We start from the raw sequence: 55994 nt of genomic DNA, 5'->3' as shown, positions 1-55994 counted from the left end.
CCTGACAGTCCGGGCAGGCGTAATAACTCACCCCCATATCCCGCGTTCTACAATACGTAATAGATGTAATCGCCCGCCGGTTTTTCCGTGGCTGAGGCGATTCATCCAACGCCGCTTTATACGACTGAAATAGCCGTTGCATCGCTCTATTCGGCATGTCCCTATGCCTCTTTAAAATCTCGCACTCCACCGCGAAGCGGTTATGTTCAACATTATAATACTGCGCATGCGCATATTTAATCTCAGCCGAAGACTAGGAAAGTTGTCGTAAGCACCTGAAGAGAAAGAAGAAATCGAGATACCACAGTCATTCTCTTCCGGTGAAAACGAGCATGCGCGTTTTGCAGCTTTGCCGTGCGTGTGATCCTGCAACGGCCAGGCCATAGTTACCTGATACTGAACGATTTTCCCGCCTGTTACCAGTGACAAATGAGCACCGCTAAGTGACAAAGCAGGCAACACCGGCACGTGGCCTTCAATACACTGTATAAAATCACAGAAACTCAGATCAGCTTGTCCACAGGCCAAGTGGTAAACGGATCGATCAGCTGATTCCTGCGAATGCCTGCAATGTGCGCAAACCAGCATATACCGGCCACTGCCTTTCACCTTTTGCCCGACACGGAGGTAACATAGGCAGCCTGTAATCTTGCCAACACGGCCAAGCAGGAGTGCCTATGAAAGTCATGATCGATCTCTGTGTTATTCCGATCGGCGTCGGTGTTTCGGTATCCGAGTATGTTACGGCCTGTCAGCGGGTGCTGGAAGATGCCGGTCTTGAACACCAGTTGCATGCCTACGGTACCAATATAGAAGGGGACTGGGATGACGTCATGGCAGCGGTGAAGCGCTGTCACGAAGTTGTTCATGAGATGGGAGCACCGCGCATCAGCTCGTCCATGCGTCTGGGGACCCGAATCGACCGGGAACAAAGCATTCAGGATAAAATTCAGAGTGTGGCCGACAGGCTGGCAAACGATTCAGCACTGGGGTGAGTGACATGCCCATGAGCAAGCCCAAAGCGTTCAATTACCTCAGTGGCTACAGTCCGCAGGTTCAGCAGCAGGCACAGGCGTTGCTGGATAACGAAAAGTCCGGCGTCTGGCTGTTGAAGAAGTACCCTCAGGCGCATGATCTGGCGTCCGAAAGGGCCCTGTATGATTATGCGCAGGGGATCAAAAACCAGTATATGCGCAGCTCGTCGCCGATCAGCAAGGTGATCTATGACGACAAGATCCATATCATCAACAATGCGCTGGGCCTGCATACCTATGCGTCGCGGGTGCAGGGCAAGAAGCTGAAATCGAAAAACGAGATTCGGATCTCTTCGCTGTTTCGCAAGGTGCCGGAGCCGTTCCTGCGCATGATTCTGGTGCACGAGCTGGCACACCTGCGCGAGAAGGAGCACGACAAGGCGTTCTACAAGCTCTGCTGTTACATGGAGCCGGATTACCACCAGCTGGAATTCGAGCTGCGCCTGTACCTGTGTCATCGCGATCGCTTTGGCGATCTTTGGTGAAATTTAACGGGATGGCGGCACGTACAGGATCAGTCAGATAAACGTCCACGCCAGTATGCGGGTGATTTTATTCCCCTGTTTCATCTCGATTTCCCGCACGTCAACGGCGCCAAGTTTGCGGATCAGTTTGGTGGCAGGCTTCAGGTTTTCCGCTTTCGATACCAGGCTGGTAAACCAGCGGCATTGTGTTGAAAAGGCATTGCTTTCTTTAATCATCTTTTTAAGGAACGCCTGCTCGCCGCCCTTGCACCAGAGTTCCGCTGCCTGGCCGCCGAAGTTCAGCCTGGACGAAGTGGCCGTTTTATCACCGCGGTTACGTGCCAGGTTGTTGAGTTTACGGCGGGTGCCTTTGATTGCCTCTTCTTGCGAGGCATGGAAGGGCGGGTTACACACGCTCACATCAAAAAACTCGCCGGCCTGAATAATCCCCTCAAAGATGTGATTCTTGTCGTATTGCGTACGCAGGGTAAAGCGCTCTTGCAGATTGGGATTTTGGGCGATAATCGCGGCGACGTTGTCCAGTGATTGTGGATTGATATCAGAGCCCACGCATTGCCAGCCATAAAGCTGGCAGGCGATTAGCGGGTAGATGCCATTGGCGCCCGTGCCGATGTCCAGCAAGGTGACGCTGGGCGAGGTATCAGCTTGATTGGCAGCAGGCGCGCCAAGGCCAAGCAGGTCTGCAATGTAATGGATGTAGTCGGCTCGTCCGGGAATGGGCGGGCACAGCGCGCCTGCAGGAATATCCCAGTCGACAATGCTGTAATGCTGCTTTAACAGCGCGGCATTCAGGGCTTTCACCGCCAGCGGGTCGGCGAAGTCGATAGACAGGTTGCCGTACGCATTCTTGATGACATATTGGGCCAGCGGAGGGTAGCTGTTGAGCAACGCTGGAAAATCATAGCCGTACCTGTGCAGATTTCGTGGGTGCAGGCCTTTGCGATCAGGTTGGGCAGGGCTTTTTTCTGTATGACGGCGTGGGCGCACAGCAGTATATCCGAAGTTCAGGCTTCAGCCGGTGGGTGATATCGAGTGAGGCCGTGATTATAGCGCTGGTCCATAAGCCGGGTATACAGGGCCCCTGCCTGCGCTGTTGCGACCCTCTGCAAGTCCTGTCACCCGTCCACTACGTCATTTGACGTACCCCTCTGCGTCATTGAGCGCATACCCCCTCTTGTCCCCCTTGGGAATAATCGGTCAGGCACTGAGTTGTTTTCCCGGCCTCGTCGAGGCCTGACCGATAACGAAGGTTTCGCCCGCACTGCACGGATGCGGAACCAAAGGGGGTACTGCAATGAAGATCAAATCACTGGCTGCCGGCGTTGCTCTGACGATTGGCGTTTCTTCTCTGTCCTTCAATGTTCTGGCGGCGGATACCATCAAGGTGGGTGTGCTGCACTCACTGTCCGGCACCATGGCGATCAGCGAAACCACGCTGAAAGACACCGTATTGATGATGATCGAGGAACAGAACAAGAAGGGCGGGCTGCTGGGCAAACAGCTTGAGCCGGTTGTGGTAGACCCGGCCTCGAACTGGCCGCTGTTCGCCGAGAAAGCGCGTGAGCTGCTGACCCAGGAAGAGGTCGATGTCATCTTCGGCTGCTGGACCTCGGTATCCCGCAAGTCGGTCCTGCCGGTACTGGAAGAACTGAACGGCCTGATGTTCTATCCGGTGCAGTATGAGGGCGAAGAGTCCTCCAAAAACGTCTTTTACACCGGTGCGGCTCCCAACCAGCAGGCGATCCCGGCGGTGGATTACCTGATGAACGAGCTGGGTGCTGAGCGCTGGGTGCTGGCCGGTACCGACTACGTGTATCCGCGCACCACCAACAAGATCCTCGAAGCCTACCTCAAGTCCAAGGGTGTGGCGGAAGAGGACATCATGATCAACTACACCCCCTTCGGTCACTCCGACTGGCAGTCGATTGTCTCCGATATCAAGAAGTTTGGCGGTGCGGGCAAGAAGACCGCGGTGGTGTCCACCATCAATGGCGATGCCAACGTGCCGTTCTACAAGGAGCTGGGCAACCAGGGCGTCTCCTCAGAGGATATCCCGGTGGTGGCCTTCTCCGTGGGTGAAGAGGAGCTGTCCGGTATCGACACCGGCCCGCTGGTGGGTCACATGGCAGCCTGGAACTACTTCCAGAGCGTGGATACTGACCTCAACAGCGAATTTATCCAGAAATGGCACGCTTTTACCGGTGATGATTCGCGTGTGACCAACGACCCGATGGAGGCCACCTATATCGGCTTCAACATGTGGGCTCAGGCAGTAACGGCTGCCGGGACCACCGATGTTGACGCCGTTGAACAGGCGATGATCGGCCAGGGAGTACCCAACCTGACTGGCGGCGTTGCCGTAATGAACAAGAATCACCATCTGAGCAAGCCGGTGCTGATCGGTGAAATTCAGGACGACGGTCAGTTCGAGGTGGTCTGGGAGACCGAAGGTGTCGTGGCGGGTGATGCCTGGTCCGACTTCCTGCCGGGCTCCAAAAATCTGATTGCTGATTGGACCGCGCCGATCACATGCGGCAACTACAACGTGGAAACCCAGTCCTGTGGTGGTCAGGCCAACTGATCCATCGACTCTCAGCGGCCCCGTCTGACGGGGCCGCCTGCACAATTTCTGGAGTGACCCCGTGAAACGATTACTGGCGATCTGCTGTTACTGCTTCGGCCTGCTGCTGTCGTTGTCGGCAACGGCCGCCGAAAAACCCTTGCCACCCGCGCTGGCTCCGCATCTGGAGGCGCTGACCGAAGCGTCCCTGAGCCAGACGATACCGGTGCTCGAAACCCTGGAAGCTGAAGGGGGGGAGGCGGTGCAACCGCTGTTTCTCCATCTGCTGGAGGGGGATCTGTATTTCATCAAGTCCAGCCGCCAGGTGATTGCCGTCACCGAATCGGCCGGCAAGGATACCTTCATCGACATGCTCAGCGGTGTGGAAATCGAACCGCTGTCCAGTCGTGAGATCAAGAAAATTCGCGTCAACAACCGTCTGCGAGGCCATCTGCGTGATGCCATCGCACGCCTTCAGTTGGGCTCCGCCAGTGCATCGGTTCGCGAAAGCGCCGTGCGTGCGCTGCTGTCCGACCTGGATGCGAATACCCTCAGTGTCATTCGTGAGGCGCGCCTGAATGAAAGCGCCGCAAACGTGCGTGAGGTGATGGACATGGCGCTGGCCCTGAACCGCCTCAATACCGCTGCAGAAGCGTCGGACCGCATCGAAGCGATCGGCCAGCTGGAAGGTAGCCTTGAAGGTGATGTGCGCAATGCGCTGAACCGCATTGCCGACAACGACCCTTCCCCCCAGGTACAGCAGGCTGCGCAAAAGGCATTGGTCGGCATCGAGCAGAAGGTCGAGTTCTACGCCTTTATCGACCAGCTGTTTTTCGGCCTGAGCCTCGGCTCGGTGCTGTTGCTGGCGGCGATAGGTCTGGCCATTACCTTTGGCGTGATGGGCGTAATCAACATGGCTCACGGCGAGATGATCATGCTGGGGGCCTACACCACTTACGTGGTACAGCTGTTGATGCCGAACCATATCGAATATTCGCTCTGGGTCGCGATTCCGGCCGCTTTCGTTGTGTCCGGCATGGCCGGTGTACTGCTTGAGCGTCTGGTAATCCGTCATCTGCACGGTCGCCCGCTGGAAACCCTGCTGGCAACCTTTGGGGTCAGTCTGATCCTGCAGCAGCTGGTCCGGACGGTGTTTTCGCCACTGAACCGTCAGGTGGCGTCGCCCGAATGGATGAGCGGCTCCTGGGAGATCAACCCGGTCCTGTCGCTGACGCTGAACCGTCTTTATATCCTCGCCTTCGCGCTGCTGGTGTTCTTTGCGCTGATGATGTTGCTGAAGAAAAGCTCGCTGGGGCTTAACGTGCGGGCCGTTTCACAGAACCGCAGCATGGCTAAATCCATGGGCATTCCCACCGGTCGCGTTGATGCGCTGACCTTCGGTCTGGGCTCCGGTATCGCCGGCATCGCCGGGGTGGCGCTGAGCCAGCTGACCAACGTGGGGCCGAATCTGGGCCAGTCCTACATCATCGATTCTTTCATGGTGGTGGTGTTTGGTGGCGTGGGCAACCTGTGGGGCACGCTCGTTGCGGCGTTCTCGCTCGGTATCGCCAACAAGTTCCTGGAGCCGGTCACCGGTGCCGTCCTCGCGAGCATTCTGGTGCTGGTCTTCATCATCCTGTTTATCCAGAAGCGTCCCAAGGGACTCTTCCCGCAGAAAGGGAGGGCGGCTGAATGAACTGGCTGACTCAGCTATTTGCCGCCGGTCGTACCCCCGGTAACCGGGTACTGCCATTCGTGATCGTGTTGCTTGGCGTCACCACGCTGGCGTCAATGGCCAACCTGATGCTGCCGGAAAGCTCGCCGCTGCACGTCAGCACCTACACCATCACCCTGCTGGGCAAGTATCTCTCCTATGCGATGCTGGCGCTGGCGGTGGATGTGATCTGGGGGTACTGCGGCATCCTCAGTCTGGGCCACGGGGCGTTCTTCGCGCTTGGCGGCTATGCCATGGGCATGTACCTGATGCGCCAGATCGGTGATCGCGGCGTCTACGGCAACCCGGATCTGCCGGACTTCATGGTGTTCCTCAACTGGGACAGCCTGCCCTGGTACTGGATGGGCATGGACCAGTTCTGGTTTGCCATGCTGATGGTGCTGGCCGTGTCCGGGCTGCTGGCGTTCGTGTTCGGCTGGCTGGCATTCCGCTCACGTGTGACCGGTGTCTACCTGTCGATCATGACTCAGGCGTTGACCTATGCGCTGATGCTCGCCTTCTTTCGCAATGAGATGGGATTTGGCGGCAACAACGGCCTGACCGACTTCAAGGAGATTCTGGGGTTCGATCTGCAGTCCGATACCACCCGCGTGGCCCTGTTTGTCACCACGGCGCTGGTGCTCTGTGCGGTGTATGTCATCAGTCATCTGATTCTCAAGTCCCGCATGGGCAAGGTGATCGTGGCGATCCGTGACGGCGAGGCCCGGGCCCGTTTCCTGGGCTACCGCACCGACCGCTACAAGATATGGCTGTTCGTCTTTTCCGCCCTGATCGCGGCCATGGCGGGTGCGCTCTACGTACCTCAGGTCGGCATCATCAACCCGGGCGAGTTCTCGCCGCTCAACTCCATCGAAGTGGTGGTCTGGGTCGCGGTGGGTGGGCGCGGCACGCTGTATGGCGCGGTTATCGGTGCACTGCTGGTCAACTACGCCAAGACCCGCTTTACCGCCATCATGCCGGAAGGCTGGCTGTTTGCCTTGGGGGCGCTCTTCGTTCTGGTAACGCTCTATCTGCCCAAGGGGCTGGTCGGGCTGCGAGGACAGCTGGCAGCGCGTCGTAACAACAAGGCCGGCAAGGCAGTAAAACAGGAGGTGCACTCATGATCGCACTGGACAACGCGCGCGAACTGATGCGCCCCGATCGCGTCTGGCCCTTTCTGATCCCGCCGGCGGCCCCGGTCGATGTATCGCATCAGGTGCTGCTGTACGTGGAAGGGTTGAGTGTCAGCTTTGATGGCTTCAAGGCTTTGAATGATCTCAACCTGTATATCAATGATGGCGAGCTGCGTTGCCTGATCGGTGCCAACGGGGCCGGCAAGACCACCCTGATGGACGTCATCACCGGCAAAACGCGCTGCGACCAGGGCAGTGTCTACTTCGGCCAGACCATCAACCTGCTGGAAAAATCCGAGCCGGAGATTGCCCAGCTGGGCATCGGCCGCAAGTTCCAGAAGCCGACGGTATTCGAGGCGCACACGGTGTTCGACAACCTGGAGATGTCGCTGAAAACGGCCAAGGGGATCTGGCAAACGCTGATGGCGCGGCTGGCCCCACGCGAGCTGGAGCTGATCGACAGGGTGCTGGAGACCATCGGCCTCAAGGATCAGCGCTTCATGCGAGCCGGTGCACTGTCGCACGGTCAGAAGCAGTGGCTGGAGATCGGCATGCTGCTGGTGGCCGAGCCGCGACTGCTGCTGATTGACGAGCCGGTGGCGGGCATGACGGCGGAAGAGACCGAAAAAACCGCTGAGCTGCTGACCTCGCTGGCGGGCGAGCACACCGTTGTGGTGGTGGAGCACGATATGGAGTTCGTGCGCAGCATCGCCCGTACCGTCACCGTACTGCATCAGGGCACGGTATTGGCCGAGGGCACCATGGAGCAGGTGCAGAACAACCGTGACGTCATCGAAGTGTATTTGGGAGAGGACGCATGATCTCCATTCGCAATGTAAACCAGCTCTATGGCGGTACCCAGATCCTATGGGATCTGGATCTGGAAATAGAGCAGGGGTCCTGTACCTGCATCATGGGCCGCAACGGGGTCGGCAAGACCACCCTGCTCAAGTGCCTGATGGGACTGCTGCCGATTCAGAGCGGTGAGATCCTGATGGAGGGGCAGGCGCTGCACACGCGTCCAGCCGAATATCGTGCCCGTGCCGGTATTGGCTATGTGCCTCAGGGGCGCGACATTTTTCCGCTGCTGACGGTGGAGGAAAATCTGCGTATTGGTCTTCCGATCCGTAAGGACAAGGCGAAGGATATTCCTGACAAGATCTTTGAGCTGTTCCCGGTACTGGGCGAGATGATGCATCGCCGCGGCGGAGACCTGTCCGGCGGTCAGCAACAGCAGCTGGCCATCGGTCGTGCGCTGGTGCTCGATCCCAAGGTGCTGATTCTGGATGAGCCCAACGAGGGCATCCAGCCCAACATCGTCAAGCAGATTGGCGACGTCATCCTCAAGCTCAACGAAGAGGAGGGGCTGACCGTGATCCTGGTGGAGCAGAAACTCGGCTTTGCGCGACGCGTCGGCAAGGAGTTCCGCCTGATGGAAAAGGGGCGGATTGTGGCGGCGGATCGCATGGACAACCTCAATGATGAGCTGATTCGTCAGTATCTGGCGGTCTGAGGAGCACAGGATGAACATGCCGCTGATGCCACGACCAAGTTTGGACAACGGCACCACAGCGCCCTCGCGCTGGCATGCCCGTCTGTCGCTGGGCATCAGGCGTACGCCGCGTGGCAGCCGTGTCGCCAGTGCAGAACATGTTGGTCCGTTGCATCTGCAGAAGCCCTTTTACCCGGAAGGTCCTGATCTTGCACATCTATACCTGCTGCACCCTCCGGGCGGGATGGTCTCTGGCGACCTACTGGAGATTGAGGCGCGTCTGGAGCCGAACACGGCGGCACTGATCACCACCCCCGGAGCCGGCCGCGTTTACCGCGCCCGTCCCGACCGTACCCTGCAGCACCAGCGCGTGCAGCTGGAGGTGGGCGAAGGCTGCAGCCTTGAGTGGCTGCCGCTGGAGACCATTCTCTACCCGGATGCTCGCACGCGGCTGGAAGTGGATGTGGAACTGGCCACAAATGCCCGCTTTATCGGCTGGGAGGTGACCAGTCTGGGGCTGCCGGCACAGGGCGAGGGCTTTGGCCGCGGTGAACTGCAGCAACGGCTGCAGATTCGCCGGGAAGGCCGCATTCTGCTGCGCGAACAGCTGATGATCGATGGGCAATGCCCGGCGTTGCTGATGGGTAAGGCGGGCTTGCAGGGACAGCCGGTGAACGGGCTGCTGGTAGCGGGTCCGTTTACGCCGGAACAGGCTGAGCCACTGCTGGAGCCGCTGCGAGCGTGTTGCGAGCGAGATGAGCTGCTGGCGGGCGTGAGCCTGAGTGGCGAGTTTCTGCTGATCCGAACATTGGGACGTTGCTCGGAGCGCACTCGGCTGTGTCTGGAGCAGTGCTGGGGCCTGATTCGGCCAGAACTGATCGGTCGCGAGGCCTGCGCCCCACGCATCTGGGCAACCTGAATTGAACAGGCCCACAGCAGGTGGGCTGGAGGAGAAATCGATGGAACTGCTGCCAAGAGAGAAAGACAAGCTGCTGATATTTACGGCAGCGTTACTGGCGGAGCGTCGCCTGAACCGTGGCCTGAAGCTGAACTACCCGGAAGCGGTGGCCTACATCTCCATGGAAATCATGGAAGGGGCCCGTGATGGCCGTACCGTGGCGGAGCTGATGGGCTACGGCAAGACGCTGCTCAGCGCCGATCAGGTGATGGAGGGCGTGCCGGAGATGATTGACGAGGTACAGGTGGAAGCGACCTTTCCCGACGGCACCAAGCTGGTCACCGTGCATCAACCGATTGTGTGAACAGGAGAATCCCATGATTCCCGGAGAAATTCAGACAGCCGCCGGCGAGATTGAGCTGAACGTTGGCCGCAAGACCATCCGCGTGCGGGTGGAAAATCACGGAGATCGACCGGTACAGGTCGGCTCCCATTACCATTTTTATGAAGTGAACCCGGCGCTGGTGTTTGAGCGTGACGCTGCCCTTGGCTATCGCCTCAATATCGCCTCCGGTACTGCCGTGCGCTTCGAGCCCGGACAGGGACGAGAGGTGGAACTGGTCGAGTATGCCGGCAGCCGTACCATCTACGGTTTCCGTGGCGAGGTGATGGGACCACTGGACACTGCAGCAGGCGAAAGCTCAGCAGGAGGGCACAACTGATGGCCAAAATGGATCGACACAGCTATGCCCAGATGTTCGGCCCCACAGTTGGGGACAGAGTACGACTGGGCGACACCGAACTCTGGATTGAGGTCGAAAAGGACTACACCACCTACGGCGACGAAGTGAAATTCGGCGGTGGCAAGGTGATCCGTGACGGTATGGGCCAGAGTCAGGTGACCAACGACACGGCCATGGATCTGGTGATTACCAATGCCCTCATTCTGGACCACTGGGGCATCGTCAAGGCCGATGTGGGCGTGAAGGAGGGGCGGATTCATACCCTCGGAAAGGCGGGCAACCCTGATATTCAGGATGGTATCGACATCGTCATAGGCCCCGGCACTGAAGTGATCGCGGGCGAAGGCTGCATCCTGACGGCCGGTGGCATTGATGCCCATATCCACTTCATCTGCCCGCAACAGGTGGAAGAGGCGCTGATGTCTGGCGTGACCACCATGATCGGCGGTGGAACGGGCCCGGCTACCGGTACCAAGGCAACCACCTGTACACCGGGGCCCTGGTATCTGGGCAAGATGCTGCAGGCCACCGACCAGATGCCGATGAATCTGGGCTTTCTCGGCAAGGGCAACGCCAGTCGCCCCGGAGCGCTGCGTGAACAGCTGGATGCCGGTGCCTGTGGCCTCAAGCTGCATGAGGACTGGGGCACCACACCGGCCAGCATCGACTGCTGTCTGAGTGTGGCCGAAGAGTACGATGTGCAGGTGGCGATCCATACCGATACCCTGAATGAGTCCGGCTTTGTGGATGACACCCTGGGGGCGTTCAAGAACCGCGTCATCCATACCTATCACACCGAAGGGGCCGGTGGCGGCCATGCGCCGGATATCATCCGTGCAGCAGGCTATCCCAATGTACTGCCCTCATCGACCAACCCCACGCGCCCGTACACGGTCAACACCGTGGATGAGCATCTCGACATGCTGATGGTCTGTCACCATCTGGACAGCAACATTCCCGAGGATGTGGCCTTTGCCGACTCCCGCATCCGCAAGGAGACCATCGCGGCTGAGGACATTTTTCATGATCGCGGCGCCTTCAGCATGATTTCGTCCGACTCTCAGGCGATGGGACGTGTGGGCGAAGTCGTGACGCGGACCTGGCAGACGGCGCACAAGATGAAATGCCAGTTCGGGCTGTTGCCGGAAGACAGGGTACTGGGAGCCGATAATTTTCGCGCGCGCCGCTATGTCGCCAAATACACCATCAATCCGGCGATCACCCATGGGGTGGCCCATGAAGTGGGGTCCATCGAGTCCGGCAAGCTGGCGGATCTGGTGCTGTGGAAGCCGGCATTTTTCGGCATCAAGCCGGCGATGATTATCAAGGGGGGTATGATTGCGGCGGCGCCCATGGGCGATCCCAATGCCTCCATCCCGACGCCGCAGCCGGTGCACTACCGACCCATGTTCGGTGCCGAGGGCAAGGCGGCGGCACAAACCTCCGTCACCTTTGTCAGCAAGGCAGCCCTGGAGTCCGGTTTGCGTGAACAGCTGGGGCTGAGTCGACGTCTGGTTGCCTGTGGCAATACCCGCAACATCAGCAAAGCCGACATGATTTTGAATGACTGGCAGCCGGACATTCAGGTGGACCCACAAACCTATGAGGTGCGGGCCGACGGCGAGCTGCTGACCTGTGAGCCTGCTGATGTGCTGCCCTTGGCGCAGCGATACAGCCTCTTTTAAGGAGAGACGCATGTTTGAAATCCATGAACGGCTGGGCACCCATTGTCATGCCCCCATCGCGGCGAGAGTAACCCTGACCCATGACCAGCGTGATCGGGGTCGGCTGAAGTTGGTCAGCGATACCGGTGAAGAAGTACGCGTGTTTTTGGAGCGGGGCAAGCCACTGCGCGTTGGTGAATACCTGAAATCGGCCTGTGGCCGCCACCTCCTGGTAGAGGGCGCAAAAGAGCCTGTGCTGGAGGCGCGCTGTGACGACTGGAACACCTTCGCGCGGGCCTGTTACCACCTCGGCAACCGCCATGTGCGCATTGAAGTGGGTGATCGCTGGCTGAGAATCAAGCCGGATCATGTACTGGAGGAGATGCTGCAGCTGCTGGGGCTGGAAACCCGGCAGGGCGAAGCGGTCTTCATGCCGGAATCTGGAGCCTATGCCCATGGCCATGCGCACCATCACGACCACTGACCATGCCTTGATGCGCCTGTTGCAGCTGAGCAGCGTCAGCCTGCCGGTGGGAGGCTACGCCTTCTCACAGGGGATGGAGTATGCCATCGACAGTGGCTGGATACACAAGGCAGATCAGGTGGCGGATTGGCTGGAGCTGCAATTGCTGCATGCTCAGGCGAAGACCGATCTGCCATTGTTGAGGCTGGCTATGCAGGCTGATAGCGATGGGCGTTGGCAAGCGTTGAACGACCTGTCGCTGGCCTGTCGCGAGACCCGCGAGCTGCGCCTGACCGACAGCGCCATGGGCGAAGCCTTGCGACGGGTGCTGAAGAACCTGGGCATTGACGTGCCACAGGTGCTGCAGCAGGAGGTCAGTTTCATCGTGCTGTTCGCCTTTGCCGCGAAGCACTGGGGGCTCGAGTTTGATGCCGCCGCATTGGGACTGGGCTGGTCCTGGCTGGAAAATCAGGTGGCCGCCGCCACCAAGCTGGTGCCACTGGGACAGACGCAGGCACAGCAGCTGCTGAATGACCTGCAACCGTTACTGCCGCAGGCGATCGAGATCGCAAAAAGCGTTGAAGAAGACTATATCGGTGCTGGCCTGCCCGCATTGGCAATCGCCAGCAGCCGTCACGAAACACAGTATTCACGGCTGTTTCGCTCTTGAAGAGCCGCCGTTGAGAAGAGGAAACCAACATGAGCAAACCGAAACAGACATTGCGAGTGGGAGTAGGGGGGCCGGTGGGCTCCGGCAAGACGGCGTTGCTGCGCTCGCTCTGTGCCGCCATGCGCGAGTATTACGATATCGCCGTGGTGACCAACGATATCTACACTCAGGAGGATGCCAAATTCCTCACCGAGCATGAGGCATTGAGTGCCGACCGCATTATCGGGGTCGAAACCGGCGGCTGTCCGCATACGGCCATCCGTGAGGACGCCTCGATGAATCTGGCGGCGATAGACCAGCTGGTGGCGCGCCACGGAGCACTGGATGTGGTATTTGTCGAAAGCGGTGGTGACAACCTTAGCGCCACGTTCAGCCCCGAGCTGTCTGATCTGACCATCTATGTGATTGATGTCTCGGCCGGTGACAAGATTCCGCGCAAGGGCGGCCCAGGGATCACCAAGTCCGATCTGTTGATTATCAACAAAACCGACCTGGCACCGCTGGTGGGAGCCTCGCTGGAGGTGATGGATCGGGATGCGCGCAAGATGCGCGGTGATCGCCCCTTCATCTTCGCAAACCTGAAAAAGGCTGAAGGGCTGGACGACATTATCGGTTTCATCATCAGCGAAGGCATGCTGGAAGCTAAAACTCTGCCACCGGCCCGTGCGGTGGTGTGATTGAATTCAATTATGAAGGGGATAACGATGAAAAAAGCACTGATTGCGACTGTCGCACTGTTGCCGGGCGTGGCGCTTGCGCACACGGGACATGAAGTATCGGGTTTTATCAGTGGCCTGGCGCACCCGGTAGGTGGTGCTGATCACTTGCTGGCGATGCTGGCTGTGGGGCTTTGGGCTGCCCGTTTGGGTGGCCGTGCACTCTGGCTGGTGCCATTGGCCTTTGTGGCCACCATGCTGTTGGGCAATCTGCTGGCGCTTTCTGGTGTTTCTTTGGTGTTCACCGAACAGGGAATTGGCCTGTCCGTAGTGGTTCTGGGGCTGTTGCTGGCTTTTGCTGCACGCTTTGTAACACATGTCTGCATGGCAATTGCCGGCAGCTTTGCGCTGTTCCATGGCTTGGCTCATGGCGCTGAAATGCCGCTTAATACCAGTGGTTTCAGCTATGCCGCCGGCTTCACGCTGGCCACACTGGCGTTGCATCTGGCTGGTATGCTGGTGGGCAAGATCGGAGTTGAAGCGCGTGCAGCGCTCTTCAGCCGTGTAGCCGGTGGGGCAATCGCTTTGACCGGTATGGCGATGGTCGTCGCCTGAAGAGATATGCAGGACGGGTGTTTCTGTTGATGGGTGGCCACAGGCCACCCATCTGCATCATCATGCGTGCGTCAGTATGTCCGAAAAACGTTTGCGCAGGTCAACAAACTGCCATGCAAACGGCAGTGTCAGCCATTCCAGCTCAAGGGATTGCAGGGCCGCTTCAGATGGCTCGTCATCCTGTTCGGCCAGTGCCTGGCCGAGCCGCTCCATCTGGTATTCCATGCGCAGCACTTCATCTTCTTCAGGTGTGGGTTGTCCGAGCATGATCTCAAGTCGGATACACAACTCACGCGCCTGAGCTTCAGACAGGGCCAACTGCTGATCGATGGAGCGGTTGCCCGCACTGATCAGGCGGATCGCTTCCAGTCGCTGGCCGATGCGCTCGCGCCACAACTGACCGGGAGAAGGGCCGGTAACCGCTTCCGTCAACAAGGTAGAAAGCGTTTCCGAGCGTGCGGTTTCAGCCAGTTCCTCTTCTGCCTGCTCGGCCAGTTGAGCCAGCCTTTGCAAGGCTTGCAGAGGTGTCCCGGACAGCAGTGTTTCACGCGCAGGCGATGGTTTCTTGGCAGTCTGCGCCTTGCGGGCCTGTTTGAGTCGGCTGAAAATCAGGTCGCACTGTTCACGAAATGCCTGCCACAACCCGCGTTCGCGGCTACGGAAGGTCGCTCCGGCTGCTTTCCACTGCTGTTGTAGCTGCTTGGCCTCGCTGGCGGCGGCCTCGATATCCTCTGCGCTTGCCAGTTCGGCGGCGCGAGCAATAATGCTTTCTTTCAGTTCGGCACACGCTTGACGGTGGGCCCGAATACGGCCATCGAGATCACGCAGCAGGCTATTGAACTGCTGCTGTACCGGTTTGCCGGGTGCCCGGTCAACCGGCGAGAACGTTCGCCACTCCTCGCGTGCGGTACGGCCGATCGCTTCGACGGCATGCCAGTCGGCCTGACTCCAGTCCATACCGTGGATGAAGCTGTCGAGCTGGTTACAGATTTCGCGTCGCTGCTTCAGGTTGTGCTCACGCTTCTGCCGCTGAGCGCTGAACCACGCCTGGCAGGGTGCATAAGCTTTTTCGCCAGCATCGTGAAAGCGTTTCCACAGCTTTTGTGAATGCACAGGATCAGTGTGGTCAATCTCCTTCCACTCCTGTTGCAATGCACGTATCTGGTCGGCCAATGTCTGTGGGGGCTGTTCTGCTCCGACCAGCGATTCCATCTGCTGGCACAGTTTTTCCTTCTTGCCGTTGGCTGCGAAACCTTGCCAATCCTTAAGTTCGGCGAGCCTTGCAGTAAGTTGGCGGTAGCGTGAATCCAGGCTTTCAGGCAAACCGGAAGGCTGTTCAGCATGCCGCGCAAGACTTTTGTGGGTGGACTCGGCGGTACTGATTTCGCCCTGATCAAGTTGCTGCTCCAGCAAGCGCAATTGCTGGAGCAATTCATCTTCCTGCCGGCTGGATTGCGCATTTATCTGTTTAACTGTCTGCTGCAGCTGTGTGATCAGTTCCTTCAGCGACTGAAGCAGCGTTGGCAGTGGGCGTGAATCGGGCCACTCGACTGAGCGCAGCAGGCGCTGAGCTCGGCGCAGTGTTTGTTCCGGGCTGCCTTCCTGCTGTTGCAGCAGCGATTCAATATGTGGGCTTTGTTGCTGCAGCCGTTCAGTTGCCGCCATGCAGTGTTCGGCGTTTTGGCTGAGGCTTTGCCACTGCTGACGCTGCTCGCTGGCGGGTTCGTAACGGCTGTTCAATTCATCCCATTGATGCTGCAGGCTCTGCAGGGCCTCTGCCTCAATTACATCGCCGGCAACCAATGCTTCCAGTTCTGTCAGCAGCTCATGCGACGCGTGCCGGTCCAGCTCCTGCTGTTTGAGCTGTTCCTGCTCCTGTCGTTCCGCTTCTGCTGCGGCCTCAAGTCGGGCCTCTATCTGTTCCATCCACTGTGTGAATAGACGGTTGCTGTCATTATCGGCAGCCGGCAGTTGGTGCCACTCCTGTGACAACGCTTGAGAGCGGGCATGCAAAAACTGCAGGTCGGCTCCCACGGCAAGCTGTTCAAGTTGTTGCAGCAGTTGGGTGCGCCGTTTGGCATGTTCGGTTTCAAGTCGGGCCTGTTCGCGCAAGCGGTTCAGCTTGTCGCGGCTGATGCGGTGTACGGTTTTGTCACGGCCACGACTCTGACGCTGCAGGTTTTCCAGCAGGTCGGCTCGCTCTACGCGCTCGGCCGCTTCACGGCGCATGGTAGCCAGGCGGGCATGCAGAGCCACCTGCATCAGCACGGCTTCGTCATCTATGCAGTTGAGGGCGCTTTGCTGCAACTGTTCGCTGCTGACATTGATGATAATTTGGGTACGGGTATCGGCATCGTCAAGTCGCCTGAGCAGTTCGCTCAGGCTGTCGGAGCCTTCACCGTTCAGGCATTCGCTGACGCGCAGCCCTGCCTGTTCACGGACTTCAGGGTCGGAGGAGTGCGATAGCACGTCTAGCAGAGAGTCCGTGTCACTCAGACGTCCAACCGCCACTATACGGACCCGGCGGTTGTCATCATGCAGTGCCAGCTGACACAGGATTCTGGCTTGGTCAGGCTGGTCCGGACATAGTTTGCTGACGGCACTTAAGCGCACTTCAGGATCTGAATGACGCCATCTTGGCTTGAACAGGTTTGCAAACATCAGTCACCACTACCGGAGAAGAGTCCCGGCATCCATTTTCATGCAGATGAGCGGGCGGGCGCCTATTCTACCGGTCAGGGTAGTGCAAGGAAAAGCCTTGACAGATGCTGAATACGGACAATATCTGAGGACAAATTTTTTCAGATACTCAGATCAACGTGTTGAACAGTGCCAACCCGGCCATCTTCTGATAGGAAAATGCTGCTTGAACGGATCACTCCAAGTCGGCTTTCTGTCATGCCCGACGTCAGAGAAAACTCGGTATCAGCGGCGTTGAGCCAGATTGCGCCGATGTTCTGGCTGGCCAGTGTCATCAGTGAGCCCTGTCCTTCTGCACCCGGTGACCAGAGCCGAAGGCGGGAAAAGACACTGTCACCGGCATCAATAAAACCGTTGCCATCTTCGTCAAATTGGGCCAATTCCGCAAAGCCGTTGCCGGATCGAGCGCCAAAAAGCTCCGATCCATCATTTATTACGCCGTCGGAGTTTTGATCGAGTGCAAGAAATGCACGGTTTCCCGCCAGAGTCGGTACCTGATCAGCTTGCCCGTCCAGATCCAGGTCAAATTCAAACCGGGTTTGGCTCAGCTGGGCCGCATCACCGTCAAAGTTGATCACCAGTGGGTCTGACAGACGAGCGCCGATGCGCAGAATTTCGTGCTCTTCCTGCGTAATCGAGCGCGCCATCTGCAGAGACAGGTTGATATCGATACGACGGCCATCGCGGGTGATGACCTGTCCATTGGCCTCGAAACGGGTGGACTCCTGCTCATGGATGCGGCTGTGGCGTTGGTATTCAAGGCCGACTTGTGGTTCTGCAGGAGTTTCAGGTGTATCTGCTGCCGGTTTTGCCTGGTTGGGGGCACTGATTTCAGCGCCGCTTGCGTGCTGAAGAGACGCAGGATCGATCAATTGCAGGCGAATGTCCTTGCCGGTGATCGCCTTGTGCAGTCGGGTGATCAGCTCAAGCTTCAACTGGTCTGAGGCCTCAAGGCGTAATTCGAAGGGCGCCTCTGGGGGAGCGGTTTCGGTCGTTGATTCAAGCGGAGTGCCACGAGTCAGTGCTGCTACGGGTGATGCCGGCTCGTTATTGCTGTTTTTGGCATTCATGGCCAAGCCTGCCGAATAGGTCAGCAACTCACGGCGCTCGATGTGACTGGCCTCGAACAGAGTGTCGACCTGGCGTGCACCGGTTACGGGGTCCTGGCTGACTCGACCGATACGCAGCTGCTCATGCTGTTCTTCGCTGCGGTTGTAGTTGCGCTCGCTGGCAAGTTGCAGGTTGTGACTTTGGATCTGCATGACCGGACTCCTCTGGTGACAGGAGTCATATCGGCCAAAGCTGGTGGAAGTTTAGACAGATGTTCTCAGCTGGGGATCAGTTCAACTTCACCATCCAGATAGACCCAAAGCCCGGACTCACGCTCGAAACGGGAGCGTTCATGCAGGATGGCACCGCCTTCTGGGCTCTCAAACGCAGCCTTGAACTCGACCAGACCTGTTTCGTCATTTGTTTGTCCCGCTTCCGTGGTGACAATCTCCAGGCCGGTCCAGGTGGTGATCTGGGTCTGTTCGGCCAACAACTCGGCATCCTGTGGCGAGCGCTTGGCTGCGGCCGTCGTTTGCACCAGATAGTCCACTGCACCAATGGCAAAAGCGGTATAGCGTGAGCGCATCAGGGCTTCGGCGGTTGCGGCGGGCTTGCGGCCACTGATGGCAGGCTCGCAACAGAAAGCAAAAGGTTTGCCGGAGCCACAGGGGCATTGAGTGTCCAGATCCTGAGTGTCGGTCAGCATGCAGATGATCCCTGAGTGTTGAAATGTTAATCTGATCGATAGGCTGATCTAACCATTACCCCTATAAAAAGTCGAGATATACCTCCAATGGCGGCGCAGACCCCCGAAACCTTCTTCTGGCACGATTACGAAACCACCGGTATCGATCCGGCGCGGGATCGCCCGCTGCAGTTTGCCGGTGTCCGAACCGATGCGGACTTCAACATTATCGATGAGCCGGTAATGCTCTACTGTCGCCCCTCCGAGGATGTGCTACCGCATCCCAGAGCCTGTCTGGTCACTGGCCTGACGCCCCAGACCGCATTGAAAGAGGGGGTGACCGAAGCCGAGTTCATCGCACGCATTCATGCCGAGTTGGCCCGCCCCGGTACCTGCGGGGTGGGGTACAACAGTATTCGCTTCGATGATGAGATCACGCGCTTCACACTGTATCGCAATTTTTATGACCCCTATGCTCGTGAATGGCAAAACGGTTGCTCACGCTGGGATATCATCGACATGTTACGGCTGACACGCGCGCTGCGGCCGGAAGGTATCGAGTGGCCTCTGTACGAGGATGGCCGCCCGAGTATGCGGCTGGAGGACTTGACCCGTGCCAACGGCATCGACCATGGCAGTGCACACGATGCTCTGTCGGACGTGTATGCCACCATTGCGGTTGCCAAACTGGTCAAGGAGCGGCAGCCCAAGCTGTTCAATTATGTACTGCAAAACCGTGGCAAGCGTGCGATTCAGGCTCAACTGGATGTGGCCAGGATGAAACCGGTGTTGCACATCTCCTCCAAATATCCGGCAGAGTGGGGCAATGCCGCCATCGTTGCACCGCTGGCTTCGCATCCGAGCAATCGCAACAGCACGTTGGTGTGGGACCTGCGCGTCGATCCAACGCCTTTGTTTGATCTTGACGTGGCCTCACTGCAGACGCTGATGTACACCCGGCGTGACGAACTGCCGGCAGATGCCCCTCAACTGGCACTCAAACAGGTGCTGGCCAACAAGTGTCCGATTATTGCTCCGGCAGGGATGCTCACGGCCGTGGAAGCCGAACGGCTGAAGATCGACGGGGATACCTGCCGTCGTCACCTGCAGATGCTGCGAAATGAAACTGGAGTGGCCGCCAAGGTGGCCGATATATTCAACTCACCCATGCCTGAGGCCGATGGTGATCCTGACCACATGCTGTACAGCGGCGGCTTTTTCTCGGACCACGACCGGGCCTTGATGGAACAGGTACGGGAGTCCGAACCGGACGCGCTGGCCGGGCTGCAACTGCCGTTTCAGGACCCGCGGCTGGAAGAGATGCTGCTGCGTTACAAGGCACGTAACTTTGAGTACACGCTGACCGAAGAGGAAGCGGTGCGCTGGGAAGAATATCGCAGCCGTAAACTGCTGCAGGGCGACGCCGGCTGTTACAGTCTGCCTCAGCTGTTCAAGGAGATGAATGAAATAGCCCAGTCCGGCACTCTGTCGGAGCGGGACCGTCACATTCTGGAGGAGTTGGCACTCTATGCCGAATCGATCTACCCGGGCGAGTATTTCTAGTGGCCTGCTGCTGGTACTTGGTTGCCTGCAGCCGGCAGCAGCTGAAAGGCAGCCACTTCCCTACGATGTGACCCGGGTAGACCGTTACAGTGGCGGCCAGGTTCATGGACGTGATGCCTACGAAGGGATGGCCAGGGGAGACTATGACCGGGAAAGCATGCGTGAGGTGGCTTTCACCAACCGGGAGACGTCGCTGCCGCCGGTACAGCTTGTTTACCCTTCCGATCCGCCGCCGGTGCAGGAGGTTGTGGTAGCGCCTCAGGTTGAGGTAGTACTGCGGGGCGAAGACCTGGTATTTGACCAGATCCGGCTGGATGCCGCGATTCAGCGCTGTGTGTTTGAGCGGGTCTGCACCGATGAGGTCAAGGCGATCCCCGGGGTCTATCTGGGCGATGATCACAGCGGTGACTCGGAGTGGAGCGGGCGTGATGATGAGCTGGAGGTTATTACCGAAGCGGAGTCAGGCTCTGAGGAGCCCGGGCTTGAGGTTCTCGGGCCAGGTCGAACCTTCATTGAGGTGCCGGCACAATCGGAGCCCGAGCCGCAGCCCGAGCCCGATGTGGAGCTGATTCAGCTGCCTGACCCGGGGTAGGGCAACGTTGCACCCAGCTGCTCCTGCTTGAGTGTATCCAGCCGTTCGGCACTATCCTTCATCGCTTCCGAACTGATTTCATGCTCAACTGAGCTGCCGAAGCTGCGTATCAGCAGTTGTCGCTGCAGCAGCTGCTCCATAGTTTGCAACAGGTCTGCCCGGCTCAGCTCGCGGGTAATCTCGCTCAATTGCTCGCGGGTATCAAAATCATGATTGCCCCGGTCAATCTCACGCCAGAGTCGGTCGCTGCGTGTGCGAAGGTCATTGTCCTGCTGGTTGATCCGGCTTAGCAGGCTCTGGCGATAACGATCCAACTCCTCCTGTGGCATGGTGATCAACTGCTCCAGCATCTGTTGCAGGAATAACTTGTATTCACCGTGCAACTGGATAGGGTCCGTGTTGGGTGACTGAACGACTAGCGCTACCCCGGCCCGCTCGCGCAGAGGCATGAACTGGCTGGAAACAATGTAACCGAACTGCTTTTCCGTCCGCAGACTGGTGTAGAACGGTGTGCTGATGATCTCGTTGATCAGCGCAGTCGAGGCCCGTGTTTTCAGACTTTCATCGGGTCCCTGAAGATAGAGCAGGGCGGTGGAGTCATGATGTTCGGTTTCAAGGTTGCCGATCAGAAACTCGTTTTTAGGCAGCTGTACAACCTCGACAGGCACTGCTTGCCAGGGGGAATTGTTGGACTGAAGCTGTTTGCGGACACTGCGGGCCATTTCGATCGCCTGGTCACGGCTCAGGTTGCCATGCGCAAGCAGACTCAGTTCTGCCGGCTGCAACAGGAGTGGGTAGAATTTTTCCAGGTCGCTCAGCGAGAGGGATTCCAGTTTGGCCAACTTCTGCTCGGTGGACCAGCTTCGCATCAATCGTGTATAGAGCTGATCGAAAGCCAGATTATAAGGCTTGTCTTTCAGGCTGTTATTGAGTTGTTCATGCAGCTGGCGCTTGATGCGGTCAAAGCGAGCCTGTTCGAGGGATGGCTGGCGCAACGCCCGCAGAATTTTTTCGAGCAACAGCGCCTGTTTGTCATTGAAACCGGACAGGCGCAGGCTGATGCCACGCTGGTGCGGATAGATGCTCGCGGACAGGCCTGCAAGGGATGCGTCGTACAGCGTTTCGTTGAGCTGATCTTCCACCATGCGGGTATAAAGGCTGGCCAGCAGTGCCTGCTCAGGCCCCTGGTTGGCAACAGGTGAGAGCAGAGTGAAGTAGAAGTCTGCCCTTGGACGCTCAAAATCGCTGTCGGGCAAATACCATAGGCGAGCGCCGGGCTCAGACCATGCTTCCTGGGGAATTGTCTGATTTGCGCTGTCAATCAGGCTGAAGTCGGAGGCGATAAACGGATTGCGACCACGCACCTGCAGTTGATCCAGTACAGCTGGCTCACGCCAGCGCTGGAGGCGGTCGGGTGGGATCGTATCAATACCGTAGGCGGTGTTGTAAAGCGGCTCGATCTGCTCGGTCTCCAGACCTTTTCCTTCCAGTGTGAGAAGCAGGTTGTCGGGTGTCATGTGATCAAGATAGCGGCTGATCAGTTCAGCATCGAACTCGCCAAGATGATAGTCGCCCTTGAGCAGGTATTCGGTGGGGTAGCGGTCGGCGGCCTGCGACAGCTGCATCACCAGGTGAGTTGGGTCCAGCTTGTCCCTGAAACGGAACTGCACCTCGGCCAGCTGCTGCTCTTCACGGTACAGCTCAGGGTCGATGCCGTCTCGGCGCAGCAGCTCGACAAAGCTGAATATCGACGCGGTGACATGGTCGATCTGCTCCCGGCCCTGCTCGGTCAGATCGACCTGAATGCGCAGCATGGCACTGTCGGGCAGATCAAGTGCGGGGTAGGCCGACAGGCCACGGGCAAGGCCGGCCTGCTTCAGGTAACTCAGCAAGCTGCCCTTGCCTTCGTATCCAATCAGGCTACTCAGGTAGTAAAGAGGCTTCTGCTGCCAATACTCACGGTAGGACGGCATGGGGAAGCTCAGGCTGAGCTGGCGCGTATCGCGCAATGTTTCGATATTGAGCTGCGCCGGCAAACGATCGGCTTCGAACAGTGGTGCCGTGTCAACAAAAGGTTTGGCATTGCGGTTGGGTACGGCCGCGAAATCTTTCCTGACCTGTTGTTCCAGTGTATCCAGTGACTCGGTGCCGAGGACGGCAAGCGTCATCAGATTGGCGGAGTAATAGCGCTCATAGAAGCGGATCAGTGCATCACGGATTTCACTGTCGCTGGTGTTGGACAGGGTTTTCAGATTGCCGACGGCAAAACGGCTGTAGTGATGCTCCGGGTTCAATACCTGCTTGCTGGCTTCGAAACTGCGTCGGCTGTCGTCACGGCGCTTGGCCTGAAACTCAGACTCAACGGCATGCCGTTCCCGGTCCACGTATTCAGGGCTGAACAGCGGCGCTATGAAAAACTGGGCAAAGCGGTCCAGTGCACCAGGCAGGGCCGAAGCCTCCACGCTGAAGAAGTAGTTGGTGTTTTCGTAGGCGGTAAAGGCGTTGTGACTGCCGCCATGGGAGCTGATGAAGGACTGGTAGCTGCCTGCTTCAGGATACTTTTCGGTACCCAGGAACAGCATGTGTTCAAGGAAATGCGCCAGCCCTGGTCGGTCGGATGGGTTGGCATTTGAGCCCACTCCGACATTCATCGATACGGCTGCCTTATCGGCATCAGGGTCGGACACCAGAATCACGTTCAGGCCATTGTCGAGTTCAAACTGTCGGTATGATCGAGTGTCGAGCGTGCTCTGAATGATTTCAGCCTGTACCGTCAGGCTCAACAGCAGCATGGCCAGCAGCATCAAGGCCTTGCTGAATTGGAAACGGAAAAGTGACTGCATGTGACCTCGTTGGAAACTGATCGGGTGAATGTCTGCCATCTACGACTGCGCGGGGGTAAATTGGTTCGATTCCCGTGCAGCATTCGCTATGATGCGTTTATACGGGTGCCAAGTGCAATCCGACTGGAACACTGACTTTCAAGGAATACCCATGAACCGGGAAAAGGTAATCTTCGCGTTTTTTATTGTACTGGCGCTGACACTGAACTTCGGTTTTGTGTTGGGTGAGATCGACAACATAAAACACCATGATGTGTTTGAGCTGTTTGCTGCCTTGGTAGTAAGTCTGATCTGTACCGTCCTCAAGTTCGGTGATCGTACCCATCTGGGTGCTTTGATGCTGGCAACCAGTCTGGTTGCTGATCTGCAGTTGATCATCGCCGCCGGCATCTGGGGGTATGGAGAACAGATGGCCGCCAGTGGCATGACACCCAAACTGATGGCCAGTGTGGTCTCGTTTGCGGCGGGGGCGCTGGTGGCCAACGTGATCTCGGCGGTGCTGCTGGTGGTTGAAACCGCGTTGGTACGGCGCTGAGCGCATGAACAACCTGCTGTTTCTGTTCCTGCGCCGACTGCGGGCGCCGTTGATCACGCTGATCAGCGTGTATGCGGTGTCGATTTTCGGCATGACCTTGATTCCCGGCCAGGATGCCGATGGCAATGTCTGGTACATGGATTTCTTCCATGCCTTCTATTTCGTGTCCTATATGGGCACGACCATCGGTTTTGGCGAGATTCCATACGAATTCACCGATGCACAACGGATGTGGGTCACCTTTACCATCTATGCAACGGTCATCACCTGGCTGTATGGCATCGGTACCATGTTGGCCGTACTGCAGGAGCCCATGTTCGGCCGCCTGATGCGGCTGCGCGGCTTCAGAAGTCAGGTGCGCGATCTGCAGGAGCCGTTTTATCTGGTGTGTGGCTATGGTGTGACCGGGCGGTTGTTGGTGAGGCGGCTGGTAAAAAGAGGTATACGTGTAGTCGTTATCGATGTTGATCAGGATCGAATTGACGCTCTTGAGCTGGATAATCTTGTAACCCCGGTGCCAGCACTCTGCGCTGATGCGTCCTTGCCGGATGTGCTGGATCACGCAGGTCTGCAGCACCCCAGATGTGTCGGGGTCCTGGCGCTTACCAACCACGACAGGGTGAATCTGGCCGTTGCCATCGCCAGTAAGCTGCTGGTCCCCAAGCGCCAGGTCATTACCCGTACCAACTCGGATCTGACCACCGCCAACATGGCCTCGTTCGGCACCGACATGATTGTTGATCCTTTCCGTGCCTATGCGGACTATCTGGCATTGGCGGCACGATCTCCGCACAAGCACCTGGTGTATGACTGGCTGATGAATCCTCGTCACCGCAAACTCTCCAGTGCGTACAAGCATGCGGAAGGACGCTGGATTATCTGTGGTTATGGTCGCTTTGGCCGGGCGCTGGCAGCCGCGTTTGCGGCAGAGGGAATGGATATGACCATCATCGACCCAGACCATGACAGCGTTACCCCGCTTGAGGGAGCTGTGGTCGGGGTGGGGACCGAGGCACATACTCTGATTGAAGCCGGTGTGGAAAGCGCCGTAGGCATCATTGCCGGTACTGACAGTGATACCGATAACCTCTCCATTATCATGACAGCGCGTGAACTCAATCCGAAACTGACCACAGTCGTGCGACAGAATCTGCATCAGAATGCGCTGGTGTTTCGTCACTCCCGCTGTGACTATGTCATGGAGCCGGGGCGAATCATTGCCAATCGGATACTGGCGCAGCTGAAAACCCCGCTGTTGTCGGAGTTTTTGCAGCATCTGCAGCAGGAAAGCAATGTTTGGTCACATGAGCTGCTCAATCGCATGAGCAACACAGTGGGAGATGATGAGCTCGACAGCTGGTCAGTCCGGATTGATTCTGAGGAGTCGCCGGCTGTCGTCAATATGCTGCAGCAGGGACACAGTGTTCCGCTGCGGGTGTTGTACCGCAACCCACGGCAACGGGACAAGCTGCTGCCCTGTTTTGCGCTGCTGCTGCGTAACGCTGATGGAGTCCGTATACTCCCGGGTGAGCTGACCGAGCTGAAGGAGGGAGACGAAATTCTCTGCTGTGGGCTTGGTAATGTATTGCGCCAGATGGAGTGGACGGTGAACAACTACAACGTGCTGTATTACGTGATCACGGGCGAGGATCCGCCCCACAGTCTGCTGGCTCGATTACTGCGGCGACAGGAGCGGGAAGCCCTCTGATGCCTTATCTACTGCTTGTACTGACCACCCTGTTTTGGGCAGGCAACTTCGTGCTGGCCCGTGCCATTCACCTCGATCTGCAGCCGTTTACGCTGGCGTTTCTGCGCTGGACTCTGGCACTGCTGATCATCGCCCCCTGGTGGCTTGGGCGGGCCTGGCGGTTGCGTCAGGTGCTGCGGGACAATCTGCCGTTGCTCACGGTGCAGGGCATTCTGGGTGTGGGCTGCTTCAATACACTGGTATATTTCGGCGTGCAGCATACCCAGGCATCCAATGCCATGTTGATGCAGTCCGCAGTGCCGGTAGTTATCCTGTTACTGGGGGCGCTGTTTCTGCGTGAGCCGGCCAGCCCCAGACAATGGCTGGGCGTGGCGCTGTCACTCGGCGGGGTACTGGTGCTTGTCAGTCGCGGCAGCCTGGAAGTGATGGCCGCGTTCGATTTCAATCGAGGTGATCTGTGGATCTTCCTGGCCATGCTCAGCTGGTCGCTTTATACCCTCAGCCTGCGCTGGAAGCCGGCTGCGCTGGATGGTTTTACGTTCTTTGGTTTTTCCGTGCTGGTGGGGGTCGTCGTATTGTTTCCGTTCATGCTTTGGGAGCAGGGGGGCAGTACAGCCTTCAAATTAACGGAACCCTTTGTCTGGACCGTGATCTATATGGCGATCTTTCCGTCGATCCTGTCGTTCCTGTTCTGGAATTACGGAGTTGAACGGCTGGGCGCGGCCACGGCGGGGTTGTTCATTCACCTGATGCCGATGTTCGGCCTGCTGCTGGCAACTGTTTTTCTCGGTGAAAGACTGGGCTGGTACCACCTTACCGGTGTACTGCTGATCTTTTCCGGCTTGTATATAGCGATACTGGCGCAATCCCTGCGTCGGTTACGAAAATCTGTTTGAGGAGACTCGATGAAAACATTGATGACCACCTGCTTTGCGTTGCTGCTTGGCTTTATGCTGATGCCGCAGGAAGCGGAGGCCAAACGCCTTGGCGGCGGTTCAAGCTTTGGCAAAAGCTACACGACACCCAAGCGGGTCGCACCTGCCCCCGCGAAAGAGCAGGCCGCTGCTCCCACGTCGCCCACCAAAACCGCCGGAGCACGCAGCGGTCTGGGTGGCATGATGGGTGGTCTGCTGGCGGGTGGTCTGCTGGCAGCGCTGTTCATGGGCGGTGCGTTTGAAGGCATTCAGCTGATGGATATTCTGTTGCTGGCCGGGGTCGGGTTCATACTGTTCAAGCTGTTCAGCAGCAAGCGTGCGCAGGCGCAACGGCAGCAGCCCGCCTATGCCATGCCCGATGGTGCCATGGCACGCCAGGCACCGCAGCCTGAGCCGGCTGCTCCGGTTATGCCGGCCTCTGCAGGAGCCAGTACCGGTTCCGACTTTGCCCCGGCCGAACTGAATCTGCCGCAGTGGTTCAACGAGCGAGCCTTTGTCGAGGGTGCCCGCAGCCACTTCATGAATCTACAGACCGCCTGGGACAGCCAGAACTGGGATGAGATTCGTGACTACATGTCTGACGAGATGTTCGCGGCGCTGCAGCAGGAACGTGCCAAACTGCCTGAGCAGCAGCATACCGAAGTTGATTCGGTGATGGCTGAGCTGGTGAACTTCATCGACAACGGTGACCATGTGGTTGCCAGTATTCACTTCTATGGCTGGATTGCCGAGTCGGGCCAGCCGACCAGTGAGTTCAGCGAAATCTGGCATCTCAATCGCGATATGACAGCTGACGGCAGTGACTGGAAGATTGTCGGTATCGAACAGCCGAACGTGTAACGCCCTTCTGCCGATGGCCCCTGTGCCACCGGTTTGTCAGATGCACCTTTAAGGTGCATCTGCACCTCTTTAGGCACTCTCTGCACTTTTATGGATCACATGAGTGATTCTTTGATCCCATTCTGCACTGGTTTTTTTGGCGCGTTTTTTGCTCCGGTCATTCTGTTGTTTTGTCTGGAGAGTTGTAAATGGCCGTTCTGAAAAGCACCGCAATGCAGTTGTCAGCTGCTGAACGTCACTGGCTGCCATGGTTCGGGCCGACCGGAAAGTTGGCCATGCGCCGTGCCTGCTGGCTCAACCGCCGGACTTTGCCGGTGGTGGAGCAAACCTTTGAAAGCATCGCGGAAATACGCGTTAGACTGCTCACCGGCTGGGCCCAGGCCAAGTGGGATATGCTGGCCGATCTGGCGCAGCAAGTGGGTGAGTCTTTTCCGGACTGTGACAGGGCGCTACTGGAGCACAAACGGCGCCAGGCCCAGGATCTTTCAGAGCTGGCATTGATCGATCTGGAAGGCCGAGTAACTTGTTCGACAGCAGCGGCTCGTACAGGCTGTCAGGACCTGAACTCAAAAGCGGTCAACGCTGGCCTGCAGGCTCCTTTTCTGCACGGCCCCTATATCGACCCGGTGACGCTTGAGTTGGGTGCCAGCTCTTCTCGCTTCCATGACGAAGTGACATTGATGTTCTATCAGCCGGTTAAACAGGATGGCGTTGTCGTGGGCGCACTGTGTGCCCGTGTGCCCAACGATGTGCTGGGTGACCTGATACAGCGAGAGGCGGGCCACATCTTTCCGGAGTCCGGCGATAACTACCTGTTCATGGTGGAGTCGCGGTTTGATCCCACTATCGAAGCGGGAACGGCGCTGTCGCGTTCTCGCTTTGAAGATGGCACCTTTAGTCACGGTGAAAATCTCAAAAGCGGAATTCATACCGCCTGGGGAACCGTAAAGGTTAACCGTCATACTGAATTCGAAATCCGTTTCACTGATCCCGCCACTGGTCAGTTGCACCCCGGTGTTCGGGAGACGATCCGCAAGGGTGGAAATCTGTTTGTGGCCTACCCGGGCTATTCCGATTATCGCCACATCCCCGTGATCGGTAAGGGAGTGACCTTCAGCATGCCGGGCTCGCAGGATCGGTGGGGCATGATGTGTGAATCCGATCTGGAAGAGGTCTATCGCCGTCGCTCGCTCAGTGTGCGCATGATGACCAGCTTGTCGGGGTCGCTGGCAGTGGGGCTTGGCGCCAGTTACGGTCTGCAATATTGGCTGAATCTGCCGGCACTGCCGGGCATGTTGCTCAATTTTGTGTTTGTGATGCTGTCGGTAATGCTGTTCTGGCAGGTGGGAATACGTCCCCTGTCGCGCCGATTGGGAGCGATGACCGAAGTGATCCGAAATCTGGCGGAAGGGCAGGGCAACCTGAGTCAGCGACTGAGCAGTGACCACATCGTGGCGGATGAAACCGGTGATATGGCCCGTTGGATCAACAGCTTCGTGGATAATCTGGATGGCATTGTGGCGCAGGTGATTAGGGCTGCCGATGATGTGGGTGAAAACAGCCAGACCATGCAGGCGCGCAACCGCATTGCACTGGATTCCGCAACCTCGGTTGATGAAGCCGCCGAGACCATGTTGAGTCTGGTTGAGTCGCAACTGGTGGCGATCAGTCAGGCCTCCGGTACGGCTGAGGTCATGAAATCTGCCATGGAGGAGGTTGTCGCCAAGGCGCGAGAACAGTTCGAGTCGGTACGCTCGGGTACGCAGGCTATTCGCGATATCGTCCAGACCTCCGCGAGGCGAGTACAGGCGCTGAACCAGCGCACGGTTGAGATCGACGAAATGGTAGCACTGATCACGGATATCACGGCCCAGACCAATCTGCTGGCACTCAATGCGGCCATTGAAGCGGCACGTGCAGGCGAACATGGGCGTGGATTCTCGGTGGTAGCCGATGAAGTCAGGGCGCTCGCAGCGCGAACTGAAACCGCCGCGCATGAGATCAGTGCCCGTATCGAGCGGATTCAGAAAGAGAGTGTCGACGCAGTACGTTTCATGGAGGCCGGTGTGGAAGACGTGGATCGCAGCCTGCAGCTGGCGGAGCAGTCCACTTCGGATAACACGGAGCTGCATGACAGCGTGGCGCAGATGTTTGATATCATCAAGCACATCGACCGTCACAGCCAAGAGCACGGCGGCCATGCTCGATCAGTTGCTGAGATCACCACACGCATGCATCAGGCGGTGGGAGAGTTGCAGCTAAGCTCAGATCAGGTCAAGGGAACGGCAGCCAAGCTGCAGCAGCTGGTGGGCGCGTTTGAAGTCAGCTCGGCCAAATAGCGCTCAGCCCGCTCGCCACCGTGGCGGGCGGGCAGCGTCTCAGCTGGCGGGCACTTCATCTCGCAGGAATACCCAGGTATCGCCCTTGCTTTGTTCAGGGCTGAAATAATACCCCTCCAGATCAAACGCCTTGATCGCCTCAGGCGCATCGATGCGATTCTGGATGATGTAACGGCTCATCAGGCCGCGTGCCTTTTTGGCATAGAAACTGATGATCTTGTATTGACCATTCTTGAAATCCTTGAATACTGGGGTGATCAGTCGGGCGTTGAGCCCCTTTGGCTGTACCGCCTTGAAGTATTCATTTGACGCCAGGTTGACCACTACGTCATCGGACGTTTTCAATTCCTCGTTCAGTGCGGCGGTAATGCGATCACCCCAGAACTGGTAAAGATTGTCGCCAGAAGCGGTTTTCAGTCGAGTCCCCATCTCCAGACGGTAGGGCTCCAGTAGGTCCAGAGGACGCAGCACGCCATACAGGCCTGACAGAATGCGCAGATGCTGCTGGGCGAAGCTGAAGTCAGTCTCGCTGAGGCTCTCGGCATCCAGACCGGTGTACACATCTCCCTTGAAAGCCAATACGGCGGGGCGGGCATTGTCCGGCGTATGTTTGGGCTCCCAGCTCTGGTAGCGTGCCACATTAAGACTGGCCAGCTTGTCACTGAGTTTCATCAGCTCGGCAACATCCTGAACCGAAAGCTGACGCAGTGTCTCGATCAGCTGTTGTGACTGCTCGGTGAAGCGTGGCTGGGTGTAGGTATCGGTAGCGAGAGGGGATTCATAATCAAGCGTTTTGGCTGGTGAAACCAGTGTCAGCATGAGTTGGGTCTACCTTGCACAATAAAAGAGAAGGGGCCGCACCTGACCGGCCCCGGCGGATCTAAAAGGGAATTAATGCAGGCTGTTGTTCAGTTCGTCAACTATTTCAGCCCAATCAGAATCACTGCTGATCGCTTCACGCAAAAACTCGGCCTGGGTTTCGTTCCAAAATGACGCCTCATGCAGCTGAATTTCGCTGCTGAACAGCCGATGGGTGCGAATAAACTGCTCAATCGAGTCATTGTCTGCCGGCAGGCCGAGCTGTTCAAACAGGGCGCTGAAGGTGTGAGCGGATGTATCCATGTAAACCTCCTGTGGCAATATCAGACGTAGCCATATCTGTCTCCATTATGGTCAAGCCTGCAGGATTGTCAAAACCTGACTATTTTAGTTGGTTTTTTGTATCGATTCATTGCTCCGGCAATGACAGCGATAACATGGGCTTGCAAGCCTCTCCGCGCATTCTGAGCGGCAGCGACTTAACAAGTTGTGTATCATAGCGTTTTAGGACAGACCGACTGACGAGTACGCAATGAGCAAACAGACCGTTCTGACCGGTATTACCACCACCGGTACCCCGCATATTGGTAACTATCTGGGCGCCATCAAGCCCGCCATTGAAGCGAGCGAAAACCCCGCTTTCAACAGCTACTTCTTTCTGGCTGATTTCCATGCGCTGATCAAGTGCCAGGAGCCTGACCGGGTCGCGCGTTCCACCCGTGAAATTGCGGCAACCTGGCTGGCATTGGGGCTGGATACCAATAAGGCGACTTTCTACCGTCAGACCGACATTCCTGAAATCACAGAGCTGACCTGGATTCTGACCTGTCAGACCTCCAAGGGACTGATGAATCGTGCCCATGCTTACAAGGCCTCGGTGGATGCCAACCGTGAGGGCGGTAAGGAAGACCTGGATGACGGTGTCACCATGGGTCTGTTCAGCTATCCGATATTGATGGCCGCCGACATCCTCATGTTCAATGCCGACACTATTCCGGTGGGCAAGGATCAGGTGCAGCATATCGAGATGGCGCGTGATATCGCCGGTCGATTCAACCATCAGTTTGAGCCCCTGTTCACCCTGCCGCAGGCGCAAGTGGATGAAGAAACTCAGCTGATTCCGGGGCTGGACGGCCGCAAGATGTCCAAGAGCTATAACAACACCATTCCATTGTTCTGTTCGTCAGATGAGCTGCGCAGGCTGATCAATCAGATCGTGACCGATACCCGTGAGCCGGGTGAACCCAAAGATCCGGACAATACCCTGATGCACCTCTATCGCTGTTTTGCGACCGAAGCGGAAAGCGCCGCCATGCGTCAGAGGTTTATCGACGGGATCGGCTGGGGGGCTGCCAAAACTGAACTCTTCGAGTACCTGGACGCCCAGCTGTCTTCGCCGCGTGCCCGTTACAACGAACTGATGAATGACCTGGGTGAAGTGGAAGCGGTACTGCTCAAAGGCGCTGAGCGTGCGCGGGAATACGCAACTCCGTTTCTCGACAAGGTGCGCCACGCCGTCGGTATCCGCTCACTGACCGATACCAGCAGTACTCAGCAGCAGAAAGTGGCGAAAGAAAAGGAAAAGAGTGAAGAAGAGCTGGCCCGCGCCGAGGAAGGGCGCCGTCGTGCCATCCTGATGCAGATTAGTCCCCTGCTGGAGCAAGTGAAACAGGCCGAAGACAAGACCGCTGCAGCGGTAACATTGATCGCTGAAAAGTCGGCTGAAGTTGAAGCGTTGAAGAAAAAGGCACGTCAGAAGGCTCAGAATGAGCTGGATCTACTCAAGGAAGAGCTGGCGGCCTATCTCTAGACCCCTTCCCATATCTCTTCCTGCATGGCCTGAAACAGCCTTTCCCGACCGGAAAGGCTGTTTCATTTCCGCTGTCCTCTCTTTGTCATCAAATGACAAAGAAAGCCTCACGCACTTGTTATATTCCGCCATTAGGCTATGCTTCCTGTAATAAAACTACAAAATAAAACCAACAGGAGGAAGAGCATGGATATTCAGGTAAAGGCAGAAGAGCGGACTATCGCCATTCTGGGTGTGGATGGCGAAAATTTCGTTGTCAGCGGCGTGTACAAGGGCACCGCACGCAAGCCAAGCTCTTATATCGTAACCCGCAGCAGTGACCGCAGTGCCACCGTACGCGACCTTAGCACTTTCCCGAGCCATCAGCAGGTACGCGAATTAATGAGCTGATATCGACACCCGATTCAGCAAGAGAAACTGCCGCCTTGTGCGGCAGTTTTCGTTTGGGTGTGGTCAGGCGAGCTATTGCACCGTTTCGTTATCGCTGAACATGCCTTCAAACAGAATTGAAGACAGGTAGCGTTCACCCGAATCAGGCAGAATGACTACAATCTGTTTGCCTGTATTGGTTTCCAGTTCTGCCTGACGCAATGCTGCCGCCAGGGCGGCGCCACAGGAAATACCGCACAGAATACCTTCTTTCTGCATCAACTCACGTGCGGTTGTGATCGCATCTTCATTGCTGACCTGCTCAACCTTGTCGACCAGTGAAAGGTCCAGGTTCTTGGGTACAAAGCCGGCACCAATACCCTGAATTTTATGCGGAGCAGGTTTGACCTCATCACCAGCCAGGGTTTGCGTAATCACGGGGGAGTCGACAGGTTCAACTGCGACGCTGATGATCTGTTTGCCCTGAGTGCGCTTGATATAGCGTGAGATGCCAGTCAAGGTGCCACCCGTGCCGACACCGGCAACCAGCATATCAATCTTGCCGTCGGTATCGCGCCAGATTTCCGGGCCGGTGGTTTTCTCATGGATGTCCGGGTTGGCCGGGTTCTCGAACTGCTGCAGCATCAGGAAGCTGTCCGGGTTTTCGTCCACCAGTTGTTGGGCTTTTTCGATTGCGCCTTTCATCCCCTTGGCCGGTTCGGTCAGCACGATTTCGGCTCCAAGGGCCTTCATCAGTTTGCGTCGCTCCAGCGACATGGAGGATGGCATGGTCAGCATCAAGCGGTAGCCCTTCGCGGCTGCGACAAATGCGAGCGCAATACCGGTATTGCCACTGGTCGGCTCAATCAGAGTCATGCCGGGCTGCAGACGGCCGTCCTGTTCTGCTGCCCAGATCATGCTGGCGCCGATGCGGCATTTGATCGATCCGGCCGGGTTGCGTGATTCGATCTTGGCGTAGAGATTGCCGGCTGGCCAGAGGTTTTTGAGTCGTACCAGCGGTGTGTTGCCGATCGTCAGCGCGTTGTCTTCATAAATATTCATCAGCTTTTCAACTCCATGACGGCTTGAATCAGGATCAGCAGGCTACACCAAGCTTGCTGACAACAGGTATAGTTCAGTGTACCGCTGACTGCGGTAAAATGTGAGACGATTTTTTCATATCTGTATAAAGATACGATTTCTAATGCCTTGGGGGTATATATGCATTGGCTGATGCGGCAACTGGCACCTTTGATCGCCTGGCTGGCAGATCGCCTGTTTCATTTGTCCCTGTTCAAGCGGTCCCGTCAGCGTCACCGGCTGGTCATGCGGCTGTTCCGGTTTGCTGCGGACAATGGCAGCCAGCGGGCACTTTCGGTATACGGTCATCTGCTGCACTTTCGCGGCGAAGATGTGGCCAGCCGCATTCAGGGTGGGATCTATCTGCAACGTGCGGCTGATGCCGGTGATCCCAAGGCACAGTATCAAATGGGCAGAATCTTCGAGAATGGATTCGAGCATTACTTCACGTCTGATCTCGGCAAGGCGTTACATTACTACCGCCAGGCGGCGGAACAGCTTCATCCTCTGGCTATTCGACGCATGATTGAGGTTTACGAAGAGGGCGCCCTGGGTGTTGCCATCGACCCGGCGCGGGCCAACTGCTGGCGTCAGCGCCAGCACCAGGTGCCCTCGGTCGAGGCGCTCAGCGTGTCGTCAGAGTCGCGCTGAAGCTCAGCTCCTCTTCACTTTCCGCAGGGATTTCCATCTGCCAGCTGGCAGATGCACCGCTGACCTGTGTAGTTGGTTTGCTGGTGAGTGTCAACTTGAACGGCAGTGGAAAGTGAGCAGTCAGGTCCAGAGGTTTGCTCTGTTCCGAGCGGTTACGCACACTGATCCGGTACTCCACCTCATAGCCTTCAAACACCTTTCTGAAGCCTGTTTGGACCTGTTCGATCCCCAGGTCAAAGGCTTCACCCATAACCACTCTGACCTTTTCGCCTGCGGCGGTTGCTGGTACCTGAGTGCCCCCCACAAACTGCAGTTGGCCGTCGGCATCAGGCCGGAACACTCGCGCCTGTCCGCTGGGCAAGGGCAAGCGTGATCCGGATGTGGCCGGTGCGGTGAAATGCAGCTCAGTCAGAGCCTGATCCAGCTGTGACGGCATCTGTTGATGGGCGTTCACCTGAAGTGCGTAGGTGTATTGAATGCTTGCGGGCAGCTGGGTGTTTGGAATCAAGGGTACCTGTTTCTGCTGCTGATCTTGCAGGTTGTGTAGCCCGGGCAGGGTGTAGAGGTGATAGTCCTGTACCGATCCAGTTTCAACTCCGCTGCCTTTCATGTCGGCTACGGCCGAGCGCATCAGCATGACTTCAGGTCGAGTCTGTTGAGGCTGGTTGACCTGTCCCGCCAGCAGCTTGATGTTTGCCTGGGGCCAGGCCAGGCCGCTGTGGTTGTTCAGAGTGGCGAGGCCTTCCAGGTCCAGCTGTTCACCAGCACTGTCGAGGGTCAGCAGGTAGTCCATCTGCCAGCTGAGGCCTTGTGTCAGATAGCTGATTTCGGCTTCGGCCGCATTGCGGGTGCCCTTGGTGCGAAATGAAAGGCGTGGCTGTAACTGATAGTTGGGACTGTCCGGTTTTACAATCAGTCGCCACTGGCCCTGGTGCAGAGGCAGGGTTTCGATCTCTCCTGCTTCGTTTGCTATCAGTGCCGTGTTGCCTTCAACACGCAGCAGACGCACTTCGGTGCGTGTTTCGGACCCTGTGACGGGGTTGAAGCGGGCGAGGGTAATTGTTTTGCCCATTTGCGTCTGCAGCAGGCTGCCAAGACTGAGCAGGTCCTGTTCCAGGTTTTGTTCCAGAATCTGGCCCATACCGCGCAGTTTAAGCGTTTGAGCCTGCATCTGTGGGCTCACGGCTTGCAGCAGAATCGGGGTATCAGCCGGAAGTGCCGGAACCTTGCGCTGTTCCTGAACCAGTGCGAGGTTCTGCTGGTACAACGTGAGATCAAGACGGGTACGGCTGTCGTCCGCAATACTGATTTCGTCGGCAGCCTGTATCAGTGGGCTCACAAGCAAGCCACCGACCAGAGCGGTGGACAAAGAGAGTTGTCGAATGATCATGGGGGCTCCTGTTATTGCATGCTGGCCGGCAGATCCAGGGCAACCCTGAATCCCCAGCTGTTGCGGGAACTGGTGGCGGGGTGACGGTAGCGGCTTGCCGGGCGAGCGACCCGAGGAATGTCAAACCATGAGCCACCGCGCATGACTCTGTGTGTGCAGTCGCTGGTGCGCGTGGCGCTGCCATCATTCGGCGCGTTGCTGTAGTCGGGCTGGTAGCAATCCAGCACCCATTCATCCACATTACCACTCATGTCATGCAGCCCCCAGGGGTTGGGCTTCATCGAGCCGACCGGGGCTGTCTGCTGACCACCCCATTGGGTGTCACAGCCATCACAGACGGCATATCCCTGGCCCGGCTGGTTGCCCCACCAGTAAATCGATTCGGTCCCTGCGCGTGCGCTGTACTCCCACTCGGCTTCTGTCGGCAGTCGATAGGGTTGTCCTGTCTGTTCGGCCAGCCAGCGGGTGTAGGCATTGGCATCATTCCAGCTGACATTGATGACCGGCCGGGTGCCCCGTCCCCAGCCTTCATCATCCGGCAGGGGACGGCCGGTTGCGTTGGCAAAGCGGTCATATTCCTCGAAGGTGACCTCATGACGGGCCAGGGCAAAACTGCTGCTGATGAGAACTTCATGGACCGGGCGCTCGTTGTCATCTCCGTTACCATGCAGATCGCCCATGCGGAAGCGTCCGGCAGGAATGACGGCCATTTGCGGACCGCGACCGCCTTCCTGAAGCTCATCCTGAAACAGGGTCAGGTTGTCGACGGGGCGATTGGCTTCCCGCAAGGCGCTGGCCGATTCTACCCCGGCAGAAGGTTTCTCGTTGGTGGGCTGCTCTGCAGCTGTGTGCAGGCGATCAAGTTCCTGCTGCTGGCGCTGATGTGCCAGCTCAAGCGATTCGAACGCGGCCCGCAATTCACGGTTGTTTTTCATTTGCGTCAGGGCCTGAGAGCTGATTGCATCAAGCTGCCCTTGATAAAACAGCAGTGCCAGCCAGAAACCGGCTACAAAACCAAGCGCAAAGATCAGGCCGCGCCTGGACCAGCGGCGAACCGGCTCGGGCAATTGTGTGAGTGAACGCAATCGAGTAATCAGAGAGCCTGTGCCGGTTTCAGGCTCTTGTTCGGCATCGTTGGCACCGTCGTGTGGGTGTTGCTCTGGCGTGGGATTCTTCTTGTCTTTGGCAGCTGGCGTATTTTCTATGGTTTCAGCATCCGGTTCAGCCTCAGGTTTCGGTACCGGTTGGGGTTCCGGTGCAGATGTTGGCTCGGGGTCTGGCGCCGCTTCGCTTTGGGGCAGCTCCTCAGGGGGGGGGCCGACGCTGTTCTCGGTATTGTCAGAGGCAGGTTCTCCCACAACAACCGCGTCATCAGTAGCATCTGCTGCCGGCAGGCCTGGACGCTCAGTGGTGGGCGCGGGTTGAGTCGGAGTGGGCTGAACTTCAGCTGCCGCCTGTTTGATCGCGGTCGCCGCTGGAGGGTCCGGCTCTACCGCTGGTGTCTCGCGGGGCGTCTCGCCGGGACTCTCGCTGCGCATGTCCGGAATCGTGCTCTGCTCTGGGCTGGTTTCGGTGGCAAACAGCTCCCGAACCAGCGCCATGCAGCTGGCAGGACGGGGCTCTGTTTCAGGGCTCAGGGCACGGCTGAGGCTTGACCACTGTGCCTTGTTGAGCCCGCCAGGAGACTTGAACTCCTTGCGATAGCGCGCCGCTTCACCATCGGCAGGCTGAAAGGCACGCTTGCCGCTGTACAATTCCCAGGCGATCAGGGCCAGCGCGTACACGTCAGATCGGGCGGTCTGGTTCTGCGGGTGAAAGGCTTCGGGGGCCTGATAGCAGGGGTAGTCCGGCTGCTTCGGCAGCAGGGTTAGCAACGGATCGAGAATGCTGCGCCAGCCAAAACCAGTCAGTTTGACGCCGCCGCCTGCATTCAAAAAAACCAGGTCTGGTGCCAATAGCGAGTGAGGTTTTCCCAGTTTGAGCTGGCCACTGTCCACGGCTTTGGCAAGCTGAATCAGCAACCCCTGTTTCTGGCGATCATTGAGCTTGCGTGCCTGATTGCGTTGAAACAGATCAGAGAGAGTTTGCCCGTCAAGGTGTTCCAGTGACATGAACTCCAGCCCGCGCCAACTGAAATAACCGTAGCAGGTGGCGATATGAGGGTGGCGCAGTGCCGAGCGCAGTTTTGTAACCAGCTTGCGCATCTGGTCGGCAACTCCTTCGTGGCGAACCAGCTCAGGGCGCAATATAAGCAGGCTGACTTCAGTGCGAGCAGCCGTGGATATATCTTCGGCCAGCCAGAGACTGCCCATAAAATGTTCGCGCTGCTTGCTGATCAGCTGAAAACGATGATGGCTGGGCCCAATGACCAGCTCTTCCTTGAGGCCTGCGTAGGCGGTTTCGATCGGGTTAGCCATCTTGATACCGGGTCCTTGCTGCAAACATCCTTATCATAGCCGACATGTGTGTGGCTTACAGCTGTGAGCTACACACTGCCTGAATCAAGCGCTGGTATCGAGTGGGTCAAATGATTTGACCAGCTCGTCTACCGCTTTCATTTGGGCCAGGTAGGGCTCCAGCTTATCCAGCGGCAGGGCGCAGGGGCCATCGCATTTGGCTTCGTTGGGGTTGGGGTGTGCTTCGAGGAATAGACCAGCGATGCCCTGAGAAAGGCCGGCCCGTGACAGTTGCGCCACCAGGGCACGACGGCCGTCGGCAGAGTCCGAGCGTCCACCCGGCATCTGCAGCGCGTGGGTGGCATCAAACATGACTGGATAGCCGAACTCCTTCATCACGCTGAAGCCAAGCATATCCACGACCAGATTGTTGTAGCCGAAGCTGCTGCCGCGCTCGCACAGAATCAATCGATCATTACCGGCTTCTTCACACTTGTGCAGGATATGTTTCATCTCCTGCGGCGCAAGAAACTGGGCTTTCTTGATATTGATCACAGCTCCCGTTGCGGCCATTGCACTGACCAGGTCGGTTTGGCGCGACAGAAAGGCCGGCAGCTGGATGATATCGCATACCTCGGCGGCAGGGGCGGCCTGATGCGGTTCGTGCAAATCGGTGATAAGCGGCACGTTGAAGGTGTTTTTTACCTCTTCGAGAATTCTCAAGCCTTCATCAAGACCCGGGCCACGAAAGGAGTGCAGAGAGGAGCGGTTCGCCTTGTCGAAAGATGCCTTGAATACATATGGAATGCCCAGTTTTTGGGTCACTTCAACGTAGTGTTCGGCGATGCTCAGAGCAAGATCACGCGACTCCAGTACATTCATGCCTCCAAACAGAACCATCGGCTTATCATTGCTGATCTCGATGGAACCGGCACGCACAACCTTCTGCTGCATAACACCCTCTCGTTACTGGCGAATCAAAACGAGGATTATAAGCCATTCGAGGGGAAATGTGCCGCTTGATGCGCAATCCACTCCAGGGCACGTTTTTCGGACTCTTCAGCAGGCGCCTTGCGCTGGTAAAGCGTAATCTGACACATCTGCTCAAGCATGCGAGCTCTGAAAAGCTGCTCTTGGGTCAGAAAAGCGAGTTTCAGTGTGTAGTGATCGCCCTCATGGGTACATTCAGTGACGAGAGCATTGATGCAAAAATCAGATGAAAGCGCCGGGGCGCTGATGCGCAGCCATTCACCACTGGGGTGGGGGCCTGGTGCCTTCAGGCTCAGGCCCAGTGGCAGGAGAGAGGTGCAGTCGGAAGGGGCTTTATCCAGCGGCAGCAACCTCAGCTCTATCTGATCCGGATGTTGCAGGTAGCGTTGTGGATTACGCATGATCCCAGCCTTTTGAACGGGTACAACGGGTCTGTCGGCCTTGATACCTGTATCTTGAGTGCTATTGCTTCATCCTGCCAGTAAAACCTCAAGAAAAAGCCAGAAGGCGACACCGGTCAGTGACAGGCACCAGATAGATATCCAGCGGTAGCGCCGCATCAAACGCTCTTCATCGTAAGTCGATAAGAGGTACGGTTGGCGCCGGCTTTGTGAGTCTGTCAGTACGTTCATGCTGGGTAGTTGGTGCAACTCGCGCTGCTGCGCCCTGGCTTCTTGAAGGGCTTCTTTCTGAGCCTGCTGCCACTCCTGAAGATCAATCTGGCCATCACCATTCTGGTCAAAGCGCTCGCGAAGCCGATCCGGGTTCTGCTTCCAGTCGCGCAAAAGATCACGGGCGGTGGCTTTCATATCCAGTTGATCGCGGCCACCGCCCACTGTGTGGAAACGTCCCAATGCGTAGAGTTGTTCGTGTTCGAAAATCAGACTTTCGGTATAACGGTAGTGACCACTGACACTGTTGCTGGTCAGAATCGCGGCAATCCCTTTAGCGGAAAGACCACTGGCATTAATGGAAGGAAGTTCGGTGTTGCCGCGCCAGCTTTGTTTGTGCAGGGTTGTTACTTCGGCGCCTGCTGGATCGACCAGGCAGGTGCCGGTCCCATCGTTGATCTGAAACCAGCTGTCGGAGCGGCCACTGCGGACGGTCTTCCACTGCTTGCGTTCGCCCCCGCTTTGCTTCTCTACTTTGTAGGTATACCAGACACAGGGTCGGCCCGACAGTGGGGCGCTCAGCATGCCGTTTTCACCGGCGATCACATGACCGATCAGCTCCACATACCCTTGCGGCGCTGACCGGATACGTGCGGTAGGGGTGTCTGCAATCAGGCGGTAGTGGCCGAGTTTGCGAAACACGAACCAGAGGGCCACCAGAGCTGCCAGTGCCAGTGCAAGCAGGGCGATCAGTCGTTCCGTGGAGCCCAGGGGTCCGATATCCAGAAGCATGGCTTAGTTGAACAGCTGCTTCATGTCGACATCAGCAAGCTCTGCCTCGTCAAACTCAAGCAGCTCGGCCGCCTTGAAACCGAAACGGCGCGCAATGATGACATCGGGGAATTGTTCGATACGAACATTCAGCCGGTTAACCGAGTCGTTGTAATACTCACGGCGGTCGGCGATGCCGGATTCGAGTCCGCTGATGCGGCTGTGCAGATGGTGAAAGCTTTCGCTGGCTGTCAGCTCGGGATAATCCTCGGCAACCGCAAACAGGTTGCCGAGGCCCAACCGCAGCTGGGTTTCAGCCTTGCCCAGTGCACCGACGTTGCCCTCTTCGCGGGCGCTGGCCACCGCCGAGCGTGCCCGCATGACCGCTTCCAGGGTCTGCTGCTCATAACCCATATGCTGTTTGCAGGTTTCCACCAGCTTGGGCAGTTCGTCATGTCGCTGCTTCAGCAGCACATCGATGTTGGCCCAGGCGCGCGAGACGCCATGCTTGAGCTGAACCAGATGGTTGTAGATCGAAATGAAGTAAAAAACGGCGACGGCCAGAACGACCAGTATGACAATCAGCGATATATCCATGTGTGAGCCTCGGACATGTTCCTTTGGCTCACACTATAAACGCAATTCGGAAACGCAATCCAGTTCGAGTTGAAACCGGGCCTGGTTCAGATACTGCCGCCGCCGATTATTTCCACGACCACCGTTTTGATCAGGAAGGCGACCAGCCCAAGGCCCAGTGCAAAAAACAGAATGAAGGTGCCGAACTTGCCGGCATTGGATTTTTTAGCCAGGTCGTAAATGATGTAGAAAATCGCTGCTGCGAACAGTACCAGGCCAACGTTGAGCATGATGGCTTCGATTTCTGCCAGACGCATGGACGTATCTCCAGAATTTTTAAGTTGTATAAATTATGCATGATTATGAATTGGATAAACACCGAAACTATGTAGGGGAAAACGGTGCTTTTAGAGCAGATCGTCCTTGCCGTAGACCTGTTCCTGCCATTCAGGGCCCAGCTCCTGCTCGATAAAGTCGCGGATAAACTTGCGCACCATCTGGGAGGGGGTAACGTCCTGCTCATTGCACAGGCGTTCAAAGGTGGCTTTTTTCTTGGGATCGATCAACAGGGTGAGGCGGGCAGTACGGTTTTCCATGAAGCAGTCATTACCTTAAAGTCGAGTATATGTTAATCATGTTAACATTGAATCATATTTGAGCAACCGTTAATGTAGTTGAATTGTACTCATCGCTTTACTTTCTAAAGGGAACGCCACATGTCCAGACATGCCCGGTTGCACTCGCTTTCCTTCGCCAGCGCACTGCGTGAAGTGTTTCGTGAAGGTTATGATCGCCGAGCGCTTGGGCAGGATCTGCTGGCGGGATTGACCGTTGGGGTGATCGCGATCCCTTTGTCGATGGCGCTGGCGATTGCAAGTGGCGTACGGCCTGAGTACGGCCTGTATACGGCGATTATTGCGGGCTTTCTGATTGCGCTAAGTGGTGGGTCGCGTTTCAGTGTATCCGGGCCAACGGCGGCTTTTGTGGTGATCCTTTACCCGGTAGCGCAACAGTTTGGGCTGGCAGGGTTGCTGGTAGCAACGCTGATGTCGGCCGTTATTTTGCTGCTGCTGGCATTTGCGCGGCTTGGCCGGTTGATCGAATATATTCCCGAACCGGTGACATTGGGGTTTACCTCAGGTATTGCCATTGTGATTGCGACCCTGCAAATCCCTGACTTTTTTGGCCTGCAGCTGGCCGAAATGCCTGAAGCCTGGTTGCTCAAGCTGGCGGCGCTGGGGCAGGCCCTGCCTGCATTCGATGGCGCAACGCTACTGGTGGCGGCCCTGACTCTTGCCACATTGATTCTTTGGCCCCGTTTGCGTTTGCCGATTCCGGGTCACCTGCCTGCCTTGCTGATCGGGGTAGGCGTGGCGTGGATTGCATCAAGCCTTGGCTGGAGCGTTGAGACCATTGGCAGTCGCTTCAGCTACCTGTTGCCGGATGGTTCAACCGGACAGGGCATCCCTCCCTTCTTTCCAGAGTTTGTCTGGCCCTGGCAGCAGCCGGGTCCATCCGGTGAACCGTTGGACTGGTCATGGGCGCTTGTGCGTGAATTGCTGCCGGCCGCGTTTTCCATCGCCATGTTGGGGGCCATTGAGTCGCTGCTGTGTGCCGTTGTGCTGGATGGCATGACTGGCAAGCGCCACCATGCCAACGGTGAGCTGCTGGGGCAGGGGGTGGGCAACCTGGTGGCACCCTTCTTTGGTGGCTTTACCGCCACGGCGGCCATTGCGCGCTCTGCGGCGAATTACCGGGCCGGTGCACGATCACCCATTGCCGGCATGGTGCATGCTTTGGTAGTACTCGCTGGTCTGCTGGTATTGGCACCTTTGCTGGCATATCTGCCCATGGCGAGCATGGCTGCACTGCTGCTGATAGTGGCATGGAACATGAGTGAGGCACCCAAGGTGGTTCAGCTTCTCAAGCGTGCGCCGCGAGGTGATGTGCTGGTATTGCTTACCTGTCTGTCGCTGACGGTTCTGTTCGATATGGTGATCGCCATTTTTACCGGCATCATGCTGGCTTCGCTGTTGTTCATGCGGGATCTGGCAGGCATGACGCGCTTCACCAATATCAGTCAGCAGCAGAAACACGTGCCGGGACAGCTGAGGTCAGGCTGGCAGGTCTACAAGTTGAGCGGGCCGCTTTTCTTTGCGGCTGCCGAGCGGGTGTTTGATGAACTGCACGAGCAGTGCCAGGAAGCAAAAGGCGTGGTGCTGTACATGGATGCTGTACCGTTGCTGGACGCCGGTGGTCTGAATGCACTGGAGCACTTCATTCGTGCCTGTGATCGAGAGGGGATTGAGCTGGTAGTGGCTGACCTGCAATTTCAGCCGTTGCGCGCGCTGGCTAGGGCCGGCATGGTGCCGGTGCCCGGGCAGCTGAGCTTCACTTCGACTCTGGTGGAGGCGTTGCAACCCTTGATAGTTGAACACGCTGCGGCTGATAGCTCTCCAGCCACGCACTAAGCTCTTCAGCCGGCAGTGGACGGCTGAACAGGTAACCCTGCATGAATTGACAGCCCTGCTGAGCCAGGGTGGAGCGCTGGGCTTCGGTTTCCACCCCCTCCGCGATCAGGCGCAACTCAAGGCTGGCTGCCATGGATATGATGGCGCTTACCAGTGAGTCACCGTAGCGGTCGGTGTTGAGGTCACGCACAAACTCTCGGTCAATCTTCAGTGTATCGACCGGGAAACGCCTCAGGTAGCTCAGAGATGAGTAACCGGTACCGAAGTCGTCAATGGCCAGATTGACACCCACCTGCTTGAAACCGTTGAGCCAACCGATGGTTTCTTCCGAGTCTTGCAGCAACAACCCTTCAGTGATCTCTAGTACCAGCTGGGACGGGTTGATCCGGTTGCGTTCCAGAATGTCGCGCACCACTTCGGCTTCCAGTCCAAGCTCGCGCTGGCGCTCGGAAATGTTCACCGACAGATACAGGTTCATGCCATTGTCTGACCAGTGTCGCAGCTGGGCACAGGCCGTTTCCAGTACCCATTCGCCGATGGCGCCGATCAGACCGGTTTCTTCCGCCAGCGGAATGAAGGCGTCCGGTGGTATCATTCCTCGTTCAGGGTGATGCCAACGCAACAGGGCCTCTACCCCGGTGATGCGCCCGCTGCGGCCATGCACCACGGGCTGATAGAACACTTCAAGCTGTTCTCGGTCCAGTGCGTGGCGCAGGTCCTGCTCCAGTGTCATCCGCTGATTGGCATGTTCCTGCATGGCGGCAGTGAAGAAGTGGGTTTGATTGCGTCCGGACTGCTTGGCCTTGTACATCGCCAGGTCGGCGTTGCGAATCAGGGTCTCAGCGGTATTGGCGTCGCCCGGGTGCATGGCGATACCAATGCTGGCACCGATGATCACTTCCCGCTCAGCCAGCAGGAAGGGTTCACTTAACTGATCTATCAGCTTGGCTGCAACATGGGCCGCGTCGGCATCCGACTTGACGTTGTGTAACAGGATCACGAATTCATCTCCGCCGAAACGGGCAACTGTGTCGGTTTCGCGCACACAGTTGTTCAGGCGTTTTGCCACCTGTTTGAGCAGATCGTCTCCGTATTCATGGCCCATGGAGTCATTGACGAATTTGAACCGATCCAGGTCGATGAACAGCAGGGCGATCATCTGTTCGTCACGGTCGGCGGTGATGATGGCCAAATTAAGTCGATCCGACAGCAGGGTTCGGTTGGGGAGTTCCGTCAGCTCGTCATAGTAGGCCTGACGCACAATCTGAGCTTCGTCATTTTTGCGTTTGGTAATGTCCGAGAACACGGCAACATACTCACTGACCTTGCCTTCGCTGTCGTGAACCACCGAAACCGACAACCATTCTGGATAAATGGTGCCGTTCTTGCGCCGGTTCCAGATTTCGCCACTCCAGGAGCCGTGTTTGAGAATTTCCTGCCACATGTCTTGGTAAAAATGTTCGTCGTGGCGGCCGGAGCTGAGCATGCTCGGGTTCTTGCCCTGAACCTCTTCAGGGGCATAGCCGGTGATGCGGCTGAAGGCGGGGTTGATGGTCTTGATCAGACCATTCTGGTCGGCAATCATGATTGCTTCGTTACTGGTGCGGAACACCGTTTCGATCATTTGCAGCTGTTCTTCGACCTCTTTCTGCTGAGTGATGTCTTCTTTCACTGCAATGTAACTGAGGACTTTGCCTGCTTCATCCCTTACAGCGGAGATGGAGGCTGATTCCCAGAAAAGGCTGCCATCCTTGCGTCGGTTCAGCAGCTGGCCATGCCATTCTTCACCCTGCTCCACGGTGGCCCACAGGTCACTGTAAACCTCGGGCGACATCTCGCCCGAGCTGAGCATGCCGGCACTCTGCCCCAGTGCCTCCTCGCGGTTGTAACCGGATATCTGACAGAATTTCGGGTTTACATACTCGATGCGGCCCTGGGTGTCGGTAATCATTACGGATGCAGGACTCTGTTCCATGGCGCGGCCCAGGTTGCGCAGCTTCTGCTCAATTTTCTGAGTATGAGTAATATCCGTACGCACGCAGGCAAGGCCGCCTTCACGGGTGCGACAATCACTGGCCATGATGGAGTGACCGCTGTCCAGATGTTCAATGTAGCTCTCGGCGCCGGGCTGCTCGCTGCCGATCTGTTCGCGTCGAAGCACATGGGGCTGCAGCTGGTGTTGAAAGTCGTCCCATTGCTCTAGTTGCAGCTCATCCATCCAGGGGTAGACCTGACGCCAGCGTCGGTTGCACACCATCAGGCGGCCCGCTGGGCTGAACAGGGCAAAGGCTTCCGACAGGCTCTCAACCGCATCGTGCATCCGGTCGCGGGAAGTTTCGGACTGGCGGCGCAGCAACATGAAGCGACGCAGCAGGTCACCCATCAGCAGGAAGACCAGCAGGAACACTCCAAACAGAGCAACGCCGAGGGCACGGGCATCCATGTTGGCATCTGAGCCACTGAAGTGATTGCGATCCCCGCTCCATAGGATATAGAACAGCAACAGCAGGTTCATTCCGGTCAGAACCAGCATCAGCTTAAGTGCGCGGGAAGAAACTATTCTCATTTAATCCTGTAGTGAATGAAGGGTTAAAGGGGGCAAAGTGTAGCGCCTGGCAGACTCTTTGCCATAGCTAATTCTGCCTATTTACCTAATTGTCCGTCAGTTTTGGGTGCTTGTCAGATTTTTTCCAGCCTGAATCGACCTTAATAGTGTACAATAAATACATCTAAATAGTCGGATGACGCACCAGAGGTCTAGTCATGGCAGTTGTTAATCTCGAACATACACCGCGCAACCATTATGAAGTGATATTCAGCAACGGCTTTCGCCCCATGTTTACGCTGGTTGCTTTGCAGGCGTTGCTGGCACTCGGTGGCTGGCTCGCGTTCTGGAATGGCTGGCTGGCCGCTCCGGAAACACTGGGTACGCCATTGCTCTGGCACGGACATGAGATGCTGTTCGGTTTTGTCGGCGCCGCGATAGGCGGTTTTTTGCTGGCTGCAGTGGCCAATTGGACCGGGCGGCGACCGGTTCATGGCGGTGCGCTGGTGCTGCTGGTGCTGTGCTGGCTGCTGGCTCGCGCCGTTGCGTGGCTGGGTGCGGACTGGCCAGCGCTGTTCAATGCGTTGGCAGCCTCACTGTACTGGGTGGTGCTGGCAATTTTGTTCGGACGTGAACTGATAGCGTCAGGCAACCGTCGCAACTTGAAGGTGCTGGTTTTGATTGGTCTGTTTACCCTGTTCAGTCTGGCGTTTCATCTGCAGTGGCTGGCGCCTCTTGATATCCTGCACCTGACTCTGGTGCTGGTACTGATGCTGCTTACATTGATTGGTGGGCGCATCACGCCAGCCTTTACCCGTAACTGGCTGAATCGTCAGTCGCCGACGCCCGAACGGTTACCGGCAGCATCTGGTCCGCTGGATACAGCTGCGGCTGTGATGACGGCGATTTCCGGTCTGGTCTGGGTATTCTGGCCCCAGTCGATGGCTGCCGCAGTGCTACTGGCACTGGCGGGTGGGTTGCAGCTGGTACGGGTACTGCGCTGGTGTGGCTGGCAGACGCGCTCGGAACCGCTGCTGTGGGTGCTGCACCTGGGCTATGGCTGGATCGGTATCGGCCAGTTGCTGCTGGCCGGTGGCAGTGTCGGTTTCTGGCTCTCCAGCGCCGGTTTGCATGCGCTGACCATCGGTGCCATGGGCGGCATGATCATGGCGGTTGCGTCGCGTGCTGCACTGGGGCATACCGGCCGCGCGCTGGAGTCAACGCCGATACTGACCCTGGCGTTTGTCAGCCTGCACCTGGCGGCGCTCACGCGGATTGTTGCAGCGCTCTGGCCAGCTGTGATGCCGCCGTTGGTTACGTTGTCAGCGTTGCTGTGGTTACTGGCCTTTGCACTGTTCAGCTGGCGTTATCTGCCGATTCTGCTGGGGTCATCGGTCAGCTTCAGTGACCGCCTCAAGGCGGGACAGGGCTGATCCTGCCGGCTTACAGGCAGTTGGCCTTGCGGTAGCTGCCCTGATAATCAAACAGGCGCTCACGGACCTGCCAAAAGCCGCCCCCTTTTGCGGAGCGGCCTTTCTTGCCGCTCATGCGGGCGATTATGAAATCGGGTGCAGGCAGTAATGCTTCACTGGCGACGACCTCGGCTGCGGTGTTGAAGCGGCGGGGCTGTCTGCCCTGACCGCAGCGGCGACCGAAAAGGGTATTGAACAGGGCCTTTTGTGCGGGACGATCCATGTGGAAGCGCTCCTGCAGTTCCTCTCCCTGTTCCTCGTGGTAGGTCAGCGTCACACACTCGCCGCTGGCACTGACGCTGATGCCGGCGCAGCGAATCACTTTGGCGTCCTTCAGCTGCAGCGCACGCTTGAGCAGGTCATCCGGGTCGATGATCGCTTCATGGCAGCTGTGACAGCGACGGGCGGCGATGTCGTTTTCAGCCCCACAGTGGGGACATTCCTTGAACTTGAAGCGGTAATCACACTGTTGCGGTTCTTCCCCTTCCAGCTCCAGCAGGCCCTGACAGCGGCGGCCATGGTGTTCGATCACCTGACCGGTGTCGTCTGTCTTGCCCCAGAAAATGTTGGCAAAACCGCAGCTGGGGCAGAACACCTGTACCGGCTCACTGTCGGTTGAGGGGCGCGGTGTGCCTACCTCGGGGTGGTGCAGATTGAAGCCATTCCCTGCGTAATCGACCACCAGGCAGTCCCGCTTGCCCTCGCTCAGGCGCAGGCCGCGGCCCACAATTTGCTGATACAGGCTGACCGAGGCGGTGGGGCGCAGGATGGCGATAAAATCCACATGGGGCGCGTCAAAGCCGGTGGTGAGAACGGCAACATTGACCAGATACTTCAACTGGCGCGCCTTGAACGCCCGAATCAGCCGTTCGCGCTCCTCACTCGGTGTGGTTCCGGTGATGATGGCGGTCTGCTCGGCAGGCAGATAACCCTGAATTTCGCGGGCATGCTCGACCGTGGCGGCAAACACCATCACCCCTTCACGCTGCGCCGCCAGTTCGATGATCTGCTCGCAGATGGCACGGGTAACACGCGGATGTTTCAGCAGCAGGCTGTTCAGTTCTCGTTCTGGATAATGACCGTTTGAAGAGGGTGTCAGGGCGGAAAAGTCGTAGTGGGCGATGGCGGCGTCCACCAGTTCGGGGGGTGTCAGATATCCTTTGCGGATCATCCAGTTCAGCGGCAGTTCATAGATGCAGCGTTCAAACACACGGGGCTCTTCGCTGCGCACAAAACCGCGATAGTGAGTGCGGTAGATCCAGCCATAACCCAGTCGGTAGGGGGTGGCGGTCAGGCCGAGCAGCTTCAGCCCCGGGTTCTGTTGCCGCAGGTGGCTGATCACCTGCTGATATTGTGAGGTGTCGTCTTCACTGACGCGGTGGCATTCGTCGATGATCAGGAGCGAGAACTGATCCGTAAAGTCCTCCAGATTGCGCGCGATCGACTGTACACTGGCAAAGGTAACCTGGTGATTGAATTCGCGCCGGCCAAGACCGGCGGAGAAAATGCCCGCTTTCAGCTCCAGAGCGGCATATTTGGCGTGGTTTTGCTCGACCAGCTCGCGTACATGGGTGATTACCAGAATGCGCTTGCGGGCCAGTCGCGCAAGCTCGGCGATGACCAGGCTTTTACCGGCGCCGGTTGGCAGTACAATCACCGCCGGGTCATCGCCGGCGCGAAAGTGTTTCAGGGTGGCGTCGACCGCTTCCTGCTGGTAATCACGCAGGGTGAACGCGGTGTTTGTGGGGCGTTTGGCTGTCATGGCGGCCATGGTAATGCGCGGCCTGAGCAAACTCCATCGGTAGGGGGAAATGAATGACCTTTGAAGTCTGGTTACGGCTGTCGGCTTTTCTGTGGGTGCTGCTGTTGTGTGCCCTGTTCGAGCGGCGCATGCCAAGGCGCAGCTGGCGTTTTCCCAAACGCTCACGCTGGCTGACCAACCTGACCCTGACCCTGCTGAATACCGTATTGGCCCGACTGACGCTGGGTGCGTTTGCCATCACCGCCGCTATCTGGGCCGGTGATCAGGACATCGGATTGTTCAATCAGGTTGCCGCCCCCCAGTGGCTGATTCTGCTGACCGGGGTTGTGGTGCTGGATGCGGCGGTCTGGCTGCAGCATCGGGTCACCCATCGGGTGCCGTTGCTGTGGCGGCTGCACCGAGTGCACCATACCGACCCGGAGCTGGATGTGACCACGGCGCTGCGTTTTCATCCGGTGGAGATCGGTTTGTCATTGCTGTGGAAGGCGTTGGTGGTGATTCTGCTGGGGCTGACACCGGCCGCAGTGATTCTTTTTGAGTTGTTGCTGAGCATTTCAGCCATTTTCACCCATGCCAACCTGCGCCTGCCTGCAGGGCTCGATCGGCGCCTGCGTTGGCTGATCTGCACCCCGGATATGCACCGCATCCATCACTCGGTATATCAGCCGGAAACCGACAGCAACTACGGCTTTTTTCTGTCGATCTGGGATCGCGCCTTTGGCTCCTATCGCCACCAGCCCGCCGATGGGGTCGAACAGATGCGGCTGGGGCTGCTGGAATTTACCGAACCGCGTGAGCTGACGCTGGGACACTTGTTGCTTCAGCCTTTGAAAAACATCAAGCGGATCAACGATAACGGGCCGTTTGAAAAGCCGGATCGGCCCGTGTCATAGAGACGGTGAGCCGCCTTGGGTCAGGGTTTCAATGACCCGACCCCAGCTCGCCTTCAGGGCAGGCCAGCCAAGATGTTCTACATCAGGTGCCTTGATCGGCTCGCCGCGGTGTTTGGAGGCCGAAAGCTCGGCCAGCATTCGGGCCAGTGCCGCGGTTTCCTCCTGCTCGGCATAGCGATATTCGGCTGCAAACAGTTCACGGTAGGCCAGTCGATCCGGCACCACCGGGCGACAGCCTGCCGCGACCGCTTCCAAAACAGCAATGCCCTGAAAATCGTGCAACGCGGTCGACAGCACCACGTCAGAGCGTTGCAGCAACCGACGATAGGCTTCGGTACTCTCGATGTGCCCCCAGCACCCCAGCTGCCCGCCGGATTCAAGTCGCTGTTTCAGTTGATCGAACACTGGAGGCACCCGGCGAAACTGCTGCCCGACCACATGCAGGCGAAAATCGACGTGATCGGTCTGCAGGCGCTCCACTGCGGCCAGCAACAATTCGGGGCCCTTGTCGAACTCCCAGCGGTGATTCCAGACGATCTCCAGTGGGCCTTCAACCGGTGCGGCAGGCAGGAATACCTGCTCGGGCAGAGGAACGTGCAGCACCTCCGAGCGAGCTCGTATCTGCTCCACCAGGCCGGGAGGAACCTGATCGGGCAGCTTGCGCAGCAGTCGGTCAGCACCCTCCAGCAAGGTGTCTCGGTTGTAGCCGGAATTGAACAGCACGCGATCGGCACAGAGCGCGTTATAGAGATTCAGTATCAGGGGCTCGACACTTTGATGCTCATGCCCGGACGCGGGGTAGGCAAACTGATTTTCGTGGAAATAGATCACGCAGGGCGTCTGAGCCAGTGACGGAACAAAGCCACGCAGGCTGGTCAGGTCCACCATCGAGGTGGCAATGATCAGGTCATAGGGTTGTTGCAGACGTTCCCTTTCGCCGAAGGCCCAGCTCAGGCTGTTGCCGCGAATGCGCCAGCTGAAATAACGCGCGGGCAGGCTCAGTACCGTCCAGTCATGTTCGGGCAGAGCATTCACCAGCCCCTTGCGCCAGTACTGATGACTGACCGCATCGTAGGCTGACAGCAGAAGAATCCGCATCTCGGTATCCAGGCAGAAAAAGAAACGCATTGTGCCAGAGGGGTCCGAACTTGTCAGACCGTGATCGGCCTGCTTGACTGAAGGTAGATGTTTCAAGGAGAGCACAGATGGCCAGAACAGTTTTGATTACCGGTTGCAATCGTGGTCTGGGGCTTGAGTTCGCCTATCAATATGCACGGGATGGCTGGCAGGTACATGCCTGTGCGCGGGATCTGGTGCATGCCGAGGCACTGCAGGCGCTGGAGGCGCGCTTTCCCGAGCAAATAAGTCTGCACACACTGGATGTAAACAAGGACGGTCAGATCAAGGCGCTGGACCGCGTGCTGGAGAACACCACCATCGACCTGCTGATCAATAATGCAGGTTATTACGGTCCCAAGGGTGTGGCGTTTGGCACCCTGGAGCGTGAGCTTTGGCGACAGGTACTTGAAACCAATACGCTTAGCCCATTGATGCTGACGCAGGCGCTGTATCCGCGCATTGCGGCCAGTGAGCTGAAAACAGTGGCATTTCTCAGCAGTAAGGTTGGCAGTATTGCCGACAACACTTCAGGTGGCGGTTACTACTACCGCAGCTCCAAAACCGCACTGAACCAGATAGTGCGCAGCCTGTCCATCGACTTGGCGGGGGCCGGGGTAAAAGTGGTTGCATTGCATCCGGGCTGGGCCCAAACCGATATGGGGGGCAGTAATGCACTGATTACGCCAGAAGAGAGCGTCAGCGCCCTGCGCGCCTTGCTGACCGGACTTGAACCCGAGCAGAGCGGACAGTTCCTCAATTACGATGGCAGCCTGATCCCCTGGTAGTTTTAATTGTACCGGCCTGATTGCCACGGTTGTGCCTGACGGGTAGATTTGATTCTCAATGCTTTTGGGCCGGGAAAGATGACAGGATGCTGCTTTCAACCTTGCGATCACCACTGATACTGTCGCTGCTTTATGCCGTATTGGGCGTATTGTGGATTTTGTTCAGTGATCAGTGGTTAGGCTATCTGGCCGTCGATATCGAGCGTTTTGCCGAAGTCAGTCGCTACAAGGGTGTTGCGTTTGTCCTGGTCAGTGCCGGCCTGATATTTCTGGCATTGACGCGCTATGCGGCCGACAGGTCCGATTTACCCTCCCGATCCGGTCATCAACATCAGGTGGTGTTGGCATTCATCGTGTTACTGCTTGTTGTCCCTCTGCTTGGGGTGTCCGTGACCCGGCTTCATGGGCCGGAGCTGCAGCAGCGCGAACTGGAGCAGCTGAGTCATCGAGCGGACCAGAAGCGGGATCAGATTCGGCAGTGGTTGGAGCAGGGCAGCCGCGAGCTGGGTGCCCTTGAAAGCCTGTTGGAAACCGGTGCGGGCCATCTTGCACCGGAATCGGAGCGGTTTGCGCAGATGCAGCAGGCCGTCTCGGATCTGGTGCTGGGGCTGGGTTTTGCCGGTGCCCGTATCAGCCTGCCGGGACAGGATGCCATGCAGTTGGGTGCGGCCCCCGAGGCCTCGACCGACAGCCCTGCACTAAGACCCTTCCGTATCACTCAGCGAGACTGGCTGCAGCTGATGCAGGATCAGAGCGGGCAGCTGTGGGTACGGCTTGCCCGCCCCAGCCACGGTGATCGCATCGCGCTGGAGCTTTTCGCACCGTTCGAAAGTGCGTTGCAGCCGCTGTTGTCCGACTGGCTGCTCAGTCATGACACACTGGAGCTGCAATTGTTGCAGGCCAGAGGTGACAGCGCCGTCTATCTGTCACCGCTCAAATTTACCGATGCTGCCCCGGCCACTCAGGCTCTGCCGCTGTTCAATCAGGATGTGGTGGCCGTGATGGCGGTCGCGTCCGGCAATTCGGGTGAGGCCGTCGGCAAGGATTATCGGGGTGTTTCGGTGTTGTCAGCCTACCGGCAGATACCGGACACGCCCTGGACTCTGGTGGTGGAGCGTGATCTGGAGGAGGTGCTGGCACCACTTGACACCCTGCTGCAGTGGATTCTGCTGATCGGCATGCTGTTCATGCTGGTGGTGGGCGTTGTGCTGCTGCTGTTCTGGCGCCAGCAGCGGCTGCAACTCAGCCTGCAGGCGCGGGCAGAACTGGATGCCAGAGACCGTATTCTGCAGCGCTTCTACGAGTTGCCCCTGATCGGCATGGGCATCTATGACCCGCTGGCCAAACGCTGGGTAAGGGTTAACGACGAACTGGTGCGGCTGCTGGGGTATCCGCGAGAACAACTGATGGCCATGGACTGGCGCGAGCTGACCCCGCCAAAGGTGCTTGAAGAAGAGGAGTATCTTTACCAGGCGGTGCTGGAAGGCATCAGGGATGGTTACCAGATGGAAAAGCAGCTGCGACATGCGGCAGGGCATCTGGTGGAGATAAAACTGGATGTACAGATGGAGCGCGAAAGCGACGGTGGCTGGATGCTGGCAATGATGCAGGATATTTCGCAGCAGAAGCACAGCGAAGCGCTGATTCAGCGTCAGGCCAATCTGTACAACATGCTGTCGCAGACCAACCAGATGATTGTGCGCCGCCATGCACCGGATCGGATCTTCCAGAGTGCCTGTGACATTGCCGTGCGTTTTGGCAAGCTGCGATTTGCCTGGATCGCTCAGGTCGATGACAAGGGGCAACTCAAGCCTCTTGCCAGTGCAGGGCTCGGCGGTGAAAGCCTGCCAATGTTGATACAACTCTGCCGCAACTACCCCGAACAGGGGCTGACCATGGCGGCCATCCGTCAGGGTGAGCGGATGCTGGCCAACAATGTTTTTGCCGACCCCCGTTTTCAACCCTGGTATCAGCTGGCGCGACGGCATGATATCCATGCCGCCATAGTGTTGCCGATCACGGATGATCGCGGCGCGATGAAAGTGATGACCCTCTATGCCAGTGAACCGGACTTTTTCAGTGACGAGGTGGTGGATACACTGGATGAACTGAGCCACGACATCAGCTTTGCCCTCGCCAACTACTTTCGTGATCAGGCGCTTGAAAGTGCCAACCAAGTGATCAATGCCAGCCCCGTGGTGCTGATGCGCTGGGACAACAAGGAGGGCTGGCCGGTGACCTATGTCTCTGACAACGTGCGGCTCTGGGGGATTGAGCCGGCCACCCTGATGGCCGGCGAGTTCAACTACGAGCAACTGATTCATCCCGATGACCGCGCGACCATCGCGGCGGAAGTGGCCGGTCACTTGAAACGGCACGAGAACGAATATCAGCAGTTGTATCGATTGCAGCTTGGCAATGGTGATGTGATCTGGGTGGAAGACCATACCCATGTGCAGCGGGACCTGCGGGGCAATATTCTGCACATAGAGGGCGTATTGACCGATGTTACCGAGCGTCAGCAACAGGAAGCGCGTCTGGAACGTGCTTCGGCGGTACTGGACAGCACCCGTGAGGCGGTCGTTGTGACCGATGCACAGCAGCGCATCATTCAGATCAACCCGGCCTTTGGCGAAATGTTCGGCTGGTCCGAGCAGGAGCTGAACGGCAAGACACCGCACCAGTTTGCATCCGGGCAGCACGATCAGGCGTTTTACCGCCACATGTGGCAGTCGCTGGATGAATCCGGCCACTGGCAGGGCGAAATCATGAGCCGCAGACGCAATGGCGAAGTCTTTCCGGCCCTGCTCAGCATCAGTGTGGTACGCGACCCGCGTGCGGAGATCAGCCATTACGTCGGTGTGTACACCGACCTGAGTCGACTCAGAGAAAGTGAATCGCGGCTGGAATATCAAGCGCTGCACGACCCGCTGACCGGGCTGCCCAACCGGCAGATGCTGTTCACCCAGCTGGAGCATTGCATTCAGTACAATCGCCGTCACACGCGAGTTTCGGCGCTGCTGATGATTGATCTGGACAACTTCAAGGATGTGAATGACAGCTTTGGTCACTTGATGGGTGACCAGCTGCTGCAGCAGGCGGCCAAACGGCTGAAGCTGCGCCTGCGCGAAGAGGATATGCTGTTCCGCCTGGGCGGGGATGAGTTTGCCGTGCTGCTGGACGATGTGGGCAGTGGCGGCGATGCGGCCAACGTAGCCCTGAGCCTGATTCGACAGTTTGACGGCAGCTTTACCCTGAGTGACGGGGTGGAGGTCCGTATCGGTGCCAGCATCGGCATCAGTCTTGTCACTCAGGTGCGGCAGAAGCCCGAGGATCTGCTGCAGCAGGCCGATGCCGCCCTGTTCAGGGCCAAGGAGCGGCGCGGCAGTCTGAGTTTCTACAGTGATGACCTGACACAGGCGGCGCGGCAGCGAATAGAGCTGGAGCAAAGGCTTGGCAGGGCGATCGAGGCCAATGAGCTCAGGCTGTACTACCAGCCGCAGTGGTCGCTTGAAAGTGGTGAAATCACTGGGGTTGAGGCCCTTGTACGCTGGGAAGATCCGGAGC

The 55994-nt window shown here is 57.7% G+C and carries 50 protein-coding genes (1 of these 50 only partly in view); 30 read left to right on the top strand and 20 right to left on the bottom strand.

Annotated features, from left to right (window positions below; genetic code table 11):
- Nucleotides 1-157: transposase zinc-binding domain-containing protein (locus ABIE61_RS18855; RefSeq protein ID WP_502915052.1), on the bottom strand; the 157-nt coding region annotated here is incomplete at its 3' end.
- Nucleotides 158-677: 520 nt separating this feature from the next.
- Between ABIE61_RS18855 and ABIE61_RS10440 the strand changes: the two genes are divergently transcribed.
- Both ABIE61_RS10440 and ABIE61_RS10435 read left to right on the top strand, forming a co-directional pair.
- Nucleotides 678-995: an MTH1187 family thiamine-binding protein gene (locus ABIE61_RS10440; RefSeq protein ID WP_206840735.1), complete on the top strand. Its 318-nt coding sequence runs from the start codon at nt 678-680 to the stop codon at nt 993-995.
- A gap of 11 nt (nt 996-1006) precedes the next feature.
- Entirely contained in the window at nt 1007-1519 is a 513-nt protein-coding gene (locus tag ABIE61_RS10435; RefSeq protein WP_354409235.1) for a M48 metallopeptidase family protein, read from the top strand.
- A 33-nt stretch (nt 1520-1552) separates the two neighbouring features.
- Here ABIE61_RS10435 and rlmF read toward each other — a convergent pair whose 3' ends face one another.
- On the bottom strand, nt 1553-2506 hold the full coding sequence (rlmF, locus tag ABIE61_RS10430; protein ID WP_354409233.1) for a 23S rRNA (adenine(1618)-N(6))-methyltransferase RlmF: 954 nt from the start codon (nt 2504-2506) through the stop codon (nt 1553-1555).
- Between the two features lie 307 nt (nt 2507-2813).
- On the opposite strand from rlmF, the gene urtA reads away from it, so the two are divergent.
- The 13 genes from urtA (at nt 2814) to ABIE61_RS10365 (ending at nt 14127) form a co-directional block, all read left to right on the top strand.
- On the top strand, nt 2814-4100 hold the full coding sequence (gene urtA / locus ABIE61_RS10425; protein ID WP_354409231.1) for an urea ABC transporter substrate-binding protein: 1287 nt from the start codon (nt 2814-2816) through the stop codon (nt 4098-4100).
- Between the two features lie 61 nt (nt 4101-4161).
- Nucleotides 4162-5775, top strand: a complete 1614-nt coding sequence (urtB, locus tag ABIE61_RS10420; RefSeq protein ID WP_091827044.1) for an urea ABC transporter permease subunit UrtB — start codon at nt 4162-4164, stop codon at nt 5773-5775.
- Nucleotides 5772-6917, top strand: coding sequence for an urea ABC transporter permease subunit UrtC (gene urtC, locus ABIE61_RS10415; protein ID WP_354409228.1), 1146 nt, complete (start codon nt 5772-5774; stop codon nt 6915-6917). The genes urtB and urtC overlap by 4 nt, the downstream gene beginning before the upstream one ends.
- The gene (urtD, locus tag ABIE61_RS10410) at nt 6914-7747 is read left to right on the top strand and encodes an urea ABC transporter ATP-binding protein UrtD (protein WP_354409226.1); all 834 of its coding nucleotides are present in this window, start codon (nt 6914-6916) and stop codon (nt 7745-7747) included. Before urtC ends, urtD begins: the two co-directional genes overlap by 4 nt.
- On the top strand, nt 7744-8439 hold the full coding sequence (gene urtE, locus ABIE61_RS10405; RefSeq protein WP_354409223.1) for an urea ABC transporter ATP-binding subunit UrtE: 696 nt from the start codon (nt 7744-7746) through the stop codon (nt 8437-8439). Before urtD ends, urtE begins: the two co-directional genes overlap by 4 nt.
- A 10-nt stretch (nt 8440-8449) precedes the next feature.
- Nucleotides 8450-9337: an urease accessory protein UreD gene (locus ABIE61_RS10400; RefSeq protein WP_354409219.1), complete on the top strand. Its 888-nt coding sequence runs from the start codon at nt 8450-8452 to the stop codon at nt 9335-9337.
- Nucleotides 9338-9377: 40 nt separating this feature from the next.
- On the top strand, nt 9378-9680 hold the full coding sequence (gene ureA, locus ABIE61_RS10395) for an urease subunit gamma (protein ID WP_206840752.1): 303 nt from the start codon (nt 9378-9380) through the stop codon (nt 9678-9680).
- A gap of 13 nt (nt 9681-9693) precedes the next feature.
- Nucleotides 9694-10038: an urease subunit beta gene (locus tag ABIE61_RS10390; RefSeq protein WP_206840754.1), complete on the top strand. Its 345-nt coding sequence runs from the start codon at nt 9694-9696 to the stop codon at nt 10036-10038.
- Complete coding sequence (gene ureC / locus ABIE61_RS10385; RefSeq protein ID WP_354409215.1) at nt 10038-11744, top strand: urease subunit alpha; 1707 nt, start codon at nt 10038-10040, stop codon at nt 11742-11744. Before ABIE61_RS10390 ends, ureC begins: the two co-directional genes overlap by 1 nt.
- 10 nt (nt 11745-11754) lie before the next feature.
- Entirely contained in the window at nt 11755-12207 is a 453-nt protein-coding gene (gene ureE, locus ABIE61_RS10380) for an urease accessory protein UreE (protein WP_354409212.1), read from the top strand.
- On the top strand, nt 12173-12856 hold the full coding sequence (locus ABIE61_RS10375) for an urease accessory protein UreF (protein WP_502915051.1): 684 nt from the start codon (nt 12173-12175) through the stop codon (nt 12854-12856). The genes ureE and ABIE61_RS10375 overlap by 35 nt, the downstream gene beginning before the upstream one ends.
- Before the next feature lie 29 nt (nt 12857-12885).
- Nucleotides 12886-13533, top strand: coding sequence for an urease accessory protein UreG (ureG, locus tag ABIE61_RS10370; RefSeq protein WP_206840760.1), 648 nt, complete (start codon nt 12886-12888; stop codon nt 13531-13533).
- A gap of 27 nt (nt 13534-13560) precedes the next feature.
- Nucleotides 13561-14127 (top strand): HupE/UreJ family protein, encoded by a 567-nt coding sequence (locus ABIE61_RS10365; RefSeq protein WP_354409209.1) that lies wholly within the window; start codon nt 13561-13563, stop codon nt 14125-14127.
- A 60-nt stretch (nt 14128-14187) separates the two neighbouring features.
- Here the strand turns inward: ABIE61_RS10365 and ABIE61_RS10360 are convergent, their stop codons facing one another.
- From ABIE61_RS10360 to ABIE61_RS10350, 3 genes are all read right to left on the bottom strand, one after another.
- Nucleotides 14188-16788: a DUF349 domain-containing protein gene (locus ABIE61_RS10360; protein ID WP_354409206.1), complete on the bottom strand. Its 2601-nt coding sequence runs from the start codon at nt 16786-16788 to the stop codon at nt 14188-14190.
- Between the two features lie 140 nt (nt 16789-16928).
- Nucleotides 16929-18089, bottom strand: a complete 1161-nt coding sequence (locus tag ABIE61_RS10355; RefSeq protein WP_354409203.1) for an SPM autocatalytic domain-containing protein — start codon at nt 18087-18089, stop codon at nt 16929-16931.
- Nucleotides 18090-18154: 65 nt separating this feature from the next.
- Nucleotides 18155-18583, bottom strand: a complete 429-nt coding sequence (locus ABIE61_RS10350) for a YchJ family protein (protein WP_354409201.1) — start codon at nt 18581-18583, stop codon at nt 18155-18157.
- 87 nt (nt 18584-18670) lie between these two features.
- On the opposite strand from ABIE61_RS10350, the gene sbcB reads away from it, so the two are divergent.
- Together sbcB and ABIE61_RS10340 are read left to right on the top strand one after the other, a co-directional pair.
- A complete protein-coding gene (sbcB, locus tag ABIE61_RS10345; RefSeq protein ID WP_354409198.1) occupies nt 18671-20125 on the top strand; it encodes an exodeoxyribonuclease I in 1455 nt (484 codons plus the stop codon).
- Nucleotides 20091-20717 carry a hypothetical protein gene (locus ABIE61_RS10340; protein ID WP_354409195.1) on the top strand — a complete coding sequence of 209 codons (627 nt, stop codon included), beginning with the start codon at nt 20091-20093 and terminating at the stop codon, nt 20715-20717. The genes sbcB and ABIE61_RS10340 overlap by 35 nt, the downstream gene beginning before the upstream one ends.
- Here the strand turns inward: ABIE61_RS10340 and ABIE61_RS10335 are convergent.
- Nucleotides 20696-23560 carry an insulinase family protein gene (locus tag ABIE61_RS10335; protein ID WP_354409192.1) on the bottom strand — a complete coding sequence of 955 codons (2865 nt, stop codon included), beginning with the start codon at nt 23558-23560 and terminating at the stop codon, nt 20696-20698. The two genes, ABIE61_RS10340 and ABIE61_RS10335, sit on opposite strands and share 22 nt — an antisense overlap.
- Before the next feature lie 151 nt (nt 23561-23711).
- Here ABIE61_RS10335 and ABIE61_RS10330 point away from each other — a divergent pair, with 151 nt between their 5' ends.
- The 5 genes from ABIE61_RS10330 to ABIE61_RS10310 all read left to right on the top strand — a co-directional run bounded on the left by ABIE61_RS10330 (nt 23712) and on the right by ABIE61_RS10310 (nt 29917).
- A complete protein-coding gene (locus ABIE61_RS10330) occupies nt 23712-24095 on the top strand; it encodes a DUF6394 family protein (protein WP_091827060.1) in 384 nt (127 codons plus the stop codon).
- A gap of 4 nt (nt 24096-24099) precedes the next feature.
- The gene (locus ABIE61_RS10325) at nt 24100-25803 is read left to right on the top strand and encodes a potassium channel family protein (protein ID WP_206840776.1); all 1704 of its coding nucleotides are present in this window, start codon (nt 24100-24102) and stop codon (nt 25801-25803) included.
- Complete coding sequence (locus ABIE61_RS10320; protein WP_091827062.1) at nt 25803-26699, top strand: DMT family transporter; 897 nt, start codon at nt 25803-25805, stop codon at nt 26697-26699. Before ABIE61_RS10325 ends, ABIE61_RS10320 begins: the two co-directional genes overlap by 1 nt.
- Nucleotides 26700-26708: 9 nt before the next feature.
- Entirely contained in the window at nt 26709-27578 is an 870-nt protein-coding gene (locus ABIE61_RS10315) for a Tim44 domain-containing protein (protein ID WP_354409187.1), read from the top strand.
- Between the two features lie 188 nt (nt 27579-27766).
- The gene (locus ABIE61_RS10310; RefSeq protein ID WP_354409184.1) at nt 27767-29917 is read left to right on the top strand and encodes a methyl-accepting chemotaxis protein; all 2151 of its coding nucleotides are present in this window, start codon (nt 27767-27769) and stop codon (nt 29915-29917) included.
- A 39-nt stretch (nt 29918-29956) separates the two neighbouring features.
- Here ABIE61_RS10310 and yaaA read toward each other — a convergent pair whose 3' ends face one another.
- Both yaaA and ABIE61_RS10300 read right to left on the bottom strand, forming a co-directional pair.
- The gene (gene yaaA / locus ABIE61_RS10305) at nt 29957-30736 is read right to left on the bottom strand and encodes a peroxide stress protein YaaA (RefSeq protein WP_354409181.1); all 780 of its coding nucleotides are present in this window, start codon (nt 30734-30736) and stop codon (nt 29957-29959) included.
- Between the two features lie 72 nt (nt 30737-30808).
- Nucleotides 30809-31039 carry a DUF2789 domain-containing protein gene (locus ABIE61_RS10300; RefSeq protein WP_091827066.1) on the bottom strand — a complete coding sequence of 77 codons (231 nt, stop codon included), beginning with the start codon at nt 31037-31039 and terminating at the stop codon, nt 30809-30811.
- A 229-nt stretch (nt 31040-31268) separates the two neighbouring features.
- On the opposite strand from ABIE61_RS10300, the gene trpS reads away from it, so the two are divergent.
- Together trpS and ABIE61_RS10290 are read left to right on the top strand one after the other, a co-directional pair.
- Nucleotides 31269-32546: a tryptophan--tRNA ligase gene (trpS, locus tag ABIE61_RS10295; protein ID WP_354409177.1), complete on the top strand. Its 1278-nt coding sequence runs from the start codon at nt 31269-31271 to the stop codon at nt 32544-32546.
- A gap of 186 nt (nt 32547-32732) precedes the next feature.
- Nucleotides 32733-32936, top strand: coding sequence for a hypothetical protein (locus tag ABIE61_RS10290; protein WP_354409174.1), 204 nt, complete (start codon nt 32733-32735; stop codon nt 32934-32936).
- A 72-nt stretch (nt 32937-33008) separates the two neighbouring features.
- Here the strand turns inward: ABIE61_RS10290 and cysK are convergent, their stop codons facing one another.
- Nucleotides 33009-33977, bottom strand: a complete 969-nt coding sequence (gene cysK / locus ABIE61_RS10285; protein ID WP_354409171.1) for a cysteine synthase A — start codon at nt 33975-33977, stop codon at nt 33009-33011.
- 159 nt (nt 33978-34136) lie between these two features.
- On the opposite strand from cysK, the gene ABIE61_RS10280 reads away from it, so the two are divergent.
- Nucleotides 34137-34646, top strand: coding sequence for a tetratricopeptide repeat protein (locus ABIE61_RS10280; RefSeq protein WP_206840789.1), 510 nt, complete (start codon nt 34137-34139; stop codon nt 34644-34646).
- On the opposite strand, the gene ABIE61_RS10275 is transcribed toward ABIE61_RS10280, so the two are convergent.
- From ABIE61_RS10275 to ABIE61_RS10240, 8 genes are all read right to left on the bottom strand, one after another.
- Entirely contained in the window at nt 34621-36036 is a 1416-nt protein-coding gene (locus tag ABIE61_RS10275) for a DUF4139 domain-containing protein (RefSeq protein WP_354409168.1), read from the bottom strand. The genes ABIE61_RS10280 and ABIE61_RS10275 overlap by 26 nt on opposite strands.
- 11 nt (nt 36037-36047) lie before the next feature.
- Nucleotides 36048-38453, bottom strand: a complete 2406-nt coding sequence (locus tag ABIE61_RS10270) for an SUMF1/EgtB/PvdO family nonheme iron enzyme (protein ID WP_354409166.1) — start codon at nt 38451-38453, stop codon at nt 36048-36050.
- Between the two features lie 84 nt (nt 38454-38537).
- Nucleotides 38538-39386: a 3-deoxy-8-phosphooctulonate synthase gene (gene kdsA / locus ABIE61_RS10265; protein ID WP_354409163.1), complete on the bottom strand. Its 849-nt coding sequence runs from the start codon at nt 39384-39386 to the stop codon at nt 38538-38540.
- A gap of 35 nt (nt 39387-39421) precedes the next feature.
- On the bottom strand, nt 39422-39823 hold the full coding sequence (locus ABIE61_RS10260) for a hypothetical protein (RefSeq protein ID WP_354409161.1): 402 nt from the start codon (nt 39821-39823) through the stop codon (nt 39422-39424).
- 69 nt (nt 39824-39892) lie between these two features.
- On the bottom strand, nt 39893-40825 hold the full coding sequence (locus ABIE61_RS10255; RefSeq protein WP_354409159.1) for a GIDE domain-containing protein: 933 nt from the start codon (nt 40823-40825) through the stop codon (nt 39893-39895).
- 3 nt (nt 40826-40828) lie between these two features.
- The gene (locus ABIE61_RS10250) at nt 40829-41401 is read right to left on the bottom strand and encodes a LemA family protein (protein ID WP_206840800.1); all 573 of its coding nucleotides are present in this window, start codon (nt 41399-41401) and stop codon (nt 40829-40831) included.
- Nucleotides 41402-41487: 86 nt separating this feature from the next.
- Nucleotides 41488-41697, bottom strand: a complete 210-nt coding sequence (locus ABIE61_RS10245; protein WP_206840802.1) for a DUF2788 domain-containing protein — start codon at nt 41695-41697, stop codon at nt 41488-41490.
- Nucleotides 41698-41787: 90 nt separating this feature from the next.
- Nucleotides 41788-41976 (bottom strand): ribbon-helix-helix protein, encoded by a 189-nt coding sequence (locus ABIE61_RS10240; protein WP_206840805.1) that lies wholly within the window; start codon nt 41974-41976, stop codon nt 41788-41790.
- A 120-nt stretch (nt 41977-42096) separates the two neighbouring features.
- On the opposite strand from ABIE61_RS10240, the gene dauA reads away from it, so the two are divergent.
- The gene (gene dauA / locus ABIE61_RS10235) at nt 42097-43851 is read left to right on the top strand and encodes a C4-dicarboxylic acid transporter DauA (RefSeq protein WP_354409154.1); all 1755 of its coding nucleotides are present in this window, start codon (nt 42097-42099) and stop codon (nt 43849-43851) included.
- On the opposite strand, the gene ABIE61_RS10230 is transcribed toward dauA, so the two are convergent.
- Complete coding sequence (locus tag ABIE61_RS10230; protein ID WP_354409151.1) at nt 43772-46417, bottom strand: EAL domain-containing protein; 2646 nt, start codon at nt 46415-46417, stop codon at nt 43772-43774. The genes dauA and ABIE61_RS10230 overlap by 80 nt on opposite strands.
- 197 nt (nt 46418-46614) lie before the next feature.
- Here ABIE61_RS10230 and ABIE61_RS10225 point away from each other — a divergent pair, with 197 nt between their 5' ends.
- Entirely contained in the window at nt 46615-47829 is a 1215-nt protein-coding gene (locus ABIE61_RS10225) for an NnrS family protein (protein WP_354409148.1), read from the top strand.
- A 10-nt stretch (nt 47830-47839) separates the two neighbouring features.
- Here ABIE61_RS10225 and radD read toward each other — a convergent pair whose 3' ends face one another.
- Nucleotides 47840-49639 (bottom strand): DNA repair helicase RadD, encoded by a 1800-nt coding sequence (radD, locus tag ABIE61_RS10220; protein WP_354409145.1) that lies wholly within the window; start codon nt 49637-49639, stop codon nt 47840-47842.
- 44 nt (nt 49640-49683) lie between these two features.
- On the opposite strand from radD, the gene ABIE61_RS10215 reads away from it, so the two are divergent.
- Nucleotides 49684-50523 carry a sterol desaturase family protein gene (locus tag ABIE61_RS10215; RefSeq protein ID WP_354409142.1) on the top strand — a complete coding sequence of 280 codons (840 nt, stop codon included), beginning with the start codon at nt 49684-49686 and terminating at the stop codon, nt 50521-50523.
- Here the strand turns inward: ABIE61_RS10215 and ABIE61_RS10210 are convergent.
- Complete coding sequence (locus ABIE61_RS10210; protein WP_354409139.1) at nt 50518-51621, bottom strand: tRNA-queuosine alpha-mannosyltransferase domain-containing protein; 1104 nt, start codon at nt 51619-51621, stop codon at nt 50518-50520. The two genes, ABIE61_RS10215 and ABIE61_RS10210, sit on opposite strands and share 6 nt — an antisense overlap.
- A gap of 107 nt (nt 51622-51728) precedes the next feature.
- Between ABIE61_RS10210 and ABIE61_RS10205 the strand changes: the two genes are divergently transcribed.
- Nucleotides 51729-52427: an SDR family oxidoreductase gene (locus ABIE61_RS10205; RefSeq protein WP_354409137.1), complete on the top strand. Its 699-nt coding sequence runs from the start codon at nt 51729-51731 to the stop codon at nt 52425-52427.
- Nucleotides 52428-52513: 86 nt separating this feature from the next.
- Nucleotides 52514-55994, top strand: the 5' portion of a protein-coding gene (locus ABIE61_RS10200; protein ID WP_354409134.1) for an EAL domain-containing protein. The gene runs 650 nt beyond the window's last position; only the first 3481 of its 4131 coding nucleotides appear in the window; its start codon is at nt 52514-52516; the stop codon falls past the right edge of the window.

The organism is Marinobacterium sp. MBR-111, from assembly GCF_040547585.1.
Taxonomy (GTDB): domain Bacteria; phylum Pseudomonadota; class Gammaproteobacteria; order Pseudomonadales; family Balneatricaceae; genus Marinobacterium; species Marinobacterium iners.
This window is presented reverse-complemented; position numbering and strand designations above follow the sequence as displayed.

Coding starts and splice junctions, on each gene's coding strand:
- urtE (WP_354409223.1), top strand. CDS start 7,744: ATGATCTCCATTCGCAATGTAAACCAGCTCTATGGCGGTACCCAGATC.
- ABIE61_RS10390 (WP_206840754.1), top strand. CDS start 9,694: ATGATTCCCGGAGAAATTCAGACAGCCGCCGGCGAGATTGAGCTGAAC.
- ABIE61_RS10280 (WP_206840789.1), top strand. CDS start 34,137: ATGCATTGGCTGATGCGGCAACTGGCACCTTTGATCGCCTGGCTGGCA.
- ABIE61_RS10375 (WP_502915051.1), top strand. CDS start 12,173: ATGCCCATGGCCATGCGCACCATCACGACCACTGACCATGCCTTGATG.
- ABIE61_RS10440 (WP_206840735.1), top strand. CDS start 678: ATGAAAGTCATGATCGATCTCTGTGTTATTCCGATCGGCGTCGGTGTT.
- ABIE61_RS10300 (WP_091827066.1), bottom strand. CDS start 31,039: ATGGATACATCCGCTCACACCTTCAGCGCCCTGTTTGAACAGCTCGGC.
- kdsA (WP_354409163.1), bottom strand. CDS start 39,386: ATGCAGCAGAAGGTTGTGCGTGCCGGTTCCATCGAGATCAGCAATGAT.
- ABIE61_RS10240 (WP_206840805.1), bottom strand. CDS start 41,976: ATGGAAAACCGTACTGCCCGCCTCACCCTGTTGATCGATCCCAAGAAA.
- trpS (WP_354409177.1), top strand. CDS start 31,269: ATGAGCAAACAGACCGTTCTGACCGGTATTACCACCACCGGTACCCCG.
- ABIE61_RS10225 (WP_354409148.1), top strand. CDS start 46,615: ATGGCAGTTGTTAATCTCGAACATACACCGCGCAACCATTATGAAGTG.
- ABIE61_RS10365 (WP_354409209.1), top strand. CDS start 13,561: ATGAAAAAAGCACTGATTGCGACTGTCGCACTGTTGCCGGGCGTGGCG.
- ABIE61_RS10270 (WP_354409166.1), bottom strand. CDS start 38,453: ATGGCTAACCCGATCGAAACCGCCTACGCAGGCCTCAAGGAAGAGCTG.
- urtA (WP_354409231.1), top strand. CDS start 2,814: ATGAAGATCAAATCACTGGCTGCCGGCGTTGCTCTGACGATTGGCGTT.
- ABIE61_RS10290 (WP_354409174.1), top strand. CDS start 32,733: ATGGATATTCAGGTAAAGGCAGAAGAGCGGACTATCGCCATTCTGGGT.
- ureA (WP_206840752.1), top strand. CDS start 9,378: ATGGAACTGCTGCCAAGAGAGAAAGACAAGCTGCTGATATTTACGGCA.
- ABIE61_RS10210 (WP_354409139.1), bottom strand. CDS start 51,621: ATGCGGATTCTTCTGCTGTCAGCCTACGATGCGGTCAGTCATCAGTAC.
- ABIE61_RS10275 (WP_354409168.1), bottom strand. CDS start 36,036: ATGATCATTCGACAACTCTCTTTGTCCACCGCTCTGGTCGGTGGCTTG.
- ABIE61_RS10310 (WP_354409184.1), top strand. CDS start 27,767: ATGGCCGTTCTGAAAAGCACCGCAATGCAGTTGTCAGCTGCTGAACGT.
- ABIE61_RS10245 (WP_206840802.1), bottom strand. CDS start 41,697: ATGCGTCTGGCAGAAATCGAAGCCATCATGCTCAACGTTGGCCTGGTA.
- ABIE61_RS10260 (WP_354409161.1), bottom strand. CDS start 39,823: ATGCGTAATCCACAACGCTACCTGCAACATCCGGATCAGATAGAGCTG.
- ABIE61_RS10400 (WP_354409219.1), top strand. CDS start 8,450: ATGAACATGCCGCTGATGCCACGACCAAGTTTGGACAACGGCACCACA.
- yaaA (WP_354409181.1), bottom strand. CDS start 30,736: ATGCTGACACTGGTTTCACCAGCCAAAACGCTTGATTATGAATCCCCT.
- ureG (WP_206840760.1), top strand. CDS start 12,886: ATGAGCAAACCGAAACAGACATTGCGAGTGGGAGTAGGGGGGCCGGTG.
- ABIE61_RS10335 (WP_354409192.1), bottom strand. CDS start 23,560: ATGCAGTCACTTTTCCGTTTCCAATTCAGCAAGGCCTTGATGCTGCTG.
- ABIE61_RS10215 (WP_354409142.1), top strand. CDS start 49,684: ATGACCTTTGAAGTCTGGTTACGGCTGTCGGCTTTTCTGTGGGTGCTG.
- urtD (WP_354409226.1), top strand. CDS start 6,914: ATGATCGCACTGGACAACGCGCGCGAACTGATGCGCCCCGATCGCGTC.
- ABIE61_RS10340 (WP_354409195.1), top strand. CDS start 20,091: ATGCCGAATCGATCTACCCGGGCGAGTATTTCTAGTGGCCTGCTGCTG.
- ABIE61_RS10350 (WP_354409201.1), bottom strand. CDS start 18,583: ATGCTGACCGACACTCAGGATCTGGACACTCAATGCCCCTGTGGCTCC.
- ABIE61_RS10355 (WP_354409203.1), bottom strand. CDS start 18,089: ATGCAGATCCAAAGTCACAACCTGCAACTTGCCAGCGAGCGCAACTAC.
- ABIE61_RS10325 (WP_206840776.1), top strand. CDS start 24,100: ATGAACAACCTGCTGTTTCTGTTCCTGCGCCGACTGCGGGCGCCGTTG.
- sbcB (WP_354409198.1), top strand. CDS start 18,671: ATGGCGGCGCAGACCCCCGAAACCTTCTTCTGGCACGATTACGAAACC.
- ABIE61_RS10255 (WP_354409159.1), bottom strand. CDS start 40,825: ATGCTTCTGGATATCGGACCCCTGGGCTCCACGGAACGACTGATCGCC.
- urtC (WP_354409228.1), top strand. CDS start 5,772: ATGAACTGGCTGACTCAGCTATTTGCCGCCGGTCGTACCCCCGGTAAC.
- ABIE61_RS10435 (WP_354409235.1), top strand. CDS start 1,007: ATGAGCAAGCCCAAAGCGTTCAATTACCTCAGTGGCTACAGTCCGCAG.
- radD (WP_354409145.1), bottom strand. CDS start 49,639: ATGGCCGCCATGACAGCCAAACGCCCCACAAACACCGCGTTCACCCTG.
- ABIE61_RS10330 (WP_091827060.1), top strand. CDS start 23,712: ATGAACCGGGAAAAGGTAATCTTCGCGTTTTTTATTGTACTGGCGCTG.
- ABIE61_RS10205 (WP_354409137.1), top strand. CDS start 51,729: ATGGCCAGAACAGTTTTGATTACCGGTTGCAATCGTGGTCTGGGGCTT.
- ABIE61_RS10360 (WP_354409206.1), bottom strand. CDS start 16,788: ATGTTTGCAAACCTGTTCAAGCCAAGATGGCGTCATTCAGATCCTGAA.
- ABIE61_RS10320 (WP_091827062.1), top strand. CDS start 25,803: ATGCCTTATCTACTGCTTGTACTGACCACCCTGTTTTGGGCAGGCAAC.
- ABIE61_RS10315 (WP_354409187.1), top strand. CDS start 26,709: ATGAAAACATTGATGACCACCTGCTTTGCGTTGCTGCTTGGCTTTATG.
- ABIE61_RS10230 (WP_354409151.1), bottom strand. CDS start 46,417: ATGAGAATAGTTTCTTCCCGCGCACTTAAGCTGATGCTGGTTCTGACC.
- ureE (WP_354409212.1), top strand. CDS start 11,755: ATGTTTGAAATCCATGAACGGCTGGGCACCCATTGTCATGCCCCCATC.
- ureC (WP_354409215.1), top strand. CDS start 10,038: ATGGCCAAAATGGATCGACACAGCTATGCCCAGATGTTCGGCCCCACA.
- cysK (WP_354409171.1), bottom strand. CDS start 33,977: ATGAATATTTATGAAGACAACGCGCTGACGATCGGCAACACACCGCTG.
- ABIE61_RS10250 (WP_206840800.1), bottom strand. CDS start 41,401: ATGGATATATCGCTGATTGTCATACTGGTCGTTCTGGCCGTCGCCGTT.
- dauA (WP_354409154.1), top strand. CDS start 42,097: ATGTCCAGACATGCCCGGTTGCACTCGCTTTCCTTCGCCAGCGCACTG.